Origin of the sequence: Klebsiella sp. NPDC088457 (assembly GCF_044900465.1) — a bacterium.
Taxonomy (GTDB): Bacteria; Pseudomonadota; Gammaproteobacteria; order Enterobacterales; family Enterobacteriaceae; genus Klebsiella.
Genome location: NZ_JBJDNH010000003.1, coordinates 1 through 53576, shown reverse-complemented (window position 1 = coordinate 53576; position 53576 = coordinate 1). Strand labels below are relative to the sequence as shown.

60 protein-coding genes and 3 tRNA genes (1 of these 63 running past the window's edge) are annotated in these 53576 nt (G+C 56.4%); 19 read left to right on the top strand and 44 right to left on the bottom strand.

Annotated elements, in window-relative coordinates:
- Positions 1-863: the 3' portion of a LysR family transcriptional regulator gene (locus ACI2JR_RS03380; RefSeq protein WP_165905752.1), read on the top strand. It extends 28 nt beyond the left edge of the window; the window shows 863 of its 891 coding nt (coding positions 29-891); the start codon falls outside the window, past its left edge; the stop codon is at positions 861-863.
- Positions 864-917: 54 nt separating this feature from the next.
- Here the strand turns inward: ACI2JR_RS03380 and ACI2JR_RS03375 are convergent, their stop codons facing one another.
- Complete coding sequence (locus ACI2JR_RS03375; RefSeq protein WP_132730730.1) at positions 918-1058, bottom strand: hypothetical protein; 141 nt, start codon at positions 1056-1058, stop codon at positions 918-920.
- A gap of 306 nt (positions 1059-1364) precedes the next feature.
- Here ACI2JR_RS03375 and ACI2JR_RS03370 point away from each other — a divergent pair, with 306 nt between their 5' ends.
- Both ACI2JR_RS03370 and ACI2JR_RS03365 read left to right on the top strand, forming a co-directional pair.
- Positions 1365-2282, top strand: a complete 918-nt coding sequence (locus ACI2JR_RS03370) for a DUF535 family protein (RefSeq protein WP_132730731.1) — start codon at positions 1365-1367, stop codon at positions 2280-2282.
- Between the two features lie 281 nt (positions 2283-2563).
- Positions 2564-4969 (top strand): membrane-bound PQQ-dependent dehydrogenase, glucose/quinate/shikimate family, encoded by a 2406-nt coding sequence (locus ACI2JR_RS03365; RefSeq protein ID WP_132730732.1) that lies wholly within the window; start codon positions 2564-2566, stop codon positions 4967-4969.
- A 136-nt stretch (positions 4970-5105) separates the two neighbouring features.
- On the opposite strand, the gene ACI2JR_RS03360 is transcribed toward ACI2JR_RS03365, so the two are convergent.
- The 9 genes from ACI2JR_RS03360 to ACI2JR_RS03320 all read right to left on the bottom strand — a co-directional run bounded on the left by ACI2JR_RS03360 (position 5106) and on the right by ACI2JR_RS03320 (position 14684).
- Positions 5106-6080 (bottom strand): ABC transporter ATP-binding protein, encoded by a 975-nt coding sequence (locus ACI2JR_RS03360; protein WP_462477881.1) that lies wholly within the window; start codon positions 6078-6080, stop codon positions 5106-5108.
- The gene (locus ACI2JR_RS03355) at positions 6077-7057 is read right to left on the bottom strand and encodes an ABC transporter ATP-binding protein (protein WP_462477880.1); all 981 of its coding nucleotides are present in this window, start codon (positions 7055-7057) and stop codon (positions 6077-6079) included. The genes ACI2JR_RS03360 and ACI2JR_RS03355 overlap by 4 nt, the downstream gene beginning before the upstream one ends.
- Entirely contained in the window at positions 7054-8001 is a 948-nt protein-coding gene (gene opp4C / locus ACI2JR_RS03350; RefSeq protein ID WP_462477928.1) for an oligopeptide ABC transporter permease, read from the bottom strand. The genes ACI2JR_RS03355 and opp4C overlap by 4 nt, the downstream gene beginning before the upstream one ends.
- Positions 8001-8960, bottom strand: coding sequence for an ABC transporter permease (locus ACI2JR_RS03345; RefSeq protein WP_132730736.1), 960 nt, complete (start codon positions 8958-8960; stop codon positions 8001-8003). Before ACI2JR_RS03345 ends, opp4C begins: the two co-directional genes overlap by 1 nt.
- A gap of 45 nt (positions 8961-9005) precedes the next feature.
- Positions 9006-10709, bottom strand: coding sequence for an ABC transporter substrate-binding protein (locus tag ACI2JR_RS03340; protein ID WP_462477879.1), 1704 nt, complete (start codon positions 10707-10709; stop codon positions 9006-9008).
- A gap of 148 nt (positions 10710-10857) precedes the next feature.
- A complete protein-coding gene (locus tag ACI2JR_RS03335; RefSeq protein ID WP_462477878.1) occupies positions 10858-11901 on the bottom strand; it encodes a methionine ABC transporter ATP-binding protein in 1044 nt (347 codons plus the stop codon).
- Between the two features lie 63 nt (positions 11902-11964).
- Entirely contained in the window at positions 11965-12741 is a 777-nt protein-coding gene (locus ACI2JR_RS03330) for a MetQ/NlpA family ABC transporter substrate-binding protein (RefSeq protein ID WP_132730829.1), read from the bottom strand.
- A 43-nt stretch (positions 12742-12784) separates the two neighbouring features.
- Positions 12785-13474 (bottom strand): methionine ABC transporter permease, encoded by a 690-nt coding sequence (locus ACI2JR_RS03325; RefSeq protein WP_132730739.1) that lies wholly within the window; start codon positions 13472-13474, stop codon positions 12785-12787.
- Positions 13461-14684 (bottom strand): SfnB family sulfur acquisition oxidoreductase, encoded by a 1224-nt coding sequence (locus ACI2JR_RS03320; protein ID WP_132730740.1) that lies wholly within the window; start codon positions 14682-14684, stop codon positions 13461-13463. The genes ACI2JR_RS03325 and ACI2JR_RS03320 overlap by 14 nt, the downstream gene beginning before the upstream one ends.
- Positions 14685-14969: 285 nt before the next feature.
- Here ACI2JR_RS03320 and ACI2JR_RS03315 point away from each other — a divergent pair, with 285 nt between their 5' ends.
- Complete coding sequence (locus ACI2JR_RS03315; protein WP_462477877.1) at positions 14970-15473, top strand: DUF1543 domain-containing protein; 504 nt, start codon at positions 14970-14972, stop codon at positions 15471-15473.
- A gap of 42 nt (positions 15474-15515) precedes the next feature.
- On the opposite strand, the gene ACI2JR_RS03310 is transcribed toward ACI2JR_RS03315, so the two are convergent.
- Positions 15516-16157, bottom strand: a complete 642-nt coding sequence (locus tag ACI2JR_RS03310; protein ID WP_132730742.1) for a CatA-like O-acetyltransferase, family 1 — start codon at positions 16155-16157, stop codon at positions 15516-15518.
- A gap of 34 nt (positions 16158-16191) precedes the next feature.
- Positions 16192-16575, bottom strand: a complete 384-nt coding sequence (locus ACI2JR_RS03305) for a VOC family protein (RefSeq protein WP_132730743.1) — start codon at positions 16573-16575, stop codon at positions 16192-16194.
- A gap of 91 nt (positions 16576-16666) precedes the next feature.
- Here ACI2JR_RS03305 and ACI2JR_RS03300 point away from each other — a divergent pair, with 91 nt between their 5' ends.
- The 3 genes from ACI2JR_RS03300 (at position 16667) to ACI2JR_RS03290 (ending at position 19241) form a co-directional block, all read left to right on the top strand.
- Positions 16667-17437, top strand: coding sequence for a DeoR/GlpR family DNA-binding transcription regulator (locus tag ACI2JR_RS03300; RefSeq protein WP_132730744.1), 771 nt, complete (start codon positions 16667-16669; stop codon positions 17435-17437).
- 211 nt (positions 17438-17648) lie between these two features.
- Positions 17649-18284, top strand: a complete 636-nt coding sequence (locus ACI2JR_RS03295; RefSeq protein WP_462477876.1) for a carbonic anhydrase — start codon at positions 17649-17651, stop codon at positions 18282-18284.
- 162 nt (positions 18285-18446) lie between these two features.
- Positions 18447-19241, top strand: coding sequence for an MBL fold metallo-hydrolase (locus ACI2JR_RS03290; protein WP_462477875.1), 795 nt, complete (start codon positions 18447-18449; stop codon positions 19239-19241).
- Between the two features lie 69 nt (positions 19242-19310).
- Here the strand turns inward: ACI2JR_RS03290 and ACI2JR_RS03285 are convergent, their stop codons facing one another.
- The 3 genes from ACI2JR_RS03285 to ACI2JR_RS03275 form a co-directional block, all read right to left on the bottom strand.
- Entirely contained in the window at positions 19311-20195 is an 885-nt protein-coding gene (locus ACI2JR_RS03285; RefSeq protein WP_462477874.1) for an SDR family oxidoreductase, read from the bottom strand.
- Positions 20196-20440: 245 nt separating this feature from the next.
- Positions 20441-20890, bottom strand: a complete 450-nt coding sequence (locus ACI2JR_RS03280; RefSeq protein WP_132730748.1) for a DUF421 domain-containing protein — start codon at positions 20888-20890, stop codon at positions 20441-20443.
- An 8-nt stretch (positions 20891-20898) separates the two neighbouring features.
- Positions 20899-21402, bottom strand: coding sequence for a hypothetical protein (locus ACI2JR_RS03275; protein ID WP_462477873.1), 504 nt, complete (start codon positions 21400-21402; stop codon positions 20899-20901).
- A gap of 248 nt (positions 21403-21650) precedes the next feature.
- Here ACI2JR_RS03275 and ACI2JR_RS03270 point away from each other — a divergent pair, with 248 nt between their 5' ends.
- A complete protein-coding gene (locus tag ACI2JR_RS03270; protein ID WP_165905748.1) occupies positions 21651-21788 on the top strand; it encodes a hypothetical protein in 138 nt (45 codons plus the stop codon).
- 9 nt (positions 21789-21797) lie between these two features.
- Here the strand turns inward: ACI2JR_RS03270 and ACI2JR_RS03265 are convergent, their stop codons facing one another.
- Positions 21798-23408, bottom strand: a complete 1611-nt coding sequence (locus ACI2JR_RS03265) for an FAD-NAD(P)-binding protein (RefSeq protein WP_462477872.1) — start codon at positions 23406-23408, stop codon at positions 21798-21800.
- A 236-nt stretch (positions 23409-23644) separates the two neighbouring features.
- Positions 23645-24250, bottom strand: a complete 606-nt coding sequence (locus ACI2JR_RS03260; RefSeq protein ID WP_132730830.1) for a glutathione S-transferase — start codon at positions 24248-24250, stop codon at positions 23645-23647.
- Positions 24251-24493: 243 nt separating this feature from the next.
- Here ACI2JR_RS03260 and ACI2JR_RS03255 point away from each other — a divergent pair, with 243 nt between their 5' ends.
- Positions 24494-25399 (top strand): LysR substrate-binding domain-containing protein, encoded by a 906-nt coding sequence (locus tag ACI2JR_RS03255; RefSeq protein WP_462477871.1) that lies wholly within the window; start codon positions 24494-24496, stop codon positions 25397-25399.
- 29 nt (positions 25400-25428) lie between these two features.
- Here ACI2JR_RS03255 and ACI2JR_RS03250 read toward each other — a convergent pair whose 3' ends face one another.
- Entirely contained in the window at positions 25429-26334 is a 906-nt protein-coding gene (locus ACI2JR_RS03250) for a LysR family transcriptional regulator (RefSeq protein WP_462477870.1), read from the bottom strand.
- Positions 26335-26436: 102 nt separating this feature from the next.
- Between ACI2JR_RS03250 and ACI2JR_RS03245 the strand changes: the two genes are divergently transcribed.
- Together ACI2JR_RS03245 and ACI2JR_RS03240 are read left to right on the top strand one after the other, a co-directional pair.
- Positions 26437-26754: a nuclear transport factor 2 family protein gene (locus ACI2JR_RS03245; protein WP_462477869.1), complete on the top strand. Its 318-nt coding sequence runs from the start codon at positions 26437-26439 to the stop codon at positions 26752-26754.
- Positions 26747-27526 carry an SDR family oxidoreductase gene (locus ACI2JR_RS03240; RefSeq protein WP_462477868.1) on the top strand — a complete coding sequence of 260 codons (780 nt, stop codon included), beginning with the start codon at positions 26747-26749 and terminating at the stop codon, positions 27524-27526. The genes ACI2JR_RS03245 and ACI2JR_RS03240 overlap by 8 nt, the downstream gene beginning before the upstream one ends.
- Before the next feature lie 78 nt (positions 27527-27604).
- Here the strand turns inward: ACI2JR_RS03240 and ACI2JR_RS03235 are convergent, their stop codons facing one another.
- The 3 genes from ACI2JR_RS03235 to ACI2JR_RS03225 form a co-directional block, all read right to left on the bottom strand.
- The gene (locus ACI2JR_RS03235) at positions 27605-28078 is read right to left on the bottom strand and encodes an RES family NAD+ phosphorylase (RefSeq protein ID WP_132730755.1); all 474 of its coding nucleotides are present in this window, start codon (positions 28076-28078) and stop codon (positions 27605-27607) included.
- Positions 28075-28518 (bottom strand): type II RES/Xre toxin-antitoxin system antitoxin, encoded by a 444-nt coding sequence (locus ACI2JR_RS03230; RefSeq protein ID WP_132730756.1) that lies wholly within the window; start codon positions 28516-28518, stop codon positions 28075-28077. The genes ACI2JR_RS03235 and ACI2JR_RS03230 overlap by 4 nt, the downstream gene beginning before the upstream one ends.
- Positions 28519-28708: 190 nt before the next feature.
- Positions 28709-29275 carry a DJ-1/PfpI family protein gene (locus ACI2JR_RS03225; protein ID WP_462477867.1) on the bottom strand — a complete coding sequence of 189 codons (567 nt, stop codon included), beginning with the start codon at positions 29273-29275 and terminating at the stop codon, positions 28709-28711.
- Positions 29276-29704: 429 nt separating this feature from the next.
- Between ACI2JR_RS03225 and ACI2JR_RS03220 the strand changes: the two genes are divergently transcribed.
- Both ACI2JR_RS03220 and zigA read left to right on the top strand, forming a co-directional pair.
- Entirely contained in the window at positions 29705-30487 is a 783-nt protein-coding gene (locus ACI2JR_RS03220) for a DUF3750 domain-containing protein (protein WP_462477866.1), read from the top strand.
- 323 nt (positions 30488-30810) lie between these two features.
- A complete protein-coding gene (gene zigA / locus ACI2JR_RS03215) occupies positions 30811-32034 on the top strand; it encodes a zinc metallochaperone GTPase ZigA (RefSeq protein ID WP_462477865.1) in 1224 nt (407 codons plus the stop codon).
- Positions 32035-32056: 22 nt separating this feature from the next.
- On the opposite strand, the gene ACI2JR_RS03210 is transcribed toward zigA, so the two are convergent.
- The 9 genes from ACI2JR_RS03210 to ACI2JR_RS03170 form a co-directional block, all read right to left on the bottom strand.
- Entirely contained in the window at positions 32057-33415 is a 1359-nt protein-coding gene (locus ACI2JR_RS03210; protein WP_462477864.1) for a sensor histidine kinase, read from the bottom strand.
- Positions 33384-34070: a response regulator transcription factor gene (locus ACI2JR_RS03205; RefSeq protein WP_462477863.1), complete on the bottom strand. Its 687-nt coding sequence runs from the start codon at positions 34068-34070 to the stop codon at positions 33384-33386. Before ACI2JR_RS03205 ends, ACI2JR_RS03210 begins: the two co-directional genes overlap by 32 nt.
- Entirely contained in the window at positions 34070-34513 is a 444-nt protein-coding gene (locus tag ACI2JR_RS03200) for a MipA/OmpV family protein (RefSeq protein WP_462477862.1), read from the bottom strand. The genes ACI2JR_RS03205 and ACI2JR_RS03200 overlap by 1 nt, the downstream gene beginning before the upstream one ends.
- The gene (locus tag ACI2JR_RS03195; protein WP_462477861.1) at positions 34471-34920 is read right to left on the bottom strand and encodes a hypothetical protein; all 450 of its coding nucleotides are present in this window, start codon (positions 34918-34920) and stop codon (positions 34471-34473) included. Before ACI2JR_RS03195 ends, ACI2JR_RS03200 begins: the two co-directional genes overlap by 43 nt.
- 459 nt (positions 34921-35379) lie before the next feature.
- Positions 35380-35456: transfer RNA gene (locus ACI2JR_RS03190), tRNA-Val, on the bottom strand.
- A gap of 4 nt (positions 35457-35460) precedes the next feature.
- Positions 35461-35537, bottom strand: a tRNA-Val gene (locus ACI2JR_RS03185).
- A 4-nt stretch (positions 35538-35541) separates the two neighbouring features.
- Positions 35542-35618, bottom strand: a tRNA-Val gene (locus tag ACI2JR_RS03180).
- A gap of 454 nt (positions 35619-36072) precedes the next feature.
- Positions 36073-36450, bottom strand: coding sequence for an acid resistance repetitive basic protein Asr (asr, locus tag ACI2JR_RS03175; RefSeq protein ID WP_462477860.1), 378 nt, complete (start codon positions 36448-36450; stop codon positions 36073-36075).
- A gap of 195 nt (positions 36451-36645) precedes the next feature.
- Positions 36646-37275, bottom strand: coding sequence for an NADPH-dependent F420 reductase (locus ACI2JR_RS03170; protein WP_132730768.1), 630 nt, complete (start codon positions 37273-37275; stop codon positions 36646-36648).
- Between the two features lie 107 nt (positions 37276-37382).
- Between ACI2JR_RS03170 and ACI2JR_RS03165 the strand changes: the two genes are divergently transcribed.
- Positions 37383-38276 (top strand): LysR family transcriptional regulator, encoded by an 894-nt coding sequence (locus ACI2JR_RS03165; protein ID WP_132730769.1) that lies wholly within the window; start codon positions 37383-37385, stop codon positions 38274-38276.
- Between the two features lie 53 nt (positions 38277-38329).
- Here ACI2JR_RS03165 and mdtK read toward each other — a convergent pair whose 3' ends face one another.
- The gene (gene mdtK / locus ACI2JR_RS03160; RefSeq protein ID WP_462477859.1) at positions 38330-39703 is read right to left on the bottom strand and encodes an MdtK family multidrug efflux MATE transporter; all 1374 of its coding nucleotides are present in this window, start codon (positions 39701-39703) and stop codon (positions 38330-38332) included.
- A gap of 231 nt (positions 39704-39934) precedes the next feature.
- Between mdtK and ACI2JR_RS03155 the strand changes: the two genes are divergently transcribed.
- A complete protein-coding gene (locus ACI2JR_RS03155) occupies positions 39935-40570 on the top strand; it encodes a riboflavin synthase subunit alpha (protein WP_132730771.1) in 636 nt (211 codons plus the stop codon).
- Between the two features lie 63 nt (positions 40571-40633).
- Here ACI2JR_RS03155 and cfa read toward each other — a convergent pair whose 3' ends face one another.
- Together cfa and punC are read right to left on the bottom strand one after the other, a co-directional pair.
- Positions 40634-41782, bottom strand: coding sequence for a cyclopropane fatty acyl phospholipid synthase (cfa, locus tag ACI2JR_RS03150; RefSeq protein ID WP_132730772.1), 1149 nt, complete (start codon positions 41780-41782; stop codon positions 40634-40636).
- 296 nt (positions 41783-42078) lie between these two features.
- Entirely contained in the window at positions 42079-43263 is a 1185-nt protein-coding gene (gene punC / locus ACI2JR_RS03145) for a purine nucleoside transporter PunC (protein WP_462477858.1), read from the bottom strand.
- A gap of 108 nt (positions 43264-43371) precedes the next feature.
- Between punC and punR the strand changes: the two genes are divergently transcribed.
- Positions 43372-44283, top strand: a complete 912-nt coding sequence (gene punR, locus ACI2JR_RS03140; protein WP_462477857.1) for a DNA-binding transcriptional activator PunR — start codon at positions 43372-43374, stop codon at positions 44281-44283.
- A gap of 18 nt (positions 44284-44301) precedes the next feature.
- Here the strand turns inward: punR and purR are convergent, their stop codons facing one another.
- On the bottom strand, positions 44302-45327 hold the full coding sequence (purR, locus tag ACI2JR_RS03135; RefSeq protein ID WP_132730775.1) for an HTH-type transcriptional repressor PurR: 1026 nt from the start codon (positions 45325-45327) through the stop codon (positions 44302-44304).
- A gap of 295 nt (positions 45328-45622) precedes the next feature.
- Between purR and ACI2JR_RS03130 the strand changes: the two genes are divergently transcribed.
- Positions 45623-45712: a cytochrome bd-I oxidase subunit CydH gene (locus ACI2JR_RS03130; RefSeq protein ID WP_004862736.1), complete on the top strand. Its 90-nt coding sequence runs from the start codon at positions 45623-45625 to the stop codon at positions 45710-45712.
- 163 nt (positions 45713-45875) lie between these two features.
- The gene (locus ACI2JR_RS03125; protein ID WP_132730776.1) at positions 45876-47042 is read left to right on the top strand and encodes an MFS transporter; all 1167 of its coding nucleotides are present in this window, start codon (positions 45876-45878) and stop codon (positions 47040-47042) included.
- A 41-nt stretch (positions 47043-47083) separates the two neighbouring features.
- Here ACI2JR_RS03125 and sodB read toward each other — a convergent pair whose 3' ends face one another.
- The 9 genes from sodB to ACI2JR_RS03080 form a co-directional block, all read right to left on the bottom strand.
- A complete protein-coding gene (gene sodB, locus ACI2JR_RS03120) occupies positions 47084-47665 on the bottom strand; it encodes a superoxide dismutase [Fe] (RefSeq protein ID WP_462477856.1) in 582 nt (193 codons plus the stop codon).
- A 341-nt stretch (positions 47666-48006) separates the two neighbouring features.
- Positions 48007-48894 carry a C40 family peptidase gene (locus ACI2JR_RS03115; RefSeq protein ID WP_462477855.1) on the bottom strand — a complete coding sequence of 296 codons (888 nt, stop codon included), beginning with the start codon at positions 48892-48894 and terminating at the stop codon, positions 48007-48009.
- 186 nt (positions 48895-49080) lie between these two features.
- A complete protein-coding gene (locus ACI2JR_RS03110) occupies positions 49081-50151 on the bottom strand; it encodes a tyrosine-type recombinase/integrase (RefSeq protein WP_462477854.1) in 1071 nt (356 codons plus the stop codon).
- Positions 50129-50350, bottom strand: coding sequence for an excisionase (locus tag ACI2JR_RS03105; RefSeq protein ID WP_076946716.1), 222 nt, complete (start codon positions 50348-50350; stop codon positions 50129-50131). Before ACI2JR_RS03105 ends, ACI2JR_RS03110 begins: the two co-directional genes overlap by 23 nt.
- A gap of 92 nt (positions 50351-50442) precedes the next feature.
- Positions 50443-50766 (bottom strand): hypothetical protein, encoded by a 324-nt coding sequence (locus tag ACI2JR_RS03100; RefSeq protein ID WP_462477853.1) that lies wholly within the window; start codon positions 50764-50766, stop codon positions 50443-50445.
- Positions 50744-51121 (bottom strand): hypothetical protein, encoded by a 378-nt coding sequence (locus ACI2JR_RS03095; protein WP_462477852.1) that lies wholly within the window; start codon positions 51119-51121, stop codon positions 50744-50746. The genes ACI2JR_RS03100 and ACI2JR_RS03095 overlap by 23 nt, the downstream gene beginning before the upstream one ends.
- Complete coding sequence (locus tag ACI2JR_RS03090) at positions 51118-51564, bottom strand: ASCH domain-containing protein (protein WP_462477851.1); 447 nt, start codon at positions 51562-51564, stop codon at positions 51118-51120. Before ACI2JR_RS03090 ends, ACI2JR_RS03095 begins: the two co-directional genes overlap by 4 nt.
- A gap of 14 nt (positions 51565-51578) precedes the next feature.
- Positions 51579-51884, bottom strand: coding sequence for a hypothetical protein (locus ACI2JR_RS03085; RefSeq protein WP_462477850.1), 306 nt, complete (start codon positions 51882-51884; stop codon positions 51579-51581).
- 23 nt (positions 51885-51907) lie between these two features.
- Positions 51908-52198: a hypothetical protein gene (locus tag ACI2JR_RS03080; RefSeq protein WP_462477849.1), complete on the bottom strand. Its 291-nt coding sequence runs from the start codon at positions 52196-52198 to the stop codon at positions 51908-51910.
- A 469-nt stretch (positions 52199-52667) separates the two neighbouring features.
- Between ACI2JR_RS03080 and ACI2JR_RS03075 the strand changes: the two genes are divergently transcribed.
- Positions 52668-53006 (top strand): hypothetical protein, encoded by a 339-nt coding sequence (locus ACI2JR_RS03075; RefSeq protein WP_462477927.1) that lies wholly within the window; start codon positions 52668-52670, stop codon positions 53004-53006.
- Here the strand turns inward: ACI2JR_RS03075 and ACI2JR_RS03070 are convergent.
- Positions 52944-53318, bottom strand: coding sequence for a hypothetical protein (locus ACI2JR_RS03070; RefSeq protein ID WP_462477848.1), 375 nt, complete (start codon positions 53316-53318; stop codon positions 52944-52946). The two genes, ACI2JR_RS03075 and ACI2JR_RS03070, sit on opposite strands and share 63 nt — an antisense overlap.
- Positions 53319-53576 lie beyond the last annotated feature (258 nt).

Sequence of the window (53576 nt, the reverse complement as noted above, 5' to 3'; positions counted from 1 at the left end):
CGTTTTTAGCGGTAGCTCACACTCTCAATTTTGCCCATGCCAGCGAGCGGCTGAATCTTTCGCAACCGGCCCTTAGTTTGACCATCAAAGGCCTGGAGGAGGTGCTGGGCGGCGCGCTGCTGCAGCGCAGCACCCGCAAAGTGACGCTGACTCAGGAAGGGGAGAGTTTCTTACCGATGGCGCGCCAGCTGCTGGCGGACTGGGACAACGTCGAAGAGGCGATGCGGCAGAGCTTCACCCTGCAGCGCGGCAAAATATCGGTGGCGGCGATGCCCTCGTTTGCGGCGAACGTCCTGCCCGAAGTGCTGAAAGCATTTCGCGACCGTTATGCCGGTATCAACGTGACGGTTCATGACGTGATTAACGAGCAGGTGATTGAAATGGTTCGTGAAGGTCGGGTAGAAATGGGGATCGCGTTCGAACCGGCGCCAGCCAACAATTTGCTGTTTACCCCGCTGGGGGTTGACCGTTTTGTCGCCATTGTGCCGAAGGCGTCGCCGCTGGCCAGCAGGCGCCGGCTAAGCTGGCAGGAACTGCTGACGCTCGACTTTATCACTCTGCAACGGCCTTCGGCGGTGCGCCTGATGCTTGAAGAGGAGCTGGCGCGCAGCGGGCGTAAGCTGGATGTGGCGCTGGAGAGTCACCAACTGGTGACGGTGGGGAGAATGGTCGCCAGCGGTCTTGGCGGCAGCGCCGTACCGGCATTATGCCAGTCGCAAATGCAGGCGCTGGGTACCGTGTGTCTGCCGCTCGATAACCCGCCGATTGAAAAATGTATCGGGGTGATTCATGCCGGGCATATGCAGCTGTCGAAAGCGGCTCAGGCGCTGCTGGAGACGTTGAAGGCGGCTTTTTCGGCTTGAGCTGCCGGTACAGGGGACAGAAGAAAAAACCGGCGTGGTTAGCCGGTTCAGCAATCAGATTTTGCAGGCGTCGCCGCAATCATCATCGGCAACAATCGCCTCGGCTTTTTTGTCAGCATCTTCAAGGCGTTCGGCGTTACGCTCTTCCGCCTCTTCCAGACCGCTGAAAACCAGGTTGTCGAGATCAATTTCCATGAGTTACCCACTTTAGTTCAGTTTTGACCGTCAGCAGATTATAGAACAAAACCCCCAGGGGATGAACCCAGGCCGGCAGGCGACCGCACATAGCGATAATTTGGTGCTGTTGCCGGTTATTTCGACAGCCTCCTCGCGTTTACCGCTAATAATAAGAGTTGACAGATGATTATTATTTTGAATGCGTAAAAATGATTATCTGGCTACTTATTAAATGAAAGGACAACAAACTGGCAATCAGGCGTTGACCTGGGCTATTCATGATATTATGGCCGTGATTATGGTTGATTCTATGGATCTTGATCAATGGCGCCAACAGCAACAGTTGCCATCAAAGAATGGCGAAAAAATAATAAATTTATTTGTCAAATTAAACTCAAATATAAAAAGGTCTTACGAAAATGCAGAGAAATACCTCTCGCAGGGGGAAAGTATAAGGAATATCAAGAACTTTGTGATAAATACGTCTGCGCCAGATTGACCGGCGCCACCGAGGGGCTGGTCAGTTTCCAGGATAAGCCGTTCAAAGCGTATTTGAATAAAAAAATGTCCAAAAGAACCAAGCTGGCTATTGCTTATGGTTCGTTGAATTTTATAGAAAAAACCTTCAGTCCGACGGTGCTGCCGCAGCTGTATAATGTGCAGGACTTCGGGCTGCCGGTGGCAGAAATTCCGTTGAAAAACGGCACCCACCTTGCGGTTAAGCTGCTGGCTTCGCCTTTTCAGGAAGAGGGCGAGCTGATGCTATTAATGTTACAGGGTGACAAACGCATCTATAGCATCTGTTTTTCCTGTACTGAAGATCGCCGGGCGTATATTGGCGGAATTCAGGGCGGGAAGGATATTGCTAATGATGAAATTAAAGTGCTGACCAAAGAGTTACACGGTGCGCGGCCGAAAAATTTAATTATCTCTTTGCTGTACGCTTTTTTGCAGTATTGCGATATTAAAGAGATCTATGCGATCGACTCAGATTTTCACGTCAAAAGCGAACGGCTGAAAAGCCGTTACGCCGAGCTGTGGCTGGAACTCGGTGGCGAAAAGCACCGCCGCGGATGGTATAAATTACCGCCGCATGAGATAAAGAAAAGTCTTGAAGAAGTAAAAAGTAAGCATCGCAGCCAGTTTATCAAACGTGAAAGTTTGAAGGAGCTGGCGCAGCTGGAGCTGATGGCCGCCTTGCGAAACATCAGCGCACAGCCGCCCGCGACTAAGCTGCAGTAAGCGACTGGCGGGTCAACAGGGGGCTGTTGACCCGCCACTCTCCTCCCAACTTATCCCTTTCTGCTCGCTCAACTTCCTTTTATAAATTAAAAAAATTTAAACATTTAATGCGGGATGGTTTTACATAACTTTTACATATCCTTATACTTTATTACGTTCTTCGCTCGGCTCATGAGCGTCCAACCAGCATGTTATGTGGTCAGTGCCCGGTCATTTTCTGATAAGACACTGTTAAAAATAAATACATTGGTTATATCGACTAACGTCGTATGGGATGAGATATGGACGAACAACAAGGTAGCGGAAGAGGGATTTTCTTCACCGTTTACCGACTACTCTTTGTGGTACTGAGTTTTGGGATTGGACTGTTTTTGACTCTCTGGGGCGGCAAGCTCCTCTCGCTAGGCGGCAGCGCCTGGTATCTGTTGGCCGGCCTGGCCTATCTGCTGATCGCCGTCGGATACGTCATCCGCAGTCGCTACGTCCTTCCTTTCGCTATCATTACCTTCCTGCTGACCCTCGTCTGGGCGCTCTATGAAGTGCAGCTGAGCTACTGGGGGCTGATTCCACGACTGGTGGTTCCCGCGCTGCTGTTGATGCTCGGCCTGTGGCTGGCCACGACGCTGCCGGTGAAACGCGCGCATGTCCGCTATGCCAACTGGAGCGCCTCGGCGATATTCCTCGCGCTGCTGGCGACGCTGGTCTCGGCATTTTACCCGCATGGCGGCATTCATCATGGCGTGGTCAAAGCCGCCGGCGATAACAAGCCGACCCTGGCTGCGCAAAGTGATAACTGGGAATTTTTCGGCCGTGACGCGTCGGGCACCCGTTTTGCGCCATATGACGATATTACCCCTGAGAACGTCAAGAACCTGAAGGTGGCGTGGACTTATCACACCGGCCGTCGGGTCACCGGCCCGGGGATTGGGGTGGATGAAAACACGCCGCTGCAAATTGGCGACACCCTATACTCCTGTACGCCGCTAAACGTGGTGACCGCGCTGGATGCGGATACCGGCAAAGCGCGCTGGCGTTTTGACCCGCACGCGCAGACCGCGGAGCACGTTACCTGCCGCGGCGTGGGCTACTATGACGTGCAAAGCGATACGTCGTTGAGCGCGCAAGAGAAGGCCAGCCCGGCGCTGCAGCAGTGTCCGCAGCGGATTCTGGTGTCTACCGTCGACGCGCGTCTGCTGGCGCTCAATGCCAGAACCGGCGAACTGTGCGATGACTTCGGCACGCACGGCAGCGTCGATCTGAAACAGGGGATGGATAACACCGAAAACAGCAAACGCTACCATCCGACCTCCACGCCGGTGATCATGGGACACATTGCGGTGCTGGGCGGCTGGGTACGCGATATCGTACACGGCGAACCGTCGGGCGTGGTTCGCGCGTTTGACGTGCGCAACGGTAAAGTCGTCTGGGCCTGGGATGTGGGCCAGCCGGAAAATATTAGCGACCCGGAAAAGGGCCGCGTCTACACCCTCGAAACGCCTAACGTCTGGACGGTGCCCGGCTTCGATAAAGAGCTGAACCTGGTTTATCTGCCGACCGGTAACGGTCCGCCGGATTACTGGGGCGGCGATCGTAACGCGGCTAAAGAGAAATACGGCTCTTCCGTGGTGGCGGTGGATGCCAGCACCGGTGAAACAAAATGGGTCTTCCAGACCGTGCACCATGATATCTGGGACTACGATTTACCCTCACAACCGGTCCTTTTCCACATCAAAAATGACCAGGGTGAAGAGGTTCCGGTACTGATTCAGACCACCAAAACCGGGCAAATCTATGTGCTGGACCGTCGTACCGGCAAGCCGGTGACGCAGGTGGAAGAGCGGCCGGTCGCCCATGAAGGCGCTGAAGGCGAACATCTCTCCGCCACTCAGCCGTTCTCTACCGGGATGCCGCAGCTTGGCGTAGAGCCGCTGACGGAAAAATCGATGTGGGGCGTCACGCCGTTTGACCAGCTGATGTGCCGTATTGACTTCAAAGAGTCGACCTATCTGGGAATGTATACTCCGCCATCAGAAAAACCGTATATCGAGTGGCCGAGCCTGCTGGGCGGCATGAACTGGGGCGGTATTTCAATTGATGAACGGACCGGCACGCTGTTTGTTAACGATATGCGTATGCCGTTGAGAATGTCGCTGGTGCGTCAGGAGGACATGGCGAAATACAAAGTCTCCACTGACGAAGTTCCGGGCTTCATGGGGACCGTGCGTCCGCAAATCGCCGGACCATACGGCGGCGTGCGGATCGATATCCTGCAGTCCGCGCTGGGCGTGCCGTGTAATACGCCGCCGTTCGGCACCATGAGCGCTATCGACCTGAACAGCCGCCAGCTGATGTGGCAGGTGCCGATGGGTTCCGTGGAAGATACCGGTCCGCTGGGGCTGAAAACGCATCTGCACATTCCGCTGGGAATGCCGACCCTGGGCGGCCCGACCTCTACCGCTTCCGGGCTGATCTTCTTTGCCGGGACTCAGGATAACTACCTGCGTGCGCTGGACTCAGCCACCGGTAAAGAGCTGTGGCGCGCTCGTCTGCCGGTGGGGGCGGTGGCCGCTCCGCTGATCTATAAATCACCGAAGACCGGGAAAGAGTACGTGGTGATTTCCGCCGGCGGCGCCAGCCACTCGCCGGACGTGGGCGACGATATTATTGCCTATGCCCTGGAAGAGTAGCGGTCTGAGGCCGACCCGCTGCGTTAGCTCCCCCTGACGGGGAATACCAGTCAGTTTCACCGCTGACTGGTATTTTTTTGCTTATCGCGAAATTACCTTATTTGGCTCAACAGGCTCGCGCGTTCGCTTAGCCGGGCTAAGCGGGCGACATCTGATGGCAGGCCACGTGGTGTCCTGCGGCGACCTCCCGTAGCGCCGGTATCTCGCGGCGGCAGCGATCGCTGGCCTGCGGGCAGCGTGAGGAGAAACGACAGCCCGGAGGCGGGTTCGCCGGATCGGGAATCTCCCCCTGTACGATGGCCAGCGGTTCGCCGTTCGGGTCCAGCGTCGGCACCGCCGCCAGCAGCGCCCGGGTGTACGGGTGCAGCGGCTGCGCAAACAGCGTATCGCGGCCGGCGGTCTCCACCAGCTGCCCGAGATACATTACCGCCACGTCGTCACACAGATGTTCCACCACGCCAAGGTCATGGGAGATAAACAGGAAGGTGACGCCGAGATCGTCGCGCAAATCGGAAAACAGATTGATGATCTGCGCCTGGATGGAGACATCGAGCGCCGAGATTGGCTCGTCGGCAATAATGAAATCCGGGTTGAGGATCAGCGCGCGGGCGATGCCGATACGCTGGCGCTGGCCACCGGAAAACTCGTGCGGAAAGCGGTTGTAATGGTGCGGCGCCAGGCCGCAGATGCGCATCACCGCAATCACTTTATCATACAGCTCGGCCCGGCTACACAGCTGATGCTGCAACATGGCTTCGCCAATGGCATCGCCCACCCGAATCCGCGGATTGAGCGAGCTATAGGGGTCCTGAAAGACCAGCTGGATTTTCGGGCGCAGCGCCTGCATCTCCCGCGGCGAGAGGGTGGACAGCTCCCGACCCCGGTATTTCACGCTCCCGGCGGTCTTTTCATACAGCCCCAGCAGGGTGCGGCCGACGGTGGTTTTACCGCTGCCGGACTCGCCCACCAGGCCAAAAATGGTCCCCTGGCGAATCTTAAAGCTGACGCCGTCCACCGCCCGCAGCTGTCCGCTCTGCTGGCCAAATAGCCCATCGCGCAGCGGGAAGTATTTTTTCAAGCCATCCACTTCAATAACATATTCAGGGTTCATACGATGGGCTCCGCGAGCGTAGGGTGAAAGCAGGCGGCCTGCCGGTGGCCCCCCAGTAGCGGGGGGATAGCGCGGCGGCAATGGGCGCTGGCGCGTTCGCAGCGATCGGCAAAGGCGCAGTACGGCGGCAGCGCGGCCAGATCCGGCACCTGGCCGGGAATCGAGTACAGGCGGCGACGTCGTTCACCGGGCACCGGACGCGAGGCGATCAGCCCCTGGGTATAGGGATGCTGCGGGCGACGTAAGATCTCGGCCGTCGGGCCGGATTCGACAACCCTGCCGGCGTACATTACCACCACCTGTTCCGCCATTTGCGCGATCACCCCGAGGTCGTGCGTGATCAGCATCATCGCCATCTGATGCGCCTGCGCCCGGTCGCGCAGCAGGCGCAGGATTTGCGCCTGTACGGTCACATCCAGGGCGGTCGTGGGTTCATCGGCAATCAGCAGCTTTGGCCGGCAGCTCAGCGCCATCGCAATCATGATGCGCTGCAACATCCCGCCGGAGAGCTGGTGCGGGTAGCTGTTCATCAGGCTGCCGGCGCGGGCTAAACCCACCTCGCTAATGAGATCCGTGGCATGCTGCCAGGCGGCCTTCGGCGATTCGCCACGGTGGCGAATCAGCGGTTCGCAAAGCTGCTCGCCGATAGTCAATACCGGGTTCAGGGCGGTCATCGGTTCCTGAAAAATCATTGCCAGCTGGTTACCGCGCAGGTCCGCCATTTTGCTCGCTTTCAGACGCAGCAGGTCTTGCCCGGCGAAGAGGATTTCACCGCTCTCAATGTGCGCCGCCTGGGGCGGCAACAGCCCCATTGACGCCATGGCGGTCACGCTTTTTCCGCAGCCGGATTCACCGACCACGCCGACGGTTTGCCCGGCGTGCAGAGTGAATGAGACATCCTGTACCGCCCGTACGCGCTGTTTTCCGGCGGCGAAAGAGAGCGAAAGGTGTTTAAAAGTCATTAACGGCGCGCTCATTTCAGCCTCTGTTTCATTTTGGGATCCATTGCATCGCGCAGGCCATCACCCAGCACGTTAATCGCAATCACGGTGATAAAAATGGCAACCCCCGGCGGCATCCACAGCCACGGCCGACGCTGGAAGTCGATCAGGCTGTTGGCGGCGTCCATCATGTTGCCCCACGAGGGGGTTGGCGGCACCACGCCCAGCCCCAGATAGCTCAGCGCCGATTCGCTCAGAATGGCGTTCGCCACCGCCATGGTCGCCATCACCACGAGGATCGGAATGGTGTTGGGCAGCAGGTGGCCAAACAGACGGCGGCGTGCGGAGAGCCCCAGCACCTGAGTGGCCAGCATAAAGTCGCGCTCGCGAAGCGACAGGCACTGGCCGCGTACCAGCCGCGCCAGCTTCGGCCACTCCAGCAGGCTCAGCATGATCACCACCATGTAGACCCGCGCGTCCGGCGAGAAATCGAGTTCCGCTAACATCGCCCCGGCGACAATCAGCAGCGGCAGTCCGGGAATGGTCATCACCAGATCCGCCAGACGCATAATCAGCTTATCGGTCAGCCCGCCGACATAGCCGGACACCGCGCCGAGCAGATAGCCCAAAGCCACCGACAGCAGCATGGTGAGCAGCCCGATAATCAGGGAAATACGCCCGGCCAGCAGCAGGCGGGTATAGACATCGCGACCGAGGAAGTCGGTGCCCAGCCAGTGCCCGGCGCCCGGCGGCTTGTTAATCATCAGCGCGTCGGTCGCGTCATCTTTCCATGGCGACCAGATGGGCCCCAGCACGCACCACGCCGCCATTACCACCAGCAACACCAGGCATAACATCGCCAGCCGGTTGCGTTTCAGCGTCTGCCACGCCTGGCGCCACGGCGATGGTGCGATCTGCGCCAGCGCCGGGATCTCCGCTTTGCGCAGGCGGCGTTGTGTTGAAAACAGGGAGCTGAGCATCATGACCTCACTCGAATGCGCGGGTCGGCCCACGCGTACAGAACATCGGCGATCAGGTTGCCCAGGATGGTGAGCACCGCCAGAAACAGGGTAAAACCCATCAGGACCGGATAATCGCGGGCGGCCAGAGAGTCGATGTGAATGTGCCCCGCGCCGGGCCAGTTAAACACTTTTTCGGTGATGATGGCGCCGGAAAACAGCCCCGGCAGCTCAAAGCCGAGGAGGGTGATAATCGGCAGCAGCGCATTACGTAGCGCGTGTTTAAAGATCACCGTCCGTTCGCGCAGCCCTTTGGCGCGGGCGGTGCGGATAAAATCCATCTTTACCACGTCGAGCATGCTGGCGCGGAAGTAGCGCGTCAGGCTGCCGGCCTGCAGCATCACCAGCGCCAGCACCGGCAGCACCAGATGCGCGGCCACCTGCAGGAGATAGTCCCAGCCGCGGTCATCGCTGCCGGTGTTGGTCATGCCGCCGACCGGCAGCCAGTGCAGATCGACGGCAAACCACTTAATCAACAGCAGGCAGAGGAAAAAGGTCGGGAAAGACATGGCGGCAAAAACCGCCACGCTCACCAGATGGTCGAACAGCGAGTTCGGTTTCATGGCCGACACCATCCCCACCGTCAGGCCAATCCCCCAGTAAAAAACCAGCGCAATGCTCGCCAGCAGGAAGGAGTTCCAGATGTACTGGTTCAGCAGCTGGCTGACCGGAATCTGGTACTGCAGGGAGAACCCCAGGTCGCCTTGCAGCAGCTGGCCGAGCCAGTGCAGGTAACGGGTGAACAGCGGCTGGTCGAGGCCGTAAATGGCTTTCAGTTCGGCGGCGCGGGCGGCGGTCAGCGTGATATTACCGTCGATAAAGTCACCGGGCGTTTTGGCAAACAGCATAAAGATGATAAAGGAGGCCAACAGCAGCATCGGCAGGGTTTGCAGCAGCCGTCTCAGGATGAAATTTCTCATGACACTCTCACATCAGCCGCCGGGAGTCCCCGGCGGCAGGCGTTTTTATTTGACGATTTTCACGTCCGGCAGGCTGCCGGTCAGACCGTTATAGATATCCGGTTTAAAACCGCTCACCCGGGCGCTGCTGGCAGAGAGAATTTCGCGGTAGCCGAGGAAGATAACCGGCGGGTCTTCCGCCAGCACTTTATACAGCTGGTGGTAGATCGGTTTACGCTTCTCGACGTCGAGCACCGAGTTGCCGGCGTTAATCAGCCGATCGACCTGCGGATTGTGATAGCCCGACTCTTTCGCTTCGCTACTGTAGAAGTCCCATACCCCGTCATGCGGGTCGTTCAACGTACTGGTGCTGAAGGAGGCGAGGTCGTAGTTGCCCGCTTTGCGCTGCGCCATCAGGGCGTTGAAATCCACAACCTGAGGCTTCAGCTGCACGCCAATCTGCTGCCAGTTCTCTTTGGCGATGGGGATCAGCGCATCGTTAAGCACCTTCTTGCTTACCAGCAGCGTGAGCTCCAGCCGTTTTCCATCCTTCACGCGGATGCCGTCCGGCCCCGGTTTCCAGCCGGCCTCGTCGAGCAACTTTTTGGCCTGTGCCGGATCGTATTGGTAGGGATTCACGCCGTCAGCGTTATAGGCCCATGAGATGGGGGCGATGGGTTCAATCGCCACCTTGCCATATCCCTGGTACACCACATCCACCAGCTTCTGGCGGTCGAGACCGTAGATTAGCGCCTGGCGGACTTTGGCGTCCTGCAGCGCCGGGCGGCGGACGTTGAATTCCACCTGGCTGTAGTCGCTGGAGCCATACAGATTGATATTGGCGAAGCCGAGCATTTTCAGCTGTTCAATATCATCCGGGCGCGAGGTAAAGGCGTCGTAGTCGGTTTCCCCGGTCTGGAACAGCTGGAAATTGGTCGACGGGTTGGTGACGCGATAGATAAAGCGCGGCGTCGGCGGGGTGCCGCGGTAGAAGCGGCTGTTGGCGTGGAAACGAATCTCCTGGCCCGGAATATATTTGTCATAGACATACGGGCCGTTCCCCAGCGGTTTTCCATGCAGGCTGCGCAGATAGTCAAGCTGGCCGCGCTGGTAGCCTTGGCCATAGTAGGCTTTGGAGAGCACCGGGCCGCCGATTTTCGCCAGCGTCGTGGCCCCTGGCTGAGTGGTGGTCACCTGCAGCGTGAGCGGGTCGATGACTTTCAGTCCGCTGACGCTGTCCGCTTTTCCGGCCTTATATTCGGCGCCGCCGGCAATGTTGGCGAGGGTGATGTCGATATCGCCGTCATATTTCGGGTCAAGCAGAACGGTGAGGGTAAAGGCGACGTCTTCCGCGGTGAGCTGCGAGCCGTCGCTGAAGGTCAGATTCGGCCGCAGCTTGATGGTATACACGGTGTTATCCGCGCTCACGGTCCAGCTTTCAGCCAGACCCGGCACCAGGTTGCCGTGGCTATCCCAGTCGATTAGCCGTGAAAAGATGACGTTCGTGACGTTTTCGTCCCAGCCGTTAACGAAGAAGTAGGGGTTAAAGATCCCCTGCGGCTCGGAAATGCCGGCGACGACGGTATCTTTGCGCAGTTTAGCCGCGGCCGGGATCTGGCTGACATCGCTGGCCGGGGTGATCCCTTCTTTTAAGATTTCATCGGCACTGGCTGCAGAGGAAAATGCTACCGCGCTGCTCAGTAGGGCGATGTTAAGAGCAAGCGAGAATCGCGTTTGTTTGGTTTTTAATCCGTGCAGTAGTCTGGACAAAAGTGCTCCCTCATCAAATAATTGCGTTTAAATTTACAATTCATGACGAAAGATAAGAGGCGCGCCCCGGCCTGTCTAACAACGAAAAGATATGATTTATATCTAATCGTCATTAGTAAATAAGTGGAAATAAAATGCCACTTTTGTATTAAGTGGCGGTATTTTCCACCACAGGCTCCATGCCCAGCGTCAGGCGATCCGCCACCCAGCCGTGCTGGCGCCATGTGCCGTCGTCAAACGGCTGCGGCAGGCGTACGCGCAGCTGGCCGATGACCCGTCCCTGGATTTGTTCACAGCTGGCGTGCAGCAGGCTGGCGCCGGTACCCAGCAACGAAGCAATATGCTGCAGGTTCGGTTCACAGCCGCTGCTGCCGTCAAAATGCAGCGTCACCAGCTGGGAGCCGGCGACCGGCGGGGCATTTTCGCCGGGGCGGCCATGATGCAAGGTGCGGGTCAAGCTGCGGGTGACGTCATGTTGCGGGTTGCCGAAAACCCGCCACACTTCGCCCTGTTCGATGATCTTGCCGCCCTCAAGCACCGCGACCCGGTCGCACAGGGTACGAATGACGTCCATTTCGTGGGTGATGAGGATGATGGTCAGCCCCAGGCGCTGGTTAATTTCTTTCAGCAGCTTCAGCACCGCGAGGGTGTTTTCCGGGTCGAGAGCGGAGGTGGCCTCATCGCAGAGCAGAATTTCCGGCTGGGTGACCAGCGCCCGGGCGATGCCGGTACGCTGTTTCTGCCCGCCGGAGAGTTTTGCCGGCCAGCTGTCGCGCAGGGCGCTCAGACCCACCAGCTCCAGCATCTCATCCACCCGTCGCTGCCTCTCCGCGCGCGGAACGCCGGCCATTTTGAGCGGCAGTTCCACGTTCTGCGCCACCGTTTTAGTCGCCATCAGGTTGAAGTGCTGGAAGATCATCGCCACCCGGCGGCGCAGATCCCGTAGCTGGGTACGTGAATAGCGCAACGTCTGTTCGCCGTGAATGATGATCTCGCCGCTGTCGGCGCTTTCCAGGCGATTAAACAGGCGCAACAGGGTGGATTTCCCGGCGCCGCTGCGCCCGATAATGCCAAAAATTTCGCCCTGGTAGAGCGTCAGGTCGATATCCTGCAAGGCCTGAACGCCGTTGGGATAGGCTTTGCCGACACCGGTCAGCTGAATATGCGGTACCGCAGTTTGTTCTAAAGTCACGCTGGTAAGCTCCGTCAGCCTTGAAATACCGGCAGCGCGAGGGCCGCCGGGCTCGTCCGGTTATCAGAAACCGGGGACAATTTTGCCTTGGTAGCGGGTCAAAATAAAATGGCGCACCGCGTCGGAATGCAGGGCTTTTGCCAGCTTCTGAATTCCCGGGTCGTTGAGGTTATCGGGGCGAGCGACCAGATACTCGACGTACAGATCGCTGCCTTTTTCCACCAGCAGCGCCTTGTCGGTGTCAATGCCGGCTTCCAGCGCATAGTTGGCGAAAATAAATGCCAGATCGACCTGGTTGACCGCGCGGGCCAGCATCGCCCCTTCCAGTTCACGAATTTTGAAATGGTGCGGGTTGGCGACGATATCCCGGGTTGCCGACTGCGGATCTTGCGGGTTTTTCAGGGCGATCAAACCCGCATCGCTCAGCATCACCAGCGCCCGTCCGGTGTTCACCGGATCGTTAGGGATTGCGATGGTGGCGCCATCCGGCAGCTCTTTGAGGGTTTTGTATTTGCTGGAGTAGGCGCCGAAAGGTTCGATGTGCACGCCCACTACCGGCACCAGCTGGGTGTGGCGCGTCTGGTTGTAGTTATCGAGGAAAGGGCGGTACTGGTAGTAGTTAGCATCAAGATGCTTCTCCGCCAGCTGTTGGTTGGGCTGAATAAAGTCGTTAAAAACTTTGATGTTCAAATCCACGCCCTGTTTGGCCAGCTCCGGCTTTACGAACTCGAGGATTTCCGCGTGCGGTACCGGCGTGGCGCCGACGGTCAGCGTTTCGTTGGCGGCCGCCGGTAAGGAGAAGAGGGCCAGCAGCCCGGCAGCGATAAGGGTCTTTTGCACTATGTTGTTCATTGTCTTTTCCTGGAAAAGTAGCGTGTCTTTGTTATTTGCGGCTCATGTACCGCACAAGGCGATCGCCGCTCATCTGTAAAATCTGTACTAAGGCGATCAGCAGCAGAACGGTGATGACCATCACGTCGGTCTGAAAGCGTTGATAGCCGAAACGGATCGCCAGGTCCCCCAGTCCGCCGCCGCCGATGACGCCCGCCATCGAGGTGTAATCCACCAGCAGGATGGCGGTGACCGTCACCGCAGCGACTAACCCTGAGCGCGATTCCGGCAACAGGGTGTGCCAGATCAGCTGCGCGGTATTGCCTCCCATTGACCAGCTGGCCTCCACCAACCCGTGGTCCACCTCGCGTAAGGCGGTTTCCACCAGCCGGGCGAAGAAGGGCGCACAGCCCGCCACCAGCGGCGGAATGGTGCCCTGCACGCCGAGGGAGGTGCCGGTGATCAGGGTGGTGACCGGGATCATCACAATCAGCAGGATGATGAACGGCAGCGAGCGCAGCACGTTGACGCAGAACGACAGCAGGCGATATAGCCGTGGGGCGTGCAGCAGCCGCGGCTGGCCGGTGAGATAGAGTACGATGCCCAGCGGTAGACCGATCAGCACGGTAAAGCCCAGCGACCAGCCCAACATGGTTAAGGTATCGAGGCCCGCGAGGGCCACGTCGTTCCAGTCGATATCGGCGAAAAACTCCAGCACGGTGGCCACCTCAGTTCCAGTCATGGCGCTGGGGGCGAATGCCGTTTAAGACCCAGTTGCCGAGCAGCTGATATTTCCAGCGTACCGGATCGTGCAGGGTGTGAACCCGGGCATTTCGCCAGTGGCGATCGAAGTTGTGACTGCTGCTGGTGGAGCGGGTACCGCTCAGTTCAAACAGGCGGCTGGCGGCCTCCAGCGCGACTTCGGTGGTAAAGACCTTGGCCCGGGCGACGGCGATGGAGGCCTGGGCCACATTCTCTTCATTCAGGGTATGCCTGAACTGGTCCAGTACCTTGCCCGCCCGCTCCAGCAGCGCCTCGGCGGCGGCCAGCCGACTATCGATCTGCCCGATATGATAGATGGTGAGCGGATCTTCACTGGCGCGCTCGACGCCGGCATCAATCCACGGCCGGGCGAATTCGCGCACGAATGCGACCGTGTCGTTAAGGGCGGCGCGGGCGATTCCGGCATCTATCGCCGCGGTGGTCAACTGCGCGAACGGCCCGGCGAGAGTTGGCGTGGCATAGGATTGCCACGTCGGGAACAGGTGGAACGGCGCCACGGCGAGATCCTCCGCCAGTACCGTGCCGCTGGCGGTATTGCGCTGGCCGAGGCAGGCCCAGTCGTTGACCACCGTCAGACCGGCGCTGTCGCGCGGGACGAACGCCAGTTGGGCGCGATCGTCGGCATCGAGTGCGAGGATCCCGAGCCAGTGGGCGTACAGCGACCCGGTGCAATAGCCTTTCCGCCCGTTGATATACAGGCCTTCCGCGCGCCTTTCCAGCCGGGTACGGATATCGAGCACCGTTTTACCGCCGGTCTCCGAGAGGGCGTTGGCGAAGCGGTGGCCCTGTAAGACCAGATCAAAAAAGAAGGCCTGTTGTGCGGCGCTCCCCTGCAGGCGGATGTCTTCCAGCAGGCAATAATGGTTTTGCGGAATTTGCCCGAGCGACGGGTCGGCGGCGGAAACAATCGCAATCACCTGGGCCAGCGTGGCGGCGGAAACCTCGGCACCTCCCCATTGCTTCGGCACCGTAATCCCCCACAGCCCGCTATTGGAAAAGGCATCAATAATTTCCGGCGGCACCACGCCGCTGCGGTCGCGTTCCGCGGCGCCGGGTTGCAGCAGCCGGGCGATTTCATGGGCGACGGCAATGGCTTCTTCATCGCTGCGGATGACGTGCGCGTCCGGCGCATAGCGGGTGTAGCTGATAGGCTCTTTGCTCTCTGACATACTGATTTCTCGTGGTTAACTAAATAGCATATGCAAAAAATAGATAACTAAATAATCTATCATTCCAATAAGTTATATCTACAAATAGCAAAGGGTGTGCCAACTTCACGATTTTTTTTAGATAATTAAAATCAATGCGTTATGTTTTTACCGGCCGGCGCCGCTGCTGCAAAGGCAACTGCGGTGCATCGGCGCTGTTGCATTCACGACAGACGGAGAAGGGAACTTGCTGAAAACATCGTTATGTAGTGTGATATATAGCGAAATGACCATCTGGGGATCGAAATGAATCTGTTTATGTTTTATGTCGGCGGCAATGCGGGTAAATCAAATATTGAAGTGCATGACATTCAGTTTGTGGTCGCGCAAACCCCTCAGCAGGCCTGGCCGGCCCTGCGCAAGGCCTGGTTCGGCGATGCCGATAAAATTCATGTCGATGGCTACAGCCGGATTCGCTGGGCCGATGGCTATGATGTGACATTAGCCAAAGAGCCCGCCAGCGGCGGCCTGAAACTGTTTTTCGTCAATGCCGGCGGCTATCGCCCGGATACGCTGGCGGAACTGCATGAGTTCGATCTGTTCGTGGCGCACGACGCGCGGGAGGCGAAAGAGAAAGCGCTGGACAAACTGCTCCGCGGCGCCCAACAGCAGCATAAAGATAATTTAACCGCGGTCGACGATTGCCTGCTGCTGGATAAGGTGGGCGACTGGTATCTGCATCTGACCCCCAACGCGGCAGGCGTCGCGGCGAAGCCCGAGTGGCAAGGCTATCAACCTATTGGCGTGTAGTGCCGCGCCCGCTCTGACGCCTGACACAAGATTGTGAAGGCGTCAGGGAAGCGGTTGCCAGAGCGCGTCCGGCTCGGCAAACCCCGTCTCGACCTCGGCGAAGAACCGGCTGGCATGCAGGCCATCAACAAAGGCGTGATTGAATTTGCCGGCGACCGGGATCAGGCCGTTTTTCAGTTTGCCCCAGGTGATGGCGGGCACCGCGGCGCCGACATAATATTCGGCGTGGGTGATTGCGCTGAAATGCAGCCATGGCAGGCAGCTTGCGCAGAAGAAATGTTCGCCGTCAACGAGCAGCGGCGCCGGATCGGCGGTTTTTGCCGCCGCAATATTCGGCGCTGCCGCCCGGCTAAAGGCGGAAAAATCACGGGCGTTGTCGCACCAGACCTGGCGAAAACCCTGCCGGGTCGTCATCACCGGGGTCATCACTGAAATCTCAGCGTATTCGATAATATCATCGCCCAGCAGACGTTGTTTGAGCTGAGGGACGGCGTTAGCTGCCCGTAATAGCGCATACAGCGCCAGCTGGAAAAAGGAGACCTGCCGGTCCCTGGCGCATTCATACAGGCGCTGCGCTTCTACCGGCACGCAGAGGTTAAAGCCGGGATTGGCAAAGGTGCGATAAAACGCGAAATGGTCTTTACGAGGCCAGTTTTCTTTGTCAATAAGACGATAGTGAGGCATGGCGGGCTCCTGGTCTGTAGGGGGGCAGAAATGACTATGCGACAATTTCAATCAGGTTGCCATCCGGGTCTTTGATCACCGCCTCATAATAGCCGTCGCCGGTAGTCCGCGGCGGGGAGACCAGGATCCCTTGCCCATCGGCGCGTTTCGCCAGCGCGTCGACCTGCTGCGCACCGCCTACGGCAATAGCCAGATGGACCCAGCCGGTGTGATTATTGTCCGCCGTTGCCTCGGTGAGACCCGGCTTGCTCATCAGTTCTATGGCAATATCGTCACCGATCTTCACAAAGTAGGATGTAAAACCGGGGTTGGTCCGGCTGCAATATTTTTCATTGATTTGGCCCTGAAAGAAATCGGTCCAGAAGCGGGCCTGCTGTTCAAGCTGGCGGGTCCATAAGGCGATGTGGGCGACTTTCATTGTAAACCTCGTTGTAGCGTATGTTGACAGACGCCGGGCAATGCATGAACATGCTCTTTATTGCTCGGTTAAGGTTATTTCAGGAGTTATAATGCTCGATTATGCAGCTTTCCCACAGCAGCGACAAGCGCTTATTTGCCAGATTCTGCAGGAGAATGGTCGGGTGGTCTGTGCGGAACTGGCAATCCGCTTAAATGTCTCGGAGCATACAATTCGCCGGGATCTACATGAACTTAGCAAAGATGGCTTCTGTAAAAAGGTTTACGGCGGGGCGGTGATGAACCTGCCGGAGGCCGGAGATTACAGCGCGCGGAAAGACAAAAATGCGGCAACAAAAATCAGAATCGCGCAAAAATGCGCAAGACTGGTGAAACCCGGAGGCTGCATTTTTATCGATACCGGTACCACCAATCTGGCGATGGCGGAGGCCTTGCCCGCGGAGCTGGCGCTGACGGTGGTGACCAACTCACCGGAAATCGCCGCGGCGTTGCTGAAAAAACCGCTGTATGACGTGGTGATTCTCGGCGGCCAGGTTCAACGGGCCTCGGGTGGCTGCGTCGGGACTTCGGCGGTGGCCCAGCTGCAGGGCGTGCTGTTTGACCAGGGTTTTATCGGCGGCTGTGCGATGGCGCCGGAATCCGGCCTGACCGGGTTTGACTACGCCGATTGTGAATTCAAAAAAGCGGTGATTAAGCAGTGCAGCGAGATTATCGTCGGCCTGACCTCAGACAAGATCCCGGCGGTGGCGCGTTTCGTGGTGGCTGAAAGTAGCGCCATCGATGTGCTGGTGGTGGAAGAGAACGTCAGCCGGGAATATAGCGCCACGTTTCGCGAGCACGATATCCGGATTTATACCGTCTGAACGGGGGGAACGCCGCCGCATCTGGCGTCTCGTGACCGCTCGATCGACATATTGCCGGCAGGCTGCCGGCTCCACTTCAATGCTCTTTCGCGCTAAAACCGCAACAAAATTGTCAGTTTTATTAACGATTCCCATTCAGCCCGGCGGTGCTACACTAGCAAACTGTGATCTTTGTCATACCGTAATTCATACCGAGAAAAGAGACACTGCTATGCAACATATCATTGAGGGTTTCCTCAACTTCCAGAAAGAGATCTTCCCGCAGCGTAAAGAACTCTTCCGTAGCCTGGCCTCCAGCCAGAATCCGAAAGCGCTTTTCATCTCCTGCTCAGACAGTCGCCTGGTACCAGAACTGGTGACCCAGCAGGAACCGGGACAGCTCTTTGTCATTCGTAACGCGGGGAATATCGTGCCCTCATTCGGCCCTGAACCGGGCGGCGTATCCGCGACCATTGAGTATGCCGTTGTCGCCCTCGCCGTCACCGATATTGTTATTTGCGGCCACTCTAACTGCGGGGCGATGACTGCGGTCGCGACCTGCCAGTGTCTGGATTCGATGCCGGCGGTTTCCCACTGGCTGCGCTATGCCGATGCGGCAAAAGCGGTCGTGGAAAAGAGAACCTGGGATAGCGAAATCGATAAAGTGAATGCCATGGTACGTGAAAACGTCATTGCGCAGTTGAACAACATCAAAACTCACCCGTCGGTTGCCGTCGGCCTGCGTGATAAGGCCCTGCGCCTGCACGGCTGGGTCTATGATATCGAAAGCGGCGTCATCGGCGCGCTTGATAAGAATACCGGGACCTTCGTCTCGCTGTCTGAGAACCCTGACGTCTACTTCGCGTAATTTCGCTCTTCAGGGCAGGGAAGCCCTGGGTATCCGCGCCCCGCTTTTTTACTCTTCTCCCATCTTCGCTGTGGCTTTCCTGTCGCCTTCGGCATGCCGGGCCATCACCCGCGCATCTGCCATACTCATTACTGCTTTGCCATCGCTGCGAAAGGAGGGGGAATGATTAAGCTGTGTAAAACCTGCGGCACGTCATATGACGAAAGAAGTGCCACAATCTTACGCTGTAAGATTTGTGACGATGAGCGCCAGTATGTCCCGGCCAGCGGGCAGGCGTGGGTAGCCTTTGAGGATCTCATCAGCCGTCATACCAACGCCTGGCAGCAGCATCACCGCGCGCTGTTTAGCCTTACAACCGTTCCCCGGTTCGCCATCAACCAGCGCGCCTTTCTGCTCAGAACGCCGCAGGGCAATATTCTGTGGGATTGCATTGCCAACCTCGATGCCGCCACGCAGGCGTTGATAACTGCGCTCGGCGGTATCCATGCCATCGCGATTTCCCACCCCCATTACTACACCACCATGCAAGATTGGGCGGATGCCTTTGACGCGCCAATCTATCTGCATGCCAGCGATAGCGAGTGGATCGTGCGCCATAGTCCGGCGATTCGTCTGTGGGAAGGCGATGCGCTTGCGCTATGCCCCTCGGTACAGCTGTTGCGGCTGGGCGGGCATTTCGCCGGGGGAACCGTTCTGCACTGGCGTGAGGGCGATGGCGCGCTGCTGGTGGGCGACATTCTGCAGGTGACCCCCGGGGCGGACGCGGTCTCTTTTATGTGGAGTTACCCGAATATGCTGCCGCTGCCCGCGTCGGCGATTGAACACATCATGCAGCGCCTGGCCGGCGTGCAGTTTGCCCGCCTGTACGGGGCCTTCGCAGGGCAAAATATGACGGAAAACGCGGATGAAAGGGTACAGCGTTCCGCACAGAAATATCTCGCCTGCCTGCGTGGATAACGAGCGTTAAGCGCGATGAGAGGCCCTTTCTACCGGCCTCTCATCGCAAGCTAACCGTGGAAATTGCCGTTACAACACTCCGTCGCTGCCATCCGAGCACCAGACCTGGCCTGAGGTGAAGGAACAGGCGTCAGAAGCGAGGGTTACGTACAGCGGGGCGATCTCTACCGGTTGTCCCGGACGGCCCAACGGCGTATCGGCGCCGAACTGGCGGACTTTTTCCTCCGGCTGGCCGCCGCTCGATTGCAGCACCGTCCAGTAGGGACCGGGAGCGACCGCGTTGACCCGAATGCCTTTTGGCCCTAGCTGTTTGGCCAGCGATTTGGTGAAGGCGACCAGGCAGGCTTTGGTCTGCGCATAGTCAAAGAGAATCGGGCTGGGCTTAAAGGCCTGCACGGAAGAGGTATTGATGATCGTGCTATGGGCCTGAAGATGGCGCAGCGCGGCTTTGGTTATCCAGAACGGCGCGTAGACGTTGGTCTTAAAGGTGGCGTCGAAATCGGCGGTCGCGAGATCTTCCAGCGATTCGCAGTACTGCTGGCGCCCGGCGTTATTGACCACAATATCGAGGCCGCCCAGTTCGCTGACGGCTTTTTCAACCAGCGCCTGGCAAAACGCTTCGCTGCGAATATCACCGGGAAGCGCGACCGCTTTGCGCCCTTCGGCGGCAATCAGAGCGATCACCTCCCGGGCATCAGATTCCTCTTCCGGCAAATAGTTTATCGCCACGTCGGCGCCTTCGCGAGCAAAGGCGATCGCCACCGCGCGGCCAATACCGGAGTCACCGCCGGTAATCAGTGCTCTTTTCCCCGTAAGCCGCGCAGAACCAAGGTAACTGGTCTCACCGTGATCCGCTACAGGGACCATTTCAGATGCTAAACCGGGCGGCGTTTGCGGCTGGTCGGCAAAAGGGGGCTGGGGATACTGGGCTGTGAGTGTTGCGTTATCGCTCATACGGTCCTCCTGCGCTAAAACCTTAAGGATAGGCCGGATGGCGCGCGGTGGGGGATATTGGGACTATTCATCCGCCGCCCGCGCCATGGTGAATCGCCGCGGTAAAACAGTATATGGGGGGCTAATACGCTGATTGCCGGGCAGGTTTGCCAACAGGTGATGCGCGGCGGATAGCGCTATTTTCGGATGATTCTCGCCATTTAGTCGGGAATATTTTCAATCGGGACGCCGCCGTGAAAAGGGTATTAGCCGTCGTCGGTTGGAATAATCGAAATTTGGCCGTTACTTTCCAGAATGGCATATTTTATTTTCTCCAGACGGGTAATCCCGTGGTGCTGCCGGGCGGCCAGCAGAATATCATCAACAGAAATATTCACTTTTTGAATTTTGCTGTTCATCGCGACGCCGTTTTCCACCACGATAACGGGCGCGCCATCAAGAAAATCCTCAGCCGGCGAAAAGTGTTTTTTGATATAACCAAATAAAATATCCATGCCCACCAGGGTTACAATCGTAATCATCGCCCCGGTGAGCGAATAATCGGTAGACAGCAGCGCCTGCTGGGTGGCTTCGCTGATGATCAGTAACAGAATTAAGTCGAAACTGGTCAGCTGCATTAACGTTCTTCGCCCGGCAATCTTAAATACAATCAGCAGAATAATGTAGATTGTCACGGCCCGGAGCACCATTTCCATGATCCCTCCTAGGGATAAATAAACTGGCTGAAGGACAGCGGCGGCCGATCGTTAATGCGCACGACGTTGGTCATCCTGCCGGCTTGCCGCGGCGTGACGCTCAGCCACAGAGAGAGCGGAAGGTGGGACATCGCCTGGTTATAAACCAGATACAGCGTGCCGCCGCGACTGTACATTTTATCGGGCTCCGGGCGAATATCTCCGATTTGAAAGCGCGTCAGCAGAGTATCGCCGAAACTGATGGTCAGCTGCTGCGCCGTGACCTTTTGTACCTCAATATTGATATCCATTGCGCTCATTAATCTGCCGAAGCGTTGATAGTGAATCCTGAGCGTCGCGGTCGCGTTTTGTTTACTCGCCGCGCTGAAATAGCCGTTTGAAAATACGCCGGCCAACGCGGCCATGATGACGAAAGTCAACAGAACCACGCCAAAGCGGCGGAATTGATATTCAAAACGCAGCGCGCGTTCGTTTTCCGAGATACGCGGCACTTCCTGTTTTTCCTGATTCATAGAAAAACCTCATCGGCTCGTTTGCGGTAAGGAAACACACGCGAAGCGCCCACCGAGTCTGTTTCAGACTATGCGTAAATCATTTAGCTTGTGAAAAGTAATCCTGGCAACCAGGCTTTATAAGTCTAGTTGAGGAACCGGCGCAGGGCTTTAGAGACCCGCGCGCCTGCGATGTCTGCTTCCTGCCGCCGGCTCATCAACAACCGCAATCACCCACGCTGCTACCGGAGGTATGAATGAGGGTATTGATGGCTAATGATTCCGCGAAGCGCGGCAGCCACCCGGCAAAAGACGACCCGCGCGAACAGGGGGAAATACCGCGTAAACGCGATGATAGTGAGGATCATAAGCACGATCCTTTTCACCCGGCTCCCGGGCAGCGTTAAGATTCGCGGTCACAGCTCTGTCGGCGGCAAACGCCTGCGGCGACGGGACGCCGGCCGGGAAATGGCTCCGGCCATGGCCTCAGCCATCTCGGCGCAGGCGGTAATGCCCTGCACAAAGGGCTGATCATGCATTAACCACGGCAGCGCCGCGAACGCCACGCGGCCTCGTACCTCCGCGGGCTCCTGTAAAGTGTAGTCGTCACCCACGTCCGGGATATCGTCACCGGTCGCCTGCAGCTGCTCACGTAACGTCGGGAAGGGCAGATCTTTCGTTTTTAGCGCTCTTTGCCCGCGCGCATCGATAAAGACATCATAGGTGGCCTGGTTTTCCCGGGTGGTAATCACCGTTTTGTCCTCTTCGATCGCCATCTGGTAATCCTCGCCGAGGGCGAGAATACGGATTACCCCGGCTTCGCGGAGCGCCAGCAGGCGGCGGATCGACTCCGACGGAATCGCGGCGTAATTATCGATGAACACCCGGGCGAGCCCGGCGCGAAAGCGTTGACTATCCCGCTCATCCAGATGCGGGACAATCTCCTGCACGGCCTCATGCAGCCGGAGGATGACATAACGCCACGGGACGGTGTATTTCTCGCACTTGTTGCGTTCGACCTCCATAAGGTTGGCCTGCGCCCAGTGAAACGGGTCGTGTTTGTGTCGTTCACGGAACCACGCGTCGCTGAAGCTATCGGCGTCCAGCGTCGGGAGAGCGATGCCGGCGCTCCATTGCGGATCGGCGCGGTCGATCTCCGCAGCCATCAGCCGGAAGACCCGGTCAAGTAAACCTGCTGAACCGGCGGCAATCGCCTTTTCCAGCGCGTCAGGCGTCACCACCGCAAGCGGTTCATAGGGAATCGGGCAGTAAAAATCCGCTTCCGGCAGAATACCGGAGCGCGACATCAGGACGATATTCAGCGCTTCGCTGGCCGGATTGAGCCTGAACTGCAGCGGTCGATCGGCGGATTCGACAAACTCGCCGTGCTGAACCACGACGGCCATCGCGGCATCAATACCGCTCAACGATGTGCCCATGATACCGACCCTGCACGCCGGGATCTCCGCATCCATCAGGCCGGACCATGGGCTGGGGAAGAAGGTGCGGGTGGACTCCTCTTCAGCGGGCCAGACGTGGCCCGTGGCGATGACCACGAGATCGAAGCGTTCCGCCACCGGCTCACCTTGCGCCCATACCCTGACGCCTTCTGCCGTGGCCTGCAGGTCGGTGACCTCACAGGATTCATGCACCGTCAACGGGAAGCCTTGTTGTTTAGCCCTGGCGATCAGGCCGATAAACTGATCGCGAAAATACTCGCCAAGCAGGGTACGCGGAAGAAACTGGCGAATATGCAGCGAGTCATCGCTGACGCCATAGCGGGCAAGGTGCTCCTCGCTTTGCTGTTTCAGCCAGTCGATATAGGGACAGAGGATCGGGGGGATTTCAATACTGGCGATATTGGCCAGCATCATGCGCGAGTTTTCTTCGTCGCTGTATGGCATGCCGACGCCGGCCTGACGTGCCTGCTCATAGACCGTCACCGCCAGCGGCTGCTGATATTTTAACAGGGAAAAAAGGGTGTAAATCCCGGTGGGGCCGGCGCCGATAATCGCAATTTTCTTCATGCATAATCACCCGTGATAAGCGTTCTTCCATTGCAGTTTCCCGCCAGCCGGATGGTTAACCGGGCAAAGCGATCTGCGCCTGAGGTACAGCAGCGGGAGCCGGATTTAAGTGTGGTCGAAAACCCCGCCGCTAGCCAGCTGGATGCATGCGGTCTGTGCATCGCCGTCGGCTTGCGGCTGCCGGGTAATAAAAAGGGGGCCCCTGAGCCCCCATGAGTTTTCCACTTTCATATCGCTCAGGGCAGAGGAAACTGTTTAAAGGCCGGATGAGCTTCTGCTATTTCGCTATGGGCGAGAATGTAGTGGAAGTCATGCGCCTTAACCACTTCGGGGATCATCGCTTGAATAAAGGTCCATACCACAGCGCTGGTAACCGATACCTGATCGAGTCGTGCGTTGAGCGCGCGTTTTTCCAGCGCGGCGTTCCATTCCCGGCAGGCAGACAGCAGCTGCCAGGTGATGCGTTCAATCCACGGTTGATGCTGTTTCTCTGGCGGCCGTAAGTGGTGCTCGTAAACATGCTGTACGGCTTTTTCGCTGGCAGCCAGAATCAACCCCAGAGTCTGCAGATCTTCGGCCAGCGCAGGACCGATGACGGGTAGCAATTTACGCTGCATATCCGCCTGGGATTCGAAGTAATGGAGGATCAGCGTGGAGTCCATCAGCCGTACGGCGTTATCCAAAACCAACGTAGGCGCCTTGACCACCGGGTTTATTTGGGCAAAGGGCTCAACGGCACTAAACACCGAAAGCGGCAGGTGTTCAAATTCGACACCGTACAGCACCAGAGATACCGCGACGCGCCTTACGTAAGGAGAGTCCATCATGCCAATGAGTTTCATCATTATTCCTGTTTTCCTGTCTCTGAAAGGAGAATACCGGGTCGTTCAAGGTGCGCCGGGGAGGGATCTCACGGCTCGCTTTGCCCCCGGAAGCAGAAAGACATTACGCTAAAGTGGCGATAACGAATATTACGCATTTCTTACCTGAGATGTCAGAATGACTGACGGTATCGTCGCCTGAGGTTTAACCCCTGGGCTGTGGTAACGTTTACGTCCCGGATCTGGAACATCAGGAGCTGCTTCATGTCGGATTACCCACCGATCGCCAGTTTACGGAGTTTTGAGGCCGTTGCCCGGCTTGGTAGCGTGACGCTGGCGGCGAAAGAGCTGCATGTCACCCATTCTGCGATCAGTCAGCAAATTAAAGTGCTGGAAGATATGCTCGGCGTGAGATTGTTTATTCGTCACGGGCGTGGGGTACAGATTAATGAAGAGGGGAGACTGTATGCGATGCATGTCCGCGAGGCGCTGAATCATATCGCTGATGCGACTCGTCTGGTCCACGTTAAGCCGCGAACGACGACGTTAACCTTAGCCGCGGTACCTTCTTTTACCTGCCACTGGCTATTGCCACGGTTGGATCGCTTTCGCGCCAGATATCCCCATATCACCTTGCGGCTGCTGGTCAGCCTGACGCTCACCAACATGCAGCAGGAAGCGGTGGATATCGCCATTCGCATGGGGAAAGGCGACTGGGAAGGGTTGGAAAGCCGCTATATGTTTGCCGACGAGCTGATTGTGGTGGCCGCGCCGCATTATAACGGCGGCTCGCTGCCCACGACGCCACAAGAGGTGGCGGCCAGTAAGATTATATTTTCTATGGAATCGTGGAAAACCTGGTGTCTGAATGCCGGGCTGGAGCGTGAGATCGTCGCTGGCGGACTCTGTATTAACGACTCGAATCTGGTTCTGGAAGCCGTTCGTCTCGGCAATGGCGTTGCGCTCGAGCGGCGTTCCCTGGTCCAGGGGGCGATAGATCGAGGAGAGCTGGTCCAGGTCACCACCTGCTCTGCCCCTTATCCCTGGCCATACTGGTTGGTTACCTCGCGGCAAACTGCAAAGAAGGCGGATGCCTCTTTGTTCATCGCCTGGCTTAATGAAGAACTTGCGGCCTGGCGCCAGCGAGGGGATTTACCGGCGACGCTATAGCATTGTTCTGGCGCTTCCAATGGGTTCGCTTAACGGCGGCTGGACTGCGTGAATTCCCGTACCAGCGCCAGAAAAGCGGCCAGCCCGGCGGAAGGATGTCGTCTGCCGGGATAATACAGACACAGGCCGGGAAAAGGGGGCGTCCAGTCGTCCAGCAAACGGATGAGCCGGCCGGCCTGAATATCCTCGATGACATCCTGCTCAAGAAAGAAACCGATTCCCGCATGCTCCAGTACCGCAATTCGTGCCAGTGACGCCTCATCCAGCGTCAGCTGCCCGCGGACGTCGACCTGTACCGCTTCTCCTTGCTTCTCGAGGTGCCAGCGATAAAGGGAACCGTCGGGTAGACGCACCCGGATGCAGGGGTGATTGAGCAGATCGGCGGGGGTTTCAGGCCGTGTGTGGTGCGACAGATAGTGCGCCGAGGCCACCACGGCATAGCGCTGAGGTTTGCCGAGGGAAAGCGCGATCATATCCTCCGGTATCAGGCTGGCGACCCGTACTCCCATATCGAAGCCTTCCGCAACGATGTCGATCAGCCGACCATCGGTGACGATATCCACCTGCATTTGCGGATAGCGGCGCAAAAACTCCAGTACCAGCTGGGAGAGAAGCGCGCGGGCGGCAAACGGAGGCGTATTGATGCGCAGGATGCCAGAAGGCGTTTCACTGCGGGAGCGGACGACCTCAAGGGCCTGATGAACCCCCTGTAGCGACGGGCCGATGTGATCAATAAACAGGCGTCCGGCGTCGGTGAGCCCCACGCTGCGGGTGGTCCGGTTAAATAAACGCACGCCCATTTCGGCTTCAAATTTGGCGATGATATGGCTCAGTGCGGTGGTCGATACCCCCAGTTCGATCGCCGCCGCACGAAAGGTCCCCCGTCGGGCGATGGCCATAACGGCATCTAAATCAGTCAGCGTGATTCGCGACATTATCCCATTTCCTTCATCATGGCATCCCGGTTTGTCCTGATTGTTTAAATTATAAAGGATTCTTAAAGTTAAGCCGTAGAGTTTAATCACGGGAGATTCACTATGGATATGCCATCAGCAGTGCAGGCTTTTTTTACGGCTGAAGATCTGGACAGCGTTGTCAGCGCCTTCACCCCGGATGCGGTGGTGAAGGATGAAGGGAATACCTATCGCGGGCGGCAGGCCATCCGGGAATGGCGGGTTGCCGCCAGACAAAAATATCAGTATGTCGCCGAACCTATTGAGGCGATCGCGCAGGGGGATAGGGTGAAGGTGCGCGCCAGGGTGAGCGGAAATTTCCCCGGTAGCCCAGTCATTCCTGGCTATCTATTTCGCCTGACGGTGGAGCAGATCGATGAGCTGGAGATCGCTTATGACTGATTTCCTGGCGCTGGAAGGAAAACGCGTACTGATTACCTCGGGAACCAAAGGGGCGGGGGCGGCAACCGTGGCGCTGTTTCGACAGCTGGGGTCGCGAGTGTTAACCTGCGCTCGCCATCAGCCGGACACGCCTGTTGATGCGCTATTTGTGACGGCGGATCTCTCCACGGCGAGCGGGTGTGCTGTACTGGCCGCTGCGGTGCAGGAGCAGCTGGGCGGTGTTGATATTATTGTTCATATGCTGGGCGGCTCCTCCTCCCCGGCGGGTGGGTTTGCCGCGCTGAGCGATGAGCTGTGGCAACAGGAGCTGGATCTCAACCTGTTCCCTGCGCTCAGGCTGGATCGTTTATTGCTTCCACCCATGCTCAACAGCGGGAAGGGGGTGATTATCCACGTCTCTTCAATCCAAAGAGTGATGCCGCTGGCGGAGTCAACCACGGCCTACGCCGCCGCCAAAGCAGCGCTATCCACCTACAGTAAAAGCCTGTCGAAAGAGGTCTCCCCCAGGGGCGTTCGTGTACTGAGCGTGGCTCCCGGCTGGATTGAAACCGAGGCGGCGGTCAGATTTGCGCAGCGGCTTGCGCAGCAGGAGGGGGTCGATTATGCGCAAGGTAAACAAATCATCATGGACTCATTAGGCGGAATACCGCTTGGTCGTCCGGCACAACCCGCAGAGGTGGCCAACCTGATTGCGTTTTTAGCCTCCGACCGGGCGGCGTCGATAACCGGCGCGGAATACGTTATTGATGGCGGAACCGTGCCGACGGTTTAACCATAAAGACGGATTGGCAAGACGCGGCGAAGGTTTTCCCCGCATAAATCTTGATTGCGGCGTATTCCAGCCGAGGCATCAGCGGGGCGTGGCGCGTGCGAGACGGGGATCAAAGGTAAAGGGATACTGGCGCACGGAGGCAAGGGCCTCGCTGAAAGCGGGATGCAGCGGGTTTAGAATGGCGTTGTTTTCATAGGGAATAATGCAGGAGGGTAACATCAGTGCCATGCCGCTGCCCGACTGTAGCCAGCCGGTGCCCAGATCCATTGTGGAAACGGGCATCGGATTTTCCTGCCAGTTATCCGGCAGCCACTGTTTATCGAGCGATTCCACTTCACTGTCCGCTATCTCGATGCTATACAGCTGATACTGGTTGAGGATAGTCTCATTTTTGACATGAACCAGGATCTCCAGCGACGCCAGAGCGATGGAGGTGGAAACATAGACAGCCGGGTGCCCCTGGTGATTCCAGCGTCCGCCGTACTGGTTGGCCCCGCTTCCCGTCCAGGCTTCGCTGGCGTAACGGCCGCTCACCAGACGATAGAAAATCATGCAAAGACGCCGTGTTCCAGACGACCAATCAGGTCAGTCACTTCCAGCGCGCCGCTCTCGGTAGCAATCAGATCGATGGGGGCGACATTGCCCAACCCTCTGACCGGCGACTGCAGCCAGTCGTAGGCAGCCTGCTTGCTGCCAAAATAGTCGACGGCGGCATCCAGAACCCTGACAAAACGCGCCACACGTTCGCTTTCGCCCGGCGTCAACGTACCGCCCGCGCTCTTACGCCGGGCAACGTTACGCTCATTAATGCCGGTGATGCGCAGGATGTCGGTTTTCGACATTTCCGTCCACTCGTGAATATTATCCAGAACGCTGACCGGCAATCCCATACTCAACAGCTCAATCAGCTGCATACCCCGATTTGCCGGTAGCCCGGCATAGCGCCACAGCGCCTTATCGGCAGGTTGCTGTGCAGGAACCCAGGTTTTCATCTCTCCTCCTGAATAATGACATTTGTCATACTTTATTATAGTCATTTGTCAGGTTGTTGAAAGTTTAATCGCTGGCGCGGCGGCGAACAGGCGGGGGTTTTGTTGCCCGCGGACGGCAGGAAACAGCCCTCCGTACGGACCGTCAGCGGGACGGTCCACCGTTGTCGTTTTATCGATCCGTGATAAAAGTTTACTGCTGCAACACTTCAGCAAATTTTGCCAGCCATTGCGGATGCGCGGGCCATGCAGGGGCGGTGACGAGGTTGCCGTCGACATGCGCCTGATCGATACCGATTTCAGCATAATGCCCGCCGCTGAGCCGTACTTCCGGCGCGCAGGCCGGGTAGGCGCTACAGGTCCGGCCTTTGAGTATGCCAGCGGCGGCCAGAAGCTGCGGGCCGTGGCAGACGGCGGCGATGGGTTTGTGTGCAGCATCGAAGGCCTGAACCAGTTTGAGCACCTCGTCATTCAAGCGCAGATATTCCGGCGCTCGACCGCCGGGGATCAGCAGGGCGTCATAATCCTGTGCTTTTACTGCGGCAAAATCGGCGTTGAGGACAAAGCGGTGTCCGGGTTTCTCGCTATAGGTCTGGGCACCGTCAAAATCATGGATCGCCGTCATGATATAGTCGCCTTTGCTCTTGTCCGGGCAAACCGCGTCAACCTGATGGCCAATCATCTGCAACGCCTGAAACGGCACCATGGTTTCGTAATCTTCGGCATAATCGCCGACCAGCATCAGAATTTTCTTGCTCATCTTGATTGTTCCTCAGGGAATAAAGATGCCTAAGGTATAGCCCAGTGGCAGAGGGAATGCGAACCGCAAGTGGCGTTGTGGACACTGATTCTGCGGTGTTTTCACCTTTCGCTTGCTTTTGGGAGAGCACACAGGTTTTGCCAGAGCCGACTTTCGTCGACGATAAGTGATTGCCGACCTGTGGCTGTGGGCAGGGCAAAGAAATACTGCAATGTCTGGCCGATTCAGTAATTATACTGGCGAGAAATTGTACTCCCATATCGCGAGCCGATGCTTAATGGTGCCGCCCGTTAACACCGGATCTTCAGGCTGAAATCTGTCATCGGTGTAGGCATTATTGACGATGATCTGGCCATTTTATATTGCTGCCCGGCCTCGTCAGGACAATAATCGCCCCTATGGATGTTTCCTCACTGAATACGGGTCGCCATGATCATAAAAATCGTTTGTCTGAGCCTTCTTTGCATCATCCTGCTCTCCCTTGGCGTCAGCCTGGCCCAGGCGATGCATCAGCGGGAGCTGCGTTCGCAGGACGGCTGGTGGTCCGCCCGCCGTGACTCTGCGGGTCTGGCGCCCGATCCCCACCAGAACGTCCGCCTGGCTATCGTGCAGGTCTATGCTGCGCCCACCTGGGGATGGAAAGGCGTGGTGGCGGTGCATCCCTGGATCATCTATAAACGCGCCGGTGAAACGGAGTATAACCGCTACGAAGTGATTAGCTGGGGAGGCGGGGATAAGGTGCGCCATAATAGCAACCCTCCGGACGGCTACTGGTTCGGCGCGAAACCACGTTTGCTGGTGGAGCACCGGGGAGCAGAGGCCGAAGCCATGATCCCGCAGATTGTCGCGGCAATTGCCTCCTATCCGTGGCCGGATACCTACCACGCGTGGCCGGGTCCTAACAGTAACACTTTCATTGCCCATATTGGGCGCGAGGTGCCCGCCCTTAAACTGGATCTGCCCGCCAACGCGGTGGGGAAAGATTTTCGCTCGCTGCTGGATCCGATTGGCTTACCGCCATCCGGGCGCGGAGTGCAGGTGTCGGTGCTCGGTATCGCCGGCGTAACGCTGGGGGCTGAAGAGGGATTTGAACTTAACATGCTGGGGCTGAACGTCGGCCTGGATTTCACGCCGCTACGTATCCGTCTGCCGTTTATTGGCGGCCTGGGCCATGATAATTTGCACAATGACACCGCGGAACACTCGCGATAAATGACGCCGATGCCTTCCCCGTTGGCATCGGTTAATAGCCAGACGCCTGGATGAAGGGGCCGAGCCGCAGGCTATGGTTATGGATTAAGGTCTTGACCCCGGCGTCGCCATCTTCGGCATCTCCTGTACAGGGCTTCGGCGACCTCCTGCCGTTAAGCAACCGGGGTTTATATCCTCGCACATCCCCCCTCCACGTGGATAGAAAGGTTGATATTGGCATCTTTATTGTTATGTTATAACATAACAATAAAGCGCTGCAGTCATGCTTAGCGGCCCGAAACGAGTGGGCCAACGACCAATAAAGTACGAGGAGATGAAAGGCAATGTCCGAAACCAGCGTAGCAAGTCAGGGCGATAAGCGCCTTCCGGTGACCGTTCTGTCCGGGTTTTTGGGGGCGGGGAAAACGACCCTGCTCAACCATATTCTGCACAACCGGGAGGGCAGGCGCGTTGCGGTTATCGTCAATGATATGTCGGAGGTCAATATCGATGCCGTTCTGGTCCGGGAAGGGGGAGCTGAACTTTCACGTACCGATGAGAAACTGGTTGAAATGAGTAACGGCTGTATCTGCTGCACGCTGCGGGAAGATCTCCTGCTGGAAGTCCATCGCCTGGCGAAAGAAGGGCGTTTTGATCAGCTGGTTATCGAGTCTACCGGGATTTCTGAACCGCTTCCGGTTGCTGAAACCTTTACCTTCGCCGGCGATGACGGGCAAAGTCTTTCAACCGTGGCGCGTCTTGACACCATGGTTACCGTCGTGGATGCGTTCAATTTTCTGCAAGACTATGACTCCGCGGATAGCCTCCAGTCACGCGGAGAATCACTGGGCGAAGGCGATGAGCGCAGCGTGGTCGATCTGCTCATTGACCAGATTGAATTCTGTGATGTGCTGGTCCTGAACAAAGTCGATCTGATCAGCGACGAGCAAAAAGAAAAGCTGATGGCTATTTTGCGCTCGTTAAATCCTCGGGCAAAACTGGTGGTCTCCCGGTTTGGTCAGGTAGCGCTGGATAAGGTGCTGAATACCGGGCTGTTTGATTTCGATCATGCCGCTCAGGCGCCAGGCTGGCTGAAGGAACTGCGCGGCGAGCATACGCCGGAAACGGAGGAGTATGGGATTAGCAGCTTTGTTTTTCGCGCCCGCCGGCCTTTCCATCCGGCCCGTTTCTGCGAGGTAATGGCGCATGAACTGGCCGGCGTGGTCAGATCGAAAGGGTATTTCTGGTTGGCAAGTCGTGCGGAATTTGCCGGTTGCTGGTCACAGGCGGGGGGCGTGGCGCGTCAGGAGCTGGGGGGAATGTGGTGGGCAAGTGTCCCCAGAGAACGCTGGCCTGAGGATGCGGAGTCGCTGAAGTTCATCCTCGCAAACTGGATGGATGGCGTTGGCGATGCCCGGCAGGAACTGGTGTTTATCGGAATGAATATGGATGAAGCAGCGCTGCGCGCCAGGCTGGCGTCCGCCCTGCTAACGGACGAAGAAATGGCGGAAGGGCCGCGCGGCTGGCGTCACTATCCCGACCCGCTTGAGCCCTGGTTTACCGCGTGAACGACCGGGAACGGGGGGCAGTTTATCGCCCTCTGGCGATGCGCATTAGCAGTCCTGGATTCGCCCGTTCGCCAGCCAGCGTCCAGCCATGCGCCGTACATATTTCCTGGCAAATCGACAGACCCAAGCCGGCGCCATGATCCCGCCGGTGCGCTCCGCGCCAAAAGCGGGTAAACAGCAGCGGAAGTTCTTCCGCAGCAGCTCCGGGCCCCCGGTCTCTGACGCAGATGCTGTCCGCACTGAGGGTGATGCTTATCACCGAGCCGCTCGGGGCGTGTTGAATGGCGTTTTCTATCAGATTTTTCAGGAGTGTGAACAGGGCGCCACGGTCCGCACGCCATATCAATCGCGCCGGGGGACCCTCTATTGAGAGTTGGATCTGCGATTCGTCCGCGATCCTCCCAAGGAACGCCACAACATCACGGACGCTTTCCGCCACATCGACATCTGAGTAATGGTAGCTCAGGGGCTCGCTGGCTTCCGCCAGTAACAAAAGCTGCTGAACATGGCGCGTCAGGTGTTCGACCTGAGCCAGCAGCGGCGCCCGAATATCAGGGCCCACCTCCATCAGATCGAGCTCGGCGCGTATCAGCGCCAGAGGGGTTTTCAGCTCATGGGCCGCCTGGGCAAGAAAATCCTGCTGAATTCTGAATCCCTTTTCAATACGGTCGAGCGCAGCATTGAAGTTGTTGATAAGCGGGGCGATCTCAAGCGGGATCCGATCGCTCTGCAGCCTATCGCCCAGCGATTTCGGGGAGAGCTCGGCGGCGGCGAGGGATGCTTTCCTGAGCGGTCTGAGGGAATATTTGAGACTGAAGTATGCGCAGACAGTAAATATAAATAACAGGATCGCACCAAATGCCAGGATGCCGAAGCTGATGAACGGGATGGCGAACTCCTGATGCAGGAAGTCAACGATGCGCGAGCTTACCGTCAGCTGGACGAACCAGCTTTTCCCGCCATGTTCGATGCGTTCGGTGGCGCCATTTTGTACGACGCCGTTATTTTCAACAGAGAAGCGTCCTTTCTCCAGCCGGCTGCTCATGCCGTCCCGGGGCCAGCTTTTTGCTCCGGGAGACATCAGCGCCACATTTCCGTCTTCATCCAGCACGCGCCAGGCTGTCTCCTGGGATAGGCTGTCGTAGATCCATAGCGGATGCTCACTGCTATTATGGAAACCGACAGGGCGTCCTGCACCGTCGAACGCCAGCAGCCGCGCCAGACTGAGCGTACGCTCGGGCATGGCCATGCCCGGCAGGCGCTCTTGCGCAATGGCGCCGAGCAAGACCAGCAGGCCGAAGCTCAGCAGCGCGCCAGCAACGTAGGCCAGCAAGATCCGAAACGCCAGGCTACGGAGCCACGTCGGTGGGGTGAAGCGCATAGCCCTGACCTCTGATATTGACGATCTGCAGACCGGAACCGATCGCCTTAAGTTTACGGCGGAGGCGATGCAGAGCGACGTCCAGCGCGTTAGGCGTTACCGATTCGGTCAATCCCCAGCCGGCGGCTTCCAGGGCGCTACGGCGGACGATCCCGCCTTGCTTGCGCACCAGCGCCAGCATGATCTGCACTTCGGCCGGCGCGAGCAGGATACTTTCGACGCCGCAGCGAAGCGTGCCGGCGTCCGGGACAAGCTGCACGTCACCGTGCTCTGGTTGCAGCGGTTGGCTCAGGGACGGGCGGCGCAGCAGCGCCCGGACGCGTGCGACCAGCTCCGCCATGGCAAACGGCTTTGGCAGGTAGTCATCCGCGCCGGCTTCCAGGCCTTCCACCCGGTCGTGCAGCGCGTCTCTGGCGGTAAGTATCAGGCACGGGATGGTCACTCCGGCCTGGCGCATTCTCTGCAATAAATGCACGCCGTCCCCGTCAGGCAGGCCGCGATCCAGCACCAGCCCCTGATAGGAGACCAGTTGCATCGCCTGCCATGTGAACTCGCCGCGATCCACTACGTCCGCCGCAATACCGGCGTTGGCTAATCCCTTACATATGAGTCTGGCCAGATGCTCATGATCTTCGACTAAAAGGATTCTGCCCATTAAAAGTGATAGAGATATCCAAGGAAAACGCGGTTTTCGGTTGAACGGTCCACTAACGGACTGTCCGTGACGGCGGCGGCCAGATGTCTGGCCCGGATGTCAAACATCAGCGAATGGCGCTCATTGAACCGGTAGACGCCCAGCAGGCCAACTTCGGTATTGATGCCAGATTCGCCGCGGTAGGCTGGGCGTCCGTTTCTGACCTCATCCGCCCGCACGCCATAATAGTAGTCAACATACCTGTGGTCATGCCACAACGCGCCGATACGAGGCGTGAGGGTAAAACGTTCCCCCGGTTGCCACGATCGTTCCAGATTCAGGCTGAAACGTTGTCCATCGCTGTTGCCAGCCACATCGTGCGTCCAGTCCGCGCTGATGTTCGCCAGGCTGGTCTGCCACTCTACCTTTGCGCCAGCCCAGAGACCACTTTTGCGCTTCGCCATGCCTTCCAGCGCCCATGAATCATCGGCCTCATAGCCGGCCCCCCCCAGCGGGCAAGGAGGCGGACATTGATCCTGTTCGTCGCGCTGAACTGCAGGCCCGGCAGTTTAGCCTCGAGGGTGGTTCCGAAGAAGCGGACGTACCTGTTTTCGATATGCAGCAAGGGAAGTACGCTGGTATCGCGATCAACACCGGTATACGGCTTCTGCAAATTGACGACGCCCAGGCCAAGACCCCAGGTGGTTTTTTCTGAACTTGCCTCGTCGGCGAGGACGGTAGGGGAGGCGAATACTAGCCCGCCGGCGAGAGCGGCGGCCATCAACCGCGTAACAGTCGGTTGACCGGCGAGAAACAGGGGGGGAAAGCCCATGGTTATATTCCTGATGAGGGTATTGAATGTCCCCATCATCAGAAGAGCTCCCTTACTCGTTTCTTACTGAGCATGAATTAGTTTTCACGTGACCTCTGACGGCCTTTTTCAGGTCACGGGGTCGGGATGTCTGGATAGCGTCGCATCCCCGCGCCGATCGATTTCGCAGCAGGTCAAACCGCCGATGGAGACGCTCATCCTCCTGACATCACCTCGGAAACCGGCATTACAACTGGAACGATGCCAGGCATGAGGCTGGTTTCTGGCGTCTTCGCGAAGCTCTTATACTTTTCAGTGAAATATTGGGCTAACGTCCGAAGGACCTTCGTTTGTCTGGCCGGCAGCATAACTACCAAAACATAATATTCGCGTAGCATGAAAATGGATTTCAACGCGGCGGAACAGAGGGATTCTATGGGGATTACGCAGAGGAAAGTATGGAGAAATCACACCTTTCAATAGCCTGCAGACGATTGCTAATGTCTGCGGAATAAAGAATGGTGCGTCCGAGTGGACTCGAACCACCGACCCCCACCATGTCAAGGTGGTGCTCTAACCAACTGAGCTACGGACGCATTATGGTGCGTTTAATTGGACTCGAACCAACGACCCCCACCATGTCAAGGTGGTGCTCTAACCAACTGAGCTATAAACGCATTATGGTGCGTTCAATTGGACTCGAACCAACGACCCCCACCATGTCAAGGTGGTGCTCTAACCAACTGAGCTATGAACGCAATGTTGTGGTGACAACGGGGACGCATATTAGCGATCGGGAGGGGTTGTGGCAAGAGGCAAACGCCACTTTTCTTTCAGATCTCACGCGATTGCGGAAGTTTTATGCATATTGTCTATATTTTACTGATGGTAAAGGATATTTCTTATCCACCCACCCTGTTGCGCGCGCCGCTCACGGGCCACGCGGCGCGCTGAAATTCTCAGCGACGGGGTAAGGGGAAGCGCAGACGGTGGTATTTATCGCGGTAAGAACGGCTTGCGCGTGGCGTCAGCGCCTGCGCAATGGAGAAAAACCGGGGGTTATTTAAAAATAAGCCGCAGGGTAAAAAGCGCGCAGAGGATCAGCAGGATCAGTATGAGCTCAAAACGGTAGCGCCGCAGCATGGTCCTCTCCTGAAAAAAAACGGCGCTGAAGCAGCGCCGATTTATGATTAACTCAACTTCGCGCAAGCATTACGCTGCCGGCTGTGCAGCCGGTTTAGCGGCCTGATGTTTGGTTGTTTTGTGGTGTTTTTTGGCTGCCTGAGCTTTCTGCGCTACCGGTTTTGTGGCGGGTTTAGTCGCCGCTTTATGGTGTTTTTTAGCGGCCTGGGCTTTCTGCGCGGCGGCCGGTTTTACAGCCGCTTTCTTGTGCTTTTTCGCCGCCTGAGCTTTCTGCTCTGCAGCGGGTTTAGCGGCGGCTTTATGGTGTTTCTTGTGATGGGTGGTTTTGGCAGCGGTGCTGTGAGTGGCAGCAGCCGGAGCCGGAGTGGTGCTTGCCGCGTCAGCAGCGAAAGCAACAGAAGACAGACCCATAGCAGCGGCAACGACCAGAGCTAATACTTTTTTCATTCTGATATCCTCGAAAATGTTTCTTCAGTGTGAACCCCACTGCGGGGCTGTTGAAACCTACTATAGGCTTCTCTTTTCGCGGCTTCAGTGAGCGTTTGGTATCGGCAGGTAACGGAATGTACAACGGTTGTGGCGGGAGAGAAAGTATAAGAATCTCCGCTAACAGGAAGGCGTTAGCGGAGGTTGCTATGTCGTTTAGCCGCGGGTCGTTTGCGCAAGCGTCGTCAGCAGCTCCTGGCGGGTCATGCGCACACAATAGGCGGGTCTGCCGCGTTCAAAACGCCATCCTTCGGACAGGGGGCCGGCATCAACCGCGTCAAAACCAAACGCCTCATACAGCGCGGCGGCGATGTTTTTGCCTTCTTCATCATCGCCTGCCAGCGGTAGCGCGCGGCGATTTTCCGCACCGGCGGGTAGGCCATCGCTTTCGAGTTGCGTCATTGGGATGGCGTTAAACGCTTTGGTAACTCTGGCTGCGGGCAAGATATGTGCTAATAATTCACTGGTGGTGGTTTGCCCGGCATCGAGCCGGGAGATCTCGCCATCGCGCTCGGGGTAGTAATTTACCGCATCAATGACATGTTTATTGTTAATACCGGCGACCGGCAACGCATTCACCGCGCTGAGTGGCACGGCGATCACCACCACCTCGCCAAATTCGGCGGCATCGTTGGCGCTGCCAATCTGACAACCGATCATTGGACGCAGACTGAAAAGCGTCTGCGGCCCCCGTGAGTTACTGAGCATGACGTCATGCCCGGCCTGCAGCGCAAGTTTCGCGATAGACCGCCCGACAAAACCGGCGCCAATAATTCCAATCTTCATTTTTCACTCCTGACGAATTGTCCCGCTGAGTGAATAAATTTAATTCCCTCATCATAGAAGATAAATCGTAAGATGGTTGAATGATAAACAACTAAAATGAGTGAATTATGGATCAGCTCACCAGCATGAAGGTGTTCGTCAAGGCCGCAGAAGCGGGCTCATTTGCTGCGGTTGCTGAACAGATGCGGCTATCGCCGCAGATGGTCGCCCGTCACGTGGCCGCGCTTGAGGCACACCTCGGGACCGCATTGATCGCCCGCACCACGCGACGGCAGACGCTCACCGATATCGGCCGGAGCTACTATGAGCGCTGTCGGGTGGTGCTGGCCGAGGTCGCCGAGGCGGATGCGGTGGCGCTGGAGATGAAAGCGACCCCTGCGGGTATCATCCGGGTCAATGCGCCGGTTACCTTCGGTTCCCATGCGCTATCGACATTTATCGCCGATTATCTCGCCCGTTATCCCGATGTTGAGGTCGAGCTGACGCTCAGCGATCGTATCGTGGACCCGATTGAAGAAGAGTTTGAGGTGATTATTCGCATCGGTGAACTGGCCGATAGCTCGATGGTCGCATGGCCGCTGCTCCCTTACCGCTTAATTACCTGCGCCTCTCCCGACTATATTTTGCGCCACGGTGAACCGCAATCGCCGGACGACCTTCAGCGGCACTCCTGCCTGGTCTACGGTCACTGGTCGGCCATCAACGCCTGCCGCTGGCAATTCGACAAAGACGGCTCGACGCTGGAGGTCAAACCCGCCGGGCGCTTCCGTTCAAATGACTGGAAAGCGTTGATGAATGCCGCTATCGCCGGGCATGGCATCACCCTGGGGCCGGAGGAGGTGCTGAGAGGCGAAGTTGAACAGGGGAGGCTGGTGCAGGTCTTAGCGGAATTCTCCGGGCCTTCGCGTCCGATGCATGTCCTCGTCCCCGCCGGGCGCAGAAGGACGACGAAAATAAAATGTTTTGTGGAGGCGCTAAGAAAAGCGCTAGGCCCGCGTTGAATCAACATCAACCGGAGTAAGGGCCCCCCGTCAATGGGGTGCCGTATAGGGCATCAACGCGCCGCGCGCTGCAAAATCACGTTTGAGGGCTGACGCTGCAGGAAGCGCATACGCAGCATCATCATAATCGCCGCCGAGGTTAAACCGATAATAAACCCGCACCAGAAGCCTGCCGGACCCATGCGCGGGACGATAATATCGGTTAAAGCCAGCAGGTAGCCGCTGGGCAGCCCCAGTACCCAGTAAGCGGTGAAGGTGATAAAGAAGATCGAACGCGTATCTTTATAACCACGCAGGATCCCGCTACCAATAACCTGCACGGAGTCGGAAATCTGATACACCGCCGCCAGCAGCATCAGCTGGGAAGCCAGCAGCACGACTTCCGGGTTGTCGTTATACAGCAGGGCAATCTGTTCACGCATCAGGATGGTGAAAATCGCCGTGATCACCGCCATACAGACGCCGACGCCCACTCCGGTTCTGGCCGAAACCTGCGCATCCAGGGTGGAGCCCTGGCCGAGGCGGAAACCGACGCGGATGGTGACCGCCGCCGCCAGCGACAGTGGTAAAACGAACATCAGCGAACTGAAGTTAAGGGCGATCTGGTGGCCGGCAACATCGACAATACCCAGCGGAGAAACCAGCAGCGCGACAACGGCAAACAGGGTCACTTCGAAAAACAGCGCCAGCGCAATCGGCAGTCCGAGCTGAACCAGGCGTTTCAGGACGCTAAAATCCGGTTTGCTGAACCCCTCGCTGCTGCGAATATCGCGCATCGAACGGGCGCGGCGCACCCAAGCGATCATGCTGATAAACATTACCCAGTATACGGACGCCGTCGCCACGCCGCAGCCAATGCCGCCCAGTTCCGGCATGCCAAAGTGACCATAGATAAAGATATAGTTCACCGGAATATTCACAACCAGGCCGATAAAACCCATGACCATCCCCGGCTTGGTTTTCGCCAGACCTTCGCACTGGTTACGCGCGACCTGGAAGAAAAGATAGCCCGGCGCGCCCCACAGCAGCGCCCGCAGATAGCCCACGGCTTTTTCCGCCAGCGCCAGGTCGATATTATGCATCGAACTGATGATATAGCCGGCATTCCACAGCACCACCATCACCAGCAGGGAGACGAACCCCGCCAGCCAGAACCCCTGACGCACCTGATGGGCAATACGATCGCGGCGCCCGGAGCCGTTCAGCTGGGCGATAACCGGGGTCAGGGCCAGCAGCAGGCCGTGGCCAAAGAGAATGGCGGGCAGCCAGATAGAGGTGCCAATGGCCACGGCCGCCATGTCGGTGGCGCTATAGCCTCCCGCCATTACGGTATCGACAAAGCCCATTGATGTTTGGGCGACCTGAGCAAGGATCACCGGAATTGCCAGGGCTAATAACTGACGCGCTTCAATAAAATACTTCTGCACGTGAACACCTTTTATATTGTTGTTATTTTGCGACTAAAAAAGCCGCCTTAGATGGCAGCAAGAAGAAAGAGCAGAGGGATTTGCCAGACTATTGTAGCGAGGATACGCCATTAAGCCAGTGAAAAAATGGTAGGGGCACGATGCGCGCTGGCAACCTTTTTTACCAGCTGTTATTGTTCCAGGCAGGTATAACGGTAATGATACCGTCACGAAAGTCTACAGGAGCAAAGCATGTTTACTGGCATTGTGCAGGGGACCGCTAAAGTGGTGTCCATTGATGAAAAACCCAATTTTCGCACCCATGTGGTGGAGCTGCCGGAGCATATGCTCGCAGGCCTCGAAACCGGGGCATCGGTGGCGCACAATGGCTGTTGTCTGACGGTTACCGAAATTGACGGACCGCGCATCAGTTTTGATCTGATGAAAGAGACGCTGCGTATTACTAACCTCGGTGCGGTGCAGGAAGGCGACGTGGTCAACGTGGAGCGCGCGGCCAAGTTCAGCGATGAAATCGGTGGGCACCTGATGTCCGGGCATATTATGACCACCGCGGAAGTCGTCAAGATCCTGACCTCGGAAAATAACCGGCAGATCTGGTTTAAGGTCCAGGATCCGACCCTGATGAAATATATTCTGTATAAAGGCTTTATTGGCGTCGACGGAATTAGCCTGACGGTAGGTGAAGTCACTCCGACGCGTTTCTGCGTACATCTGATCCCGGAAACGCTCCAGCGCACGACGCTGGGGGCGAAAAAACTCGGCGACCGGGTGAATATCGAGATCGACCCGCAGACTCAGGCGGTGGTGGATACCGTCGAGCGGGTGCTGGCGGCGAAAGAAGCGGCGCAAAAAATCAGCGAAGAGTAACGCAGAATTAACGGCAGCATAGCAGCATAAAAGAAAAATCCCCCGTATTACCGGGGGATTTTTTTACCGAGCGACGCGGAGTCCATTTTCGGCGCCGCGGGAAAAGACCACCTGCCAGAGCTGAATATCCCGCGCACGAAAAGCGCCTGCGCAGGCATTCAGGTAGTAACTGAACATGCGTTTAAAACGTTCCGAGTAGTTATCGGCGATTTCCGGCCAGCTGGCCAGAAAACGCTCATACCAGGCCATCAGCGTCGTGTCGTAATCGGCCCCGATGTTGTGCCAGTCCTCCATCACGAAATGCGATTCGCTGGCCTGCGCAATCTGGCGCACCGACGGTAAGCAGCCGTTAGGGAAGATATATTTATTAATCCATGGATCGACGTTGTGGTCCGTTTTTTTCGAACCAATGGTGTGCAGTAAGAAACGGCCATCGGCGCTCAGGTTGCGGTCGACCACCGAAAAGTAGGTGTCATAGTTTTTAGGGCCGACGTGTTCAAACATCCCGACGGAAACAATACGGTCAAAACTATCATCTAAGTCGCGATAGTCCTGCAGCAAAATAGTGACGTCTAGCCCTTCGCAGCGCTGTTGCGCCATTTTTTGCTGTTCTGCAGAAATGGTGACGCCGACCACGCTAACCTGGTAATTTTTGGCCATGTAATAAGCCAGGCCGCCCCAGCCGCAGCCAATATCCAGCACCCGCATGCCTGGCTCCAGCTCCAGCTTGCGGCAAATAAGATCGAGTTTTGCCTGCTGAGCTTGTTCCAGCGTTTGCGCATCTTTCCAGTAAGCACAGGAATATTGCATATAGGGGTCGAGCATGCGGCTGAAAAGATCGTTGCCAAGATCGTAGTGCTCTTTGCCGACGATCCACGCACGTTTTTTACTTTGTAGATTGAACAGGCGTGCGCTCGCGATACGCAGCGTGTCTTTCAGATGGTGAGGAAGCTGACTTTCCAGTCCGGCGCGAAGCACTTTATGGAAGAATATATCCAGCCGTTCGCAATCCCACCAGCCGTCCATATAACTTTCACCTAACCCCAGAGACCCTTCCTGTAAAACACGTTTAAAAAAGAGCGGGTTTTTAATCCGGAGATCGGAGGGGGCGGGCCCATTAATTTCAATGCCCGCGCGACCGAGCAACTCGGCTGCAATTCGGTACCAGTCGTCGTTTGGTACGCTTACTTCTTCTATACACGATGAACTCATAGCTTCTCCATCACGCCCAAGTGATCAGAACCTTAAAACAGCGTAGACGCTTTTTTGGCTTTGTGAGAAATCTCACGGAATATCCGTGAAGCTGCTATCCGACGTAGAACAGAGGAAGGGTGATAACCCTTGCCGAAAGGCCTTCCATGGTGAAACGGGATGCATCCTGCCCCCGTTAAGTGCAATAAACTTTCTATTTATGTGATGCCGGATCCAGTATAGGCCGCTAATATCGGGCTTTCAATAAAAATATATTAGCAGGCTAATTACTGTACGATAACATCAGTGAAATAATTCTATGCATGCGACGACTCCGTCGTCAGGCAGGCGGTATGACGCTGCATGAGGTATCCAATCCCGGCCAGCGCAATCGAGACCAGCATCACGCTGGTGGTGGTCAGCAGCGGAGTGGCGATCAGCGCGGAAACCAGCAAACTGGTCAGGAAGCACAGGCCGAGCTGCAGGGTGTTCTGCAGCGCCGCGGCGCGGCCGGTGGCCTGCGGGAACGGCTTCAGCGCTTGGGCGACGACGATCGGGTAAATACCGCCGTTAACAATCGCCATGACGCAGAAGGGCACCATCAACGCAACAATTGATACATCCGCCAGTCGGCCAACCAGCCAGGTGGCCGCGACGCTGACGGCGAAAATCACCAGCAGCCACGGGAGCAGCTGATTTCCCTGCCATTTTTGTAGCGCCGCGCGACAGCCATAGCCGCCAACTAAAAAGGCGATGGTCTGCGGGACATAGCTCAGGCCAATGGCGGTGGGGCCATAGCCCATCTCGTGCAGAATAAACGGTGAGCCGGTCAGCCAGGCGAAAAAGCTGGCGGAGCAGGCGGCGTAAATCAGTACATTACCGCTGTACTCGCGGGAGCGCAGCAGGGCAAGGAAGGGCAGCTTTTGCGCAGTGGCGCCGGGCTGCCTGTTCGCCGGTTTAAGCCGCAGGGCCGGCAGCATCAGCAGCACCGCGATAGCGAACAGGGTGGCGAAAATCGCCTGCCATTCGAGGTGCGTGAGTAACCAGCTGCCGAGCAGCGGCGCCAGCGCCGGAGATAAGCCCACCAGCGGCATAATGGTGGCAAAAATGCGGTTAGTGCGCTGGGCAGGGTAATAGTCGGTCACCATCGCCTGCCAGGTCACCGCCGCCGCGCAGACGCCGATGGCCTGAATAAAGCGCAGGACCAGCATCAGCGTGGCGTCACGCACCCACAGCATCCCGAGGCAGCTGATAGCGAAAATCGCCAGCCCGGACAGCAGAACCGGTTTGCGGCCGTAGCGGTCGGAAACCGGCCCCCAGAACAGCTGGCCGTGGGCGAAGCCGGCGAGGAATAAGCTCAAGCTGGCGCTCACCGATGCCGCTGAGGTATTCAGATCTTGTTGAATAGCTGAAAAAGCCGGCAGGTACATATCGGTGGCGAGGAAACCCAGCACGCTGAGTCCCGCCAGCCACACTAAAAATCCTTTCCCAGGTTGTTGCATAACATTCTCTTATAGATGCGGTCTGATGCCGCAGAGTGTAGGGAGTGCATAATGGCTTGTGAAACGCTAATATTTGCTACATGCATTCAAAAATTTTGCAGGCAGAATATGTGGTCCGAATACTCACTCGAAGTCGTTGATGCTGTTGCCCGCAACGGTAGCTTTAGCGCAGCGGCGCAGGAGCTGCATCGCGTACCTTCAGCAGTCAGCTACACCGTACGCCAGCTCGAAGAGTGGCTGAAGGTTCCCCTTTTCGAACGTCGCCATCGCGATGTTGAACTCACCCCGGCCGGGATCTGGTTTTTACAGGAAGGGCGTTCTGTTATCAAAAAAATGCAGATCACCCGCCAGCAGTGTCAGCAGATTGCCAACGGCTGGCGCGGGCAGCTGTCGATCGCCGTCGATGACATTGTTAAACCGGCGCGTATGCGGCAGATGATCGTCGATTTTTATCGCCACTTTCCCGATGTCGAACTGATTGTTTTTCAGGAGGTGTTTAACGGCGTCTGGGACGCGCTGGCCGACGGACGCGTGGAACTGGCGATTGGTGCGACCCGCTCGATTCCGGTGGGCGGGCGCTACGCCTTTCGCGATATGGGGATGCTAAGCTGGCACTGCGTGGTGGCGAGCCATCATCCGCTGGCGCAGATGACGGGCCCGTTGAGCGATGATATGTTGCGCAACTGGCCGTCGCTGGTGAGGGAAGATACCTCCCGCTCGTTGCCGAAACGCACAACCTGGCTACTGGACAATCAGAAAAGGGTGGTGGTACCCGACTGGGAATCGTCGGCGACCTGCCTGTCGGCGGGACTCTGCGTCGGGATGGTGCCGACGCACTTTGCCCGTCCGTGGATCGACCGCGGCGAATGGACCGCGCTGGCGCTGGAAAATCCGTTCCCGGACGCGGCGTGCTGCCTGACCTGGCAGCAAAGCGATACTTCGCCGGCGCTCGCGTGGCTGCTGGATTATCTGGGCGACAGTGAAACGTTGAACCGCGAGTGGCTGCGGGCGCCGGAGTAACCGGCGCCGTGGGGAAGGTTAGCGGCGGTAGTCGACGAACGGGCCGTCAACGACCGAGCGGCGTTCCACCAGACGCGGGTGAACCTCGATCGACTGCGACTCTTCGCGCTTGTTGACGATACGATCCATCAGCATGTTGAAGGCGGCTTCGCCGAGAGAATCTTTCGGCTGATGAATGGTGGTCAATGCCGGGCTGAAATAGCGGGCGTTGCGCACGTTATCATACCCGATCAGCGAAATATCCTGCGGCACGCGCAGGCCCATTTCGTCCGCCGCGCAGATGGCGCCCATCGCCATGATGTCGCCGCCGCAGAATACCGCCGTCGGACGGTGCTGCTGGCTGAGGATCTGCTGCATCGCCCGGTAGCCGGATTCCGGTTCGAAATCTCCCTGAACAATCCAGCTTTCCGGAACGGAAATCTGCGCTTCTTTCATGGCTTGCATAAAGCCGGCCAGCCGTCCGGCACCGGTATTACGCTCCAGCGGGCCGGGGATCACGCCAATTTCACGGTGGCCGCGTTCGACCAGGTAGCGGCCAGCCATATAGCCGCCCTCGAAGGCGTTATCGATGACCGAATCGGTAAAGTCGGCCTTCGCTTCACCCCAGTCCATCACCACCATCGGAATGTGGCGGTACTCTTCCAGCATGCTCAATACCGATTCCGGGTATTCCGAGCACATCACCAGCAGGCCGTCGACGCGCTTTTGCGCCATCATCGACAGGTAGGCCTGCTGCTTTTCAAGATCGTTCCACGCATTGCCCAGAATCAGGGTATAGCCTTTCTGGAAGCAGCTTTTCTCTACGGCTTCGATAATCTCAGCGAAATAGGCCGCTTCGCTGCTGGTGGCCAGCAGGCCGATAGATTTGGTGTGATTAACCTTCAGACTGCGCGCAACCGCACTGGGGGAGTAGTGCAGCTCTTTGATCGCCGCCCAGACCGCGTTGCGGGTTTCTTCAGCAACGAAGCGGGTTTTGTTAATCACATGTGAAACTGTTGTAGTGGAAACGTTTGCGCGCTTCGCTACATCTTTAATTGTTGCCATTACTTCTCACTCCAGACCTTGACCTGATCGTCTGATTATCGGTACGTAAACGTTTGCCTATACACACCCTGAGTACAATGTTCAACATTGCATCACGTCGGGAAAACGACACAGAACGACAGGAAGGGGTCAATGGCCGATACGCTTTCAAATTAGCGTGGGATTTTGTCCGATCTTGCGGCAAAGGGGAAGAGCAAAAATGTGCATCACCCTAAATCTCAGAAGATTTTTACGCTATATTGTGCAAAAATGAGCAAGCTCACTTTTCATGTGGGGATAACAGGGGGAAAAATTGATGGATACAGATTTGAAGTTTTCGCTGACCACAACGATTATTGTTCTGGGTCTCATTGTTGCCGCCGGGCTGACGGCGGTACTGCACTGATTTTGCCGGGGGAGAGCGCTCTTTCCCCCAACGTCCCGCCATTATTATCAATTTTGCAAAAATCTTTTGCCATTCCGTTTACTTTTGTTTTTCTGTGATTGATGTCATGCTTTTGACTTCTGATGAGATGCCGTCGCTGAGGACGGTCTGCTGGAGTCATTGAATGAAAATCAACTTTCCCCTGTTAGCGCTGGCGATCGGCGCGTTTGGTATTGGTACGACGGAGTTTTCCCCGATGGGGCTGCTGCCGGTCATTGCCAAAGGTGTCGACGTCTCTATTCCGGCTGCGGGAATGCTGATCAGCGCGTATGCGATTGGCGTGATGGTCGGCGCGCCGCTGATGACCTTACTGCTCTCCCATCGCGCGCGCAGAAATGCGCTGATTTTCCTGATGGCGATCTTTACTCTCGGCAACGTCCTCTCCTCAATGGCGCCGGATTACACGACCTTGCTGATCTCGCGCATTATCACCAGCCTTAATCACGGCGCTTTCTTTGGCCTGGGGTCGGTGGTTGCGGCGAGCGTAGTGCCAAAACACAAGCAGGCCAGCGCGGTGGCGACGATGTTTATGGGGTTGACCATCGCCAATATTGGCGGCGTTCCGGCGGCAACCTGGCTGGGTGAAACCATCGGCTGGCGGATGTCGTTTCTCGCTACCGCGGGCCTCGGTCTGGTGGCGATGGCCAGCCTGTGGTTCTCTCTGCCAAAAGGCAGCGCCGGCGAGCGGCCGAATGTTAAACAGGAGCTCACCGTGCTGATGCGTCCGCAGGTGCTTTCCGCGCTGCTGACCACGGTGCTGGGGGCCGGGGCCATGTTTACCCTCTATACCTATATTTCGCCGGTGCTGCATACCATTACGCATGCGTCGCCGCTGTTCGTCACCGCGATGCTGGTGCTGATTGGCGTCGGCTTCTCGCTGGGCAACTACCTGGGCGGTAAGTTTGCCGACCGTTCCGTTTCCGGCACGCTGAAAGGCTTTCTGCTGCTGCTGATGGTTATCATGCTGGCGATTCCGCTGCTGGCGCAAACCCAGGTGGGGGCGGCGATTAGCATGGTGGTGTGGGGAGCGGCGACCTTTGCCGTGGTACCGCCGCTGCAAATGCGCGTGATGCGCGTCGCTCATGAAGCGCCGGGGCTCTCTTCTTCGGTGAATATCGGGGCGTTTAACCTCGGCAATGCGCTGGGCGCGGCTGCCGGTGGGGCGGTGATTTCCGGTGGGCTGGGCTATGCCTTTGTCCCGGTGATGGGGGCGATTATTGCCGGCGTGGCGCTGCTGCTGGTGCTGTTCGGCGGCCGCTCGCAGCCTGAAGAGGCGTTTGCCGGGCAGTAACCGGGGATACGCAGAAGGGGCAACCCTTCTGCGTAGGCGATTTATGCCGCCAGATTGGCCGCCACAAACGTCCAGTTTACCAGCGCCCAGAAGTGCGCCAGATACTCTGGGCGGGCGTTACGGTAGTCGATGTAATAAGCGTGTTCCCAGACATCCACGGTCAGCAGCGGCGTAGCCTCGCCAGTCAGCGGCGTGCCCGCATTGCTGGTGGAGACAATACTCAGGCTGCCATCGGCATTTTTTACCAGCCATGTCCAGCCGGCGCCAAAGTTCTTCGCTGCCGCATCGCTAAATTGCGCTTTGAAATCGGCAAAGCTGCCGAAAGATTTGGCAATGGCTGCCGCCAGTTCACCTTCCGGCTCACCGCCGGCATTCGGCGCTAGGCAGTTCCAGTAAAACGTGTGGTTCCAGACCTGAGCGGCGTTGTTAAAGACGCCACCTTCTGAAGTACGCACGATCTGTTCTAAAGATTGGCCTTCAAACGCGGTGCCTTTGATCAGGTTATTGAGGTTAGTGACATAGGCCTGGTGATGTTTACCATAGTGGTATTCCAGGGTTTCGGCGGAAATGTGCGGCGCGAGGGCGTCTTTTGCATATGGTAATGCAGGTAATTCGAACGACATTGTTACTCTCCTTATAACTTCTTGTTTTCTTCTCACATTTAAAGGATGTATGACCATCCGGATACAGCGTGTACTGCGCTTCGCCGCGGCGAGTGCGACAGCTTTTTATTGTGACAAGGATGCTAACACTTGCCGATGGTAGTGAAAAGCCTTACTCCGATAAAGGTTATATTGAACAGGTCAGATGGAGGAAACCAGAGGCAGGTCGCGCTGGAAGGAAGGGCATCTGCGGCGCGTACATCGCTTAACGGCGGTGAAATATAGCTTTTTTTCAGGAGCGGTCTGTTTTGCCGGCGGCGGGTTCGCGCCAGATAGCCTGCCGCAGGCGCGGCAGGAGAGGCTTAGCGAATGGTTTTCGGCGTCATCACGCGGCGGGCGCCGACATAGTGGCGAACCCAGTAATCTTCGCTTAACGAGGTTATCTGAATATCGCGACCGGTGCGCGGCGACTGAATAAATTTGCCGTTGCCGACGTAGACGCCAACGTGGTCAGCGGTGCCGCGGCCACGGGTGCGAAAGAAGACGAGATCGCCGCTTTGCAGTTCGCCGCGATCCACCGGGCGGGCATCGCGCAGGTGATACATTTCATTAGCCGTGCGCGGGATGCGAATTTTCACCAGATCTTTATAGGCGTAGTACACCAGGCCGCTGCAATCGAAGCCGGTTCGCGGCGAGGTTCCGCCCCAGCGATACGGTTTGCCAATCTGATCCATCAGCTTCGACATCGCCGTGCTCTGCGCTTTTTGCACGCGGGCCTTATGCGCATCCGCCAGCGTCAGCGGCTGTTCTTCGGTCACGGTAACGGTTTTACAGCGCTTTTTGTATCCTTTACGCGCCACGCACTGCGTCTGGACGCTGGCCATCACCTGGGCCGACTCGGCGCCCGATTTGAGCGGCTTCGCACACTGCTTTTTATAGCCTTTACGCAGGACGCATTTTTTCGTACCGCCGGCGGCCTGACGGTTCAGCGCCGTTTGGCTGGATGCGGTCGTGCGGGTGGGGTGTCGGGTGCGGGAGGCCGTAGCGGCTTGTTTACTTGAGGTTTTGGCTGTGGATTTTGTTTTCTGACCGCTGGCTTTCTTTTTACGTTCGGTGGTGCCTTTCGCCTGATGTCCTTTTGGCGTAGCGGAGGTGTGCGTATGCCCTGAAGCATGCGCCAGTGGTGTAAATGAGATAGATGCAAACAGTAATGCACAGAGCGATATCGCGATTTTGTTTAGCCGCGCCACTGAGCAATCCCCTGATTAATGACAGATATGTGGCCATACCTGACGGTGAATGACAAAACCCAACGATTCTAAAGCATAAAAACCCGGAAAGTTAATACTCTTTTGTATCTAAAGTGTATGCATTTTTTTCTTTTTTAGATTCAATGGGTTATATTATTTAGTTCAAAATCATTCAAAATAAATTCATTACCCTATTTCTATTCTGTTCCACTCCCGCCCCCGGTCATCACGATATTTAGCAGTCATGATGCCTGATTTATGCCCCAGCAACTGTTGTGCGAAACTATCACCTGCCTGTTTTCCATACAGCCTTGCTGACAGGCTACGCAACTCGTGAAAGCTTGGTGGCTCACCAGAGAAATTAAGCCCTGATAGATCACGGGCTTTCCTGAAATTACCTGATACCGTTGCCGGTGTCAGCTTTTTTCCCGTGGATGATGAGATGATGGTTTTTCCATCTGACAGTTTACGGCACTTCTGCAGCACCCCCTCCAGAGATATGCTCAGCTCATCAATTTTCAGCTCTACTGGTATCGCCAGTTTGGCCCCGGTCTTTTTCTGCTCAACGTACAGATAGCCTTCCTGAATATCCTCCCACCTCATAGCACACAAATCACTGACGCGCTGCCCGGTAAGCAACGCCAAATCCATTGCCAGATTCACCCATGTCGAGAGTGTTCCTGCAGCTTGGTGAAGCTTCCGGTATTCTTCCACCGTCAGTCGAGCACGTTTTACCTCAAATTTAGCGGTTCTCGTGGCTGTAACGGGGTTAACCGTAATATGACCTTCCGCTATGGCTTCTCTAAAAATATCGCTGAGAGTCGACCTAATCAGCTTTGCCATTGCGTGTTTTCCTTCGGTTGCGTAATCATTAAGAACCATGGCTATTTGTTTAGTGGTTATTTCTGCTATAGGAATGTCCTGCATTCGCTCTTTTATTGACCTTAGTTTGCTGGCGTAATCTATAAGCGTTTTGGGTTTCAGTCCGCGAGAGGTGATTATTTTCTCGTAACGTTCCAGCCATGAATGAAAAGTAACTGAATCTTCCTGGTTTATTCTTGCACTAAGAGGGATGTGCCCGGCATCTCCAAGCAGTTCGATATTTGCCTGAATAGCCTCACTGACAGCAAGCCGGCGGTCCCTGCCAAGGCCATATTCTTTTCCGTCCCGCGGATCGCGATAACTGTAATAGCCACCGTTTCTGACGTACAGATTAGGGGGTAAATCTCTTCTCTCATGGTTTCTTTTTCTTCCCACTAGTCATTCTCCGCAACAGACTGCTGGTTGATGACTGAGATGGATCAACCTTAATAGCAGTTTCCTGAAATAAATACTCCACACCGTCTTTTTTCGGCGCAGGATAAATCTTGCTTTCTCTAACCCATCGGCGAACGGTCTCAAGGCTGCGTGGTCGTGGCTGCCGAGCATTCCATTCTTTTAAGGTAATAAGAGCCATAGGTAACCTCAGGGCCGGGAAACTATAATCAGTGTCCCGGCTTAATGTTGATTATTGGAAATCAGTGTTTCTGACAAATTGTTTGAACTCGATTAGCCTGCTTGGGAATCCTGGAGGGCACGCTGTAACGTGAGCTTTGCATCTTCCCAGTCTTCATTCATTAGTGCTTTTTCAATAGCGCGATATAGGTCATTAGCATCGCACTCCCACGATTCCGCCTCGCTTTCAAAGTCGGTGCTGTTTTCCAGCTCATATTCAAGCTGGCCGATTTCGTCCTTAAATTCACAGCGCACCTCTTCTATCACTTCATTGCGCAGTCGGTCCTTCAGCGCATCAATCACCTCTTCAATCGGAAGTTGCCCCAGCATCTGCTCAGGGTCGGCGTTTGAGTATTTAAGAATTAGCGCCTGGCACATGGCGCGCCTCCTTATGCGCTTCCGCATCATATTTTCTACCCTGATACCACCCACGCAGCAGCCAGCGACGAATAGTACGCATAGCCTTTGCATCACCACGTACTGGCTCAGGGAAGCCACCGTATTTCACAGTCTTAGGCCCATGCTTTCGCTCTGACTGCATCATTCCGCACTCAATGATTTCATCGCGGTAGAAGGCCATCCACTGCTTGCGATTACAGACAGGGCAAGGCATGTCACCACCATTCGTCAGCATGCCATCTTCGTATGCGTCGCAATCCCACAGGTAGCCATCACAGCAAAGACTGTCCGGGTAATGCGCACCAAATTCATAACCTTGATATCCGCAGCTCATAAAGTCCCCTCCGTCGCGTCCTGATAGCCTTCAGGAACAAGGAAATTGAATACGCCGTGTGGCCGCAGGCCAGTATGGAAAAAGCTCAATCGCCCCTTCATGGGTACGAATCGCAGCGGCTTCGCGTAGTTCAATTGAATTCCGACCGGGCCGAAAAACCACGGCGAGTCACTGATTCTGGTGGTGCCGTCGATACGGACAACTCCAACGATGCCGCCCAGCTGGAAGTTGTTGGCGGAAGGCATCATAAGCGCCACCTCTCGGCCGTTCGTCCTCTCCAGAATGCTACGAGCTTCTTTCACCTCGGCCACAGTAGGCCGTTTGCTGGAGGCGTGAATAAGAACCGGCCCGCGGTATTTTGTATCCCAATTTCGGTTCTCAATATCTTTGTAGCCGTTGACGATAAGCCATGCCCACGGCTGGCGTATAGAGAGAGCTTTCATTATTCCACCGCCATTTATGAGAAGAAGTTTCCGGTTCTTGAGAAGGGGCGGTATGCCGCTTTTTTGGGGACCTTCTTCGCTTCATTCGCTCGCCGCCGTGATACATCGGCAATACTTTCATTTTTTCTTACGAAATTTCTGTAGCAGTCAGAACCTGCGCAGAAATAAGCGGGATATTTTTTATATTTACCAATCATGAAGGTAATGGAATTATCTTCAGTGAGTGGCTTGGAACAGCATTTACAGCATTTCATGTCTTTATCTCCATTTAATGCCGATGCGTTAATTAAGGGTGTGAAAGTCCCTGCCGGGTAAGGCATTAAATAATTCGGTGTTTAAGTAATTAAAAAGAAACTTCAGTGTTTATTTTATATTGAGCTGTAAGCAGGTCAGCATCGACGGAAATTAAATCTCCGTACATGTCATAATTTAAAACGACGTCCCGAAAGTTCAGGTCTGACAGTGCTTCTGCGCGGCCGCAGAACATGCTGTCTTCTGCGTGCCTTTCTTTCTCGTAAATACCCTTCATTGACGCCATAGCCTGGCACCACATTTCCCCATCACCAATAAAGTAAGCGATGGCGAGTTTGCTTTGAGATGCCTGTACAAGTGGGCTGTGCAGAAAATTAACCATTGAACACCCCCGCAACGTGCAGAATTTTTATTCACACTGCTGACCAGATAACAATCATGGCGGCCAGCACGATAACCAGTGAACGAATGCCGTTTCTGCTCATTTGCCACCCCAGCACGCAAAACTAACTACGACGACTGCAACCAGAAACGGGATAACTTTGCTCCAGAACTGGCGCTATGCTGGTCTTTCTTCTTCTCTAATCATCTCCTTACCCTCATTCGAAGTTAATCTGAACAGGCTTTACAATGCGACGCCGGGTGCCTCCCGGTGACAGTAGCCAGTTAACAACGACTGCCGGCGCTTCTTTTCCACCCCACCCGGGATAACAAGGTGGTATTTCTTTAACTGTGCCGCGTGCGCATAGCCGCATTCACCGCATTGCAAAGCCTGTTGTTTGTGCCTGTCTTTTCACCACTTCAGGCTCGGTGGTATGCTGGAGTTCTCACACAACCAGCAAGGAAACTTAATGGACCATTTTTATATTCACGTTCGCCTATTTGAAGCTACAGCCGAACAGGCCAAAAAATTTGAAGAATTAATGCTTAACTTCCATTACCAAAAAACAACCAAGGATAGCGACGGTGACTACAGGTTGATTCCAGAGGGCTATATTCTTAAAAGCACAATGGATTGTGATAATATTGTTAAGCAAACTTTCTCTATTGCTAATAGTGCTGGTGTTGATGCAAACATCTTTGTCTGTAAATTTGAGCAAAGCGCCTGCTTACTTCCATCAGCTGCTTTAGTTGGCAACGATTTCATTCACCGCGATCTGACTCCTAAGCCTTTCAAGCTCGATTCTTAACGCCTTAACCATCGTGTCGTGATAAACGCGGTCCACGCCGTCTCCCTTACATGGAAGGGGGGTAATTATGTGGGTAGCGACGTTAATACTGGTTTGCTGGCCTTTACCTTTCTGAGCACAATCACATTGAGATGAAGATGCTGCCGGAGAGGCGTAAAGCTCAACGAAAGCTTCTTTCACCTGACGGGCCTGCTCCTTGGCGGGCTCTTTTTTGGCGCCACTCTCCCCAAGCCCCGATATAACAGTGATTTTATCTGCCAGGCACTGCGCTGCGATTTCCTGAACCTTCAGGGGGAGATCTTTGAACTCCATACGTCACCTCGTTTAGTTGTCCCTTAAGGCCGGGTAGCCGAACGTTTCATCGACCAACCACCGTGCATTGATAGTGGTGTTTGGATGGGGTAACTATGCGATAGAGAATAATTTCAGTCAATAGGGATTTGATAAAAATATTCTCCAGGGTTTTGTTGGTGGGGTTCGCAAGGGAATTATTTTTTCTGGAATAGTATGTTTCAGGATGTATACTGTTTGAATATACAGTGCTGGTCAATTTTGATGATGATGTGTGGA

What these genes read in the sequence shown, in the direction of transcription:
- ACI2JR_RS03375 (WP_132730730.1), bottom strand. Translation starts at nt 1,058, where the DNA reads ATGGAAATTGATCTCGACAACCTGGTTTTCAGCGGTCTGGAAGAGGCG.
- ACI2JR_RS03370 (WP_132730731.1), top strand. Translation starts at nt 1,365, where the DNA reads ATGGCGCCAACAGCAACAGTTGCCATCAAAGAATGGCGAAAAAATAAT.
- ACI2JR_RS03365 (WP_132730732.1), top strand. Translation starts at nt 2,564, where the DNA reads ATGGACGAACAACAAGGTAGCGGAAGAGGGATTTTCTTCACCGTTTAC.
- ACI2JR_RS03360 (WP_462477881.1), bottom strand. Translation starts at nt 6,080, where the DNA reads ATGAACCCTGAATATGTTATTGAAGTGGATGGCTTGAAAAAATACTTC.
- ACI2JR_RS03355 (WP_462477880.1), bottom strand. Translation starts at nt 7,057, where the DNA reads ATGAGCGCGCCGTTAATGACTTTTAAACACCTTTCGCTCTCTTTCGCC.
- opp4C (WP_462477928.1), bottom strand. Translation starts at nt 8,001, where the DNA reads ATGCTCAGCTCCCTGTTTTCAACACAACGCCGCCTGCGCAAAGCGGAG.
- ACI2JR_RS03345 (WP_132730736.1), bottom strand. Translation starts at nt 8,960, where the DNA reads ATGAGAAATTTCATCCTGAGACGGCTGCTGCAAACCCTGCCGATGCTG.
- ACI2JR_RS03325 (WP_132730739.1), bottom strand. Translation starts at nt 13,474, where the DNA reads ATGACTGGAACTGAGGTGGCCACCGTGCTGGAGTTTTTCGCCGATATC.
- ACI2JR_RS03320 (WP_132730740.1), bottom strand. Translation starts at nt 14,684, where the DNA reads ATGTCAGAGAGCAAAGAGCCTATCAGCTACACCCGCTATGCGCCGGAC.
- ACI2JR_RS03315 (WP_462477877.1), top strand. Translation starts at nt 14,970, where the DNA reads ATGAATCTGTTTATGTTTTATGTCGGCGGCAATGCGGGTAAATCAAAT.
- ACI2JR_RS03310 (WP_132730742.1), bottom strand. Translation starts at nt 16,157, where the DNA reads ATGCCTCACTATCGTCTTATTGACAAAGAAAACTGGCCTCGTAAAGAC.
- ACI2JR_RS03305 (WP_132730743.1), bottom strand. Translation starts at nt 16,575, where the DNA reads ATGAAAGTCGCCCACATCGCCTTATGGACCCGCCAGCTTGAACAGCAG.
- ACI2JR_RS03300 (WP_132730744.1), top strand. Translation starts at nt 16,667, where the DNA reads ATGCTCGATTATGCAGCTTTCCCACAGCAGCGACAAGCGCTTATTTGC.
- ACI2JR_RS03295 (WP_462477876.1), top strand. Translation starts at nt 17,649, where the DNA reads ATGCAACATATCATTGAGGGTTTCCTCAACTTCCAGAAAGAGATCTTC.
- ACI2JR_RS03290 (WP_462477875.1), top strand. Translation starts at nt 18,447, where the DNA reads ATGATTAAGCTGTGTAAAACCTGCGGCACGTCATATGACGAAAGAAGT.
- ACI2JR_RS03285 (WP_462477874.1), bottom strand. Translation starts at nt 20,195, where the DNA reads ATGAGCGATAACGCAACACTCACAGCCCAGTATCCCCAGCCCCCTTTT.
- ACI2JR_RS03280 (WP_132730748.1), bottom strand. Translation starts at nt 20,890, where the DNA reads ATGGAAATGGTGCTCCGGGCCGTGACAATCTACATTATTCTGCTGATT.
- ACI2JR_RS03275 (WP_462477873.1), bottom strand. Translation starts at nt 21,402, where the DNA reads ATGAATCAGGAAAAACAGGAAGTGCCGCGTATCTCGGAAAACGAACGC.
- ACI2JR_RS03270 (WP_165905748.1), top strand. Translation starts at nt 21,651, where the DNA reads ATGGCTAATGATTCCGCGAAGCGCGGCAGCCACCCGGCAAAAGACGAC.
- ACI2JR_RS03265 (WP_462477872.1), bottom strand. Translation starts at nt 23,408, where the DNA reads ATGAAGAAAATTGCGATTATCGGCGCCGGCCCCACCGGGATTTACACC.
- ACI2JR_RS03260 (WP_132730830.1), bottom strand. Translation starts at nt 24,250, where the DNA reads ATGAAACTCATTGGCATGATGGACTCTCCTTACGTAAGGCGCGTCGCG.
- ACI2JR_RS03255 (WP_462477871.1), top strand. Translation starts at nt 24,494, where the DNA reads ATGTCGGATTACCCACCGATCGCCAGTTTACGGAGTTTTGAGGCCGTT.
- ACI2JR_RS03250 (WP_462477870.1), bottom strand. Translation starts at nt 26,334, where the DNA reads ATGTCGCGAATCACGCTGACTGATTTAGATGCCGTTATGGCCATCGCC.
- ACI2JR_RS03245 (WP_462477869.1), top strand. Translation starts at nt 26,437, where the DNA reads ATGGATATGCCATCAGCAGTGCAGGCTTTTTTTACGGCTGAAGATCTG.
- ACI2JR_RS03240 (WP_462477868.1), top strand. Translation starts at nt 26,747, where the DNA reads ATGACTGATTTCCTGGCGCTGGAAGGAAAACGCGTACTGATTACCTCG.
- ACI2JR_RS03235 (WP_132730755.1), bottom strand. Translation starts at nt 28,078, where the DNA reads ATGATTTTCTATCGTCTGGTGAGCGGCCGTTACGCCAGCGAAGCCTGG.
- ACI2JR_RS03230 (WP_132730756.1), bottom strand. Translation starts at nt 28,518, where the DNA reads ATGAAAACCTGGGTTCCTGCACAGCAACCTGCCGATAAGGCGCTGTGG.
- ACI2JR_RS03225 (WP_462477867.1), bottom strand. Translation starts at nt 29,275, where the DNA reads ATGAGCAAGAAAATTCTGATGCTGGTCGGCGATTATGCCGAAGATTAC.
- ACI2JR_RS03220 (WP_462477866.1), top strand. Translation starts at nt 29,705, where the DNA reads ATGATCATAAAAATCGTTTGTCTGAGCCTTCTTTGCATCATCCTGCTC.
- zigA (WP_462477865.1), top strand. Translation starts at nt 30,811, where the DNA reads ATGTCCGAAACCAGCGTAGCAAGTCAGGGCGATAAGCGCCTTCCGGTG.
- ACI2JR_RS03210 (WP_462477864.1), bottom strand. Translation starts at nt 33,415, where the DNA reads ATGCGCTTCACCCCACCGACGTGGCTCCGTAGCCTGGCGTTTCGGATC.
- ACI2JR_RS03205 (WP_462477863.1), bottom strand. Translation starts at nt 34,070, where the DNA reads ATGGGCAGAATCCTTTTAGTCGAAGATCATGAGCATCTGGCCAGACTC.
- ACI2JR_RS03200 (WP_462477862.1), bottom strand. Translation starts at nt 34,513, where the DNA reads ATGGCGAAGCGCAAAAGTGGTCTCTGGGCTGGCGCAAAGGTAGAGTGG.
- ACI2JR_RS03195 (WP_462477861.1), bottom strand. Translation starts at nt 34,920, where the DNA reads ATGATGGGGACATTCAATACCCTCATCAGGAATATAACCATGGGCTTT.
- asr (WP_462477860.1), bottom strand. Translation starts at nt 36,450, where the DNA reads ATGAAAAAAGTATTAGCTCTGGTCGTTGCCGCTGCTATGGGTCTGTCT.
- ACI2JR_RS03170 (WP_132730768.1), bottom strand. Translation starts at nt 37,275, where the DNA reads ATGAAGATTGGAATTATTGGCGCCGGTTTTGTCGGGCGGTCTATCGCG.
- ACI2JR_RS03165 (WP_132730769.1), top strand. Translation starts at nt 37,383, where the DNA reads ATGGATCAGCTCACCAGCATGAAGGTGTTCGTCAAGGCCGCAGAAGCG.
- ACI2JR_RS03155 (WP_132730771.1), top strand. Translation starts at nt 39,935, where the DNA reads ATGTTTACTGGCATTGTGCAGGGGACCGCTAAAGTGGTGTCCATTGAT.
- cfa (WP_132730772.1), bottom strand. Translation starts at nt 41,782, where the DNA reads ATGAGTTCATCGTGTATAGAAGAAGTAAGCGTACCAAACGACGACTGG.
- punC (WP_462477858.1), bottom strand. Translation starts at nt 43,263, where the DNA reads ATGCAACAACCTGGGAAAGGATTTTTAGTGTGGCTGGCGGGACTCAGC.
- punR (WP_462477857.1), top strand. Translation starts at nt 43,372, where the DNA reads ATGTGGTCCGAATACTCACTCGAAGTCGTTGATGCTGTTGCCCGCAAC.
- purR (WP_132730775.1), bottom strand. Translation starts at nt 45,327, where the DNA reads ATGGCAACAATTAAAGATGTAGCGAAGCGCGCAAACGTTTCCACTACA.
- ACI2JR_RS03130 (WP_004862736.1), top strand. Translation starts at nt 45,623, where the DNA reads ATGGATACAGATTTGAAGTTTTCGCTGACCACAACGATTATTGTTCTG.
- ACI2JR_RS03125 (WP_132730776.1), top strand. Translation starts at nt 45,876, where the DNA reads ATGAAAATCAACTTTCCCCTGTTAGCGCTGGCGATCGGCGCGTTTGGT.
- sodB (WP_462477856.1), bottom strand. Translation starts at nt 47,665, where the DNA reads ATGTCGTTCGAATTACCTGCATTACCATATGCAAAAGACGCCCTCGCG.
- ACI2JR_RS03105 (WP_076946716.1), bottom strand. Translation starts at nt 50,350, where the DNA reads ATGGCTCTTATTACCTTAAAAGAATGGAATGCTCGGCAGCCACGACCA.
- ACI2JR_RS03100 (WP_462477853.1), bottom strand. Translation starts at nt 50,766, where the DNA reads ATGTGCCAGGCGCTAATTCTTAAATACTCAAACGCCGACCCTGAGCAG.
- ACI2JR_RS03095 (WP_462477852.1), bottom strand. Translation starts at nt 51,121, where the DNA reads ATGAGCTGCGGATATCAAGGTTATGAATTTGGTGCGCATTACCCGGAC.
- ACI2JR_RS03090 (WP_462477851.1), bottom strand. Translation starts at nt 51,564, where the DNA reads ATGAAAGCTCTCTCTATACGCCAGCCGTGGGCATGGCTTATCGTCAAC.
- ACI2JR_RS03085 (WP_462477850.1), bottom strand. Translation starts at nt 51,884, where the DNA reads ATGCCTTACCCGGCAGGGACTTTCACACCCTTAATTAACGCATCGGCA.
- ACI2JR_RS03080 (WP_462477849.1), bottom strand. Translation starts at nt 52,198, where the DNA reads ATGGTTAATTTTCTGCACAGCCCACTTGTACAGGCATCTCAAAGCAAA.
- ACI2JR_RS03075 (WP_462477927.1), top strand. Translation starts at nt 52,668, where the DNA reads ATGGACCATTTTTATATTCACGTTCGCCTATTTGAAGCTACAGCCGAA.
- ACI2JR_RS03070 (WP_462477848.1), bottom strand. Translation starts at nt 53,318, where the DNA reads ATGGAGTTCAAAGATCTCCCCCTGAAGGTTCAGGAAATCGCAGCGCAG.